46 protein-coding genes (1 of these 46 running past the window's edge) are annotated in these 57,671 nt (G+C 71.1%); 20 read left to right on the top strand and 26 right to left on the bottom strand.

All coding sequences use genetic code 11. The features are described from left to right. Both NMK44_RS41945 and hemE read right to left on the bottom strand, forming a co-directional pair. Positions 1-285, bottom strand: partial view of a hypothetical protein gene (locus NMK44_RS41945; protein ID WP_302887645.1) — the beginning only. The gene continues 1,158 nt to the left of window position 1, outside the view; 285 of the gene's 1,443 nt are visible here — the first part of the coding sequence; the start codon lies at positions 283-285; its stop codon lies beyond the left edge, outside the window. 40 nt (positions 286-325) lie between these two features. Next, complete coding sequence (gene hemE / locus NMK44_RS01365; protein WP_254737294.1) at positions 326-1,417, bottom strand: uroporphyrinogen decarboxylase; 1,092 nt, start codon at positions 1,415-1,417, stop codon at positions 326-328. 91 nt (positions 1,418-1,508) lie between these two features. On the opposite strand from hemE, the gene NMK44_RS01360 reads away from it, so the two are divergent. From NMK44_RS01360 to NMK44_RS01340, 5 genes are all read left to right on the top strand, one after another. Next, positions 1,509-2,252, top strand: a complete 744-nt coding sequence (locus NMK44_RS01360; protein ID WP_254737292.1) for a DUF3000 domain-containing protein — start codon at positions 1,509-1,511, stop codon at positions 2,250-2,252. 301 nt (positions 2,253-2,553) lie between these two features. Then, positions 2,554-3,213, top strand: a complete 660-nt coding sequence (locus NMK44_RS01355) for a response regulator transcription factor (protein ID WP_014175686.1) — start codon at positions 2,554-2,556, stop codon at positions 3,211-3,213. 113 nt (positions 3,214-3,326) lie between these two features. After that, complete coding sequence (locus tag NMK44_RS01350) at positions 3,327-4,604, top strand: HRDC domain-containing protein (protein ID WP_254737290.1); 1,278 nt, start codon at positions 3,327-3,329, stop codon at positions 4,602-4,604. A gap of 169 nt (positions 4,605-4,773) precedes the next feature. Then, the gene (locus NMK44_RS01345) at positions 4,774-5,991 is read left to right on the top strand and encodes a thiolase family protein (protein ID WP_254737288.1); all 1,218 of its coding nucleotides are present in this window, start codon (positions 4,774-4,776) and stop codon (positions 5,989-5,991) included. Then, positions 5,988-8,117: a 3-hydroxyacyl-CoA dehydrogenase NAD-binding domain-containing protein gene (locus NMK44_RS01340; protein WP_254737286.1), complete on the top strand. Its 2,130-nt coding sequence runs from the start codon at positions 5,988-5,990 to the stop codon at positions 8,115-8,117. The genes NMK44_RS01345 and NMK44_RS01340 overlap by 4 nt, the downstream gene beginning before the upstream one ends. Before the next feature lie 107 nt (positions 8,118-8,224). Here the strand turns inward: NMK44_RS01340 and NMK44_RS01335 are convergent, their stop codons facing one another. Continuing rightward, positions 8,225-9,277: a PLL family lectin gene (locus tag NMK44_RS01335; protein ID WP_254737284.1), complete on the bottom strand. Its 1,053-nt coding sequence runs from the start codon at positions 9,275-9,277 to the stop codon at positions 8,225-8,227. 68 nt (positions 9,278-9,345) lie between these two features. On the opposite strand from NMK44_RS01335, the gene NMK44_RS01330 reads away from it, so the two are divergent. Next, positions 9,346-9,777 (top strand): PIN domain-containing protein, encoded by a 432-nt coding sequence (locus NMK44_RS01330; RefSeq protein ID WP_254737282.1) that lies wholly within the window; start codon positions 9,346-9,348, stop codon positions 9,775-9,777. A gap of 3 nt (positions 9,778-9,780) precedes the next feature. Here the strand turns inward: NMK44_RS01330 and NMK44_RS01325 are convergent, their stop codons facing one another. The 9 genes from NMK44_RS01325 to ngcE all read right to left on the bottom strand — a co-directional run bounded on the left by NMK44_RS01325 (position 9,781) and on the right by ngcE (position 22,186). Beyond that, positions 9,781-11,247: an amino acid permease gene (locus tag NMK44_RS01325; protein ID WP_254737805.1), complete on the bottom strand. Its 1,467-nt coding sequence runs from the start codon at positions 11,245-11,247 to the stop codon at positions 9,781-9,783. Between the two features lie 254 nt (positions 11,248-11,501). Then, positions 11,502-13,484 carry a 1-deoxy-D-xylulose-5-phosphate synthase gene (gene dxs / locus NMK44_RS01320; RefSeq protein WP_254737280.1) on the bottom strand — a complete coding sequence of 661 codons (1,983 nt, stop codon included), beginning with the start codon at positions 13,482-13,484 and terminating at the stop codon, positions 11,502-11,504. 169 nt (positions 13,485-13,653) lie between these two features. Then, the gene (locus NMK44_RS01315) at positions 13,654-14,958 is read right to left on the bottom strand and encodes a sugar ABC transporter permease (RefSeq protein WP_254737278.1); all 1,305 of its coding nucleotides are present in this window, start codon (positions 14,956-14,958) and stop codon (positions 13,654-13,656) included. Further along, positions 14,955-15,743 (bottom strand): ATP-binding cassette domain-containing protein, encoded by a 789-nt coding sequence (locus NMK44_RS01310; RefSeq protein WP_254737276.1) that lies wholly within the window; start codon positions 15,741-15,743, stop codon positions 14,955-14,957. Before NMK44_RS01310 ends, NMK44_RS01315 begins: the two co-directional genes overlap by 4 nt. A gap of 125 nt (positions 15,744-15,868) precedes the next feature. After that, positions 15,869-16,972 carry an ABC transporter substrate-binding protein gene (locus NMK44_RS01305; protein ID WP_254737274.1) on the bottom strand — a complete coding sequence of 368 codons (1,104 nt, stop codon included), beginning with the start codon at positions 16,970-16,972 and terminating at the stop codon, positions 15,869-15,871. A 181-nt stretch (positions 16,973-17,153) separates the two neighbouring features. Continuing rightward, on the bottom strand, positions 17,154-18,371 hold the full coding sequence (locus NMK44_RS01300; RefSeq protein WP_254737265.1) for an ROK family transcriptional regulator: 1,218 nt from the start codon (positions 18,369-18,371) through the stop codon (positions 17,154-17,156). A gap of 304 nt (positions 18,372-18,675) precedes the next feature. Further along, the gene (locus NMK44_RS01295) at positions 18,676-19,620 is read right to left on the bottom strand and encodes a carbohydrate ABC transporter permease (protein WP_374215211.1); all 945 of its coding nucleotides are present in this window, start codon (positions 19,618-19,620) and stop codon (positions 18,676-18,678) included. A 67-nt stretch (positions 19,621-19,687) separates the two neighbouring features. Continuing rightward, a complete protein-coding gene (locus NMK44_RS01290) occupies positions 19,688-20,638 on the bottom strand; it encodes a carbohydrate ABC transporter permease (RefSeq protein ID WP_254737263.1) in 951 nt (316 codons plus the stop codon). A 111-nt stretch (positions 20,639-20,749) separates the two neighbouring features. Further along, on the bottom strand, positions 20,750-22,186 hold the full coding sequence (ngcE, locus tag NMK44_RS01285) for an N-acetylglucosamine/diacetylchitobiose ABC transporter substrate-binding protein (protein ID WP_254737261.1): 1,437 nt from the start codon (positions 22,184-22,186) through the stop codon (positions 20,750-20,752). Between the two features lie 366 nt (positions 22,187-22,552). Between ngcE and NMK44_RS01280 the strand changes: the two genes are divergently transcribed. From NMK44_RS01280 to NMK44_RS01260, 5 genes are all read left to right on the top strand, one after another. Continuing rightward, complete coding sequence (locus NMK44_RS01280; protein WP_254737259.1) at positions 22,553-23,041, top strand: hypothetical protein; 489 nt, start codon at positions 22,553-22,555, stop codon at positions 23,039-23,041. Between the two features lie 202 nt (positions 23,042-23,243). Then, complete coding sequence (locus NMK44_RS01275) at positions 23,244-27,098, top strand: GH92 family glycosyl hydrolase (RefSeq protein ID WP_254737257.1); 3,855 nt, start codon at positions 23,244-23,246, stop codon at positions 27,096-27,098. 149 nt (positions 27,099-27,247) lie between these two features. Then, positions 27,248-27,736, top strand: a complete 489-nt coding sequence (locus NMK44_RS01270) for a hypothetical protein (protein WP_254737255.1) — start codon at positions 27,248-27,250, stop codon at positions 27,734-27,736. Positions 27,737-27,742: 6 nt separating this feature from the next. Then, positions 27,743-29,494 carry an alpha/beta hydrolase gene (locus NMK44_RS01265; RefSeq protein WP_254737253.1) on the top strand — a complete coding sequence of 584 codons (1,752 nt, stop codon included), beginning with the start codon at positions 27,743-27,745 and terminating at the stop codon, positions 29,492-29,494. An 11-nt stretch (positions 29,495-29,505) separates the two neighbouring features. Continuing rightward, positions 29,506-29,985, top strand: coding sequence for a hypothetical protein (locus NMK44_RS01260; RefSeq protein ID WP_254737251.1), 480 nt, complete (start codon positions 29,506-29,508; stop codon positions 29,983-29,985). A gap of 57 nt (positions 29,986-30,042) precedes the next feature. On the opposite strand, the gene NMK44_RS01255 is transcribed toward NMK44_RS01260, so the two are convergent. Then, positions 30,043-31,029, bottom strand: a complete 987-nt coding sequence (locus NMK44_RS01255; protein ID WP_254737249.1) for an NAD-dependent epimerase/dehydratase family protein — start codon at positions 31,027-31,029, stop codon at positions 30,043-30,045. Between the two features lie 158 nt (positions 31,030-31,187). Between NMK44_RS01255 and NMK44_RS01250 the strand changes: the two genes are divergently transcribed. Beyond that, the gene (locus NMK44_RS01250; protein WP_254737247.1) at positions 31,188-32,150 is read left to right on the top strand and encodes a GNAT family N-acetyltransferase; all 963 of its coding nucleotides are present in this window, start codon (positions 31,188-31,190) and stop codon (positions 32,148-32,150) included. A gap of 14 nt (positions 32,151-32,164) precedes the next feature. On the opposite strand, the gene acnA is transcribed toward NMK44_RS01250, so the two are convergent. Beyond that, entirely contained in the window at positions 32,165-34,879 is a 2,715-nt protein-coding gene (acnA, locus tag NMK44_RS01245) for an aconitate hydratase AcnA (protein ID WP_308358035.1), read from the bottom strand. Positions 34,880-35,410: 531 nt separating this feature from the next. Between acnA and NMK44_RS01240 the strand changes: the two genes are divergently transcribed. Both NMK44_RS01240 and NMK44_RS01235 read left to right on the top strand, forming a co-directional pair. Beyond that, complete coding sequence (locus NMK44_RS01240; RefSeq protein WP_254737244.1) at positions 35,411-36,310, top strand: LysR family transcriptional regulator; 900 nt, start codon at positions 35,411-35,413, stop codon at positions 36,308-36,310. 90 nt (positions 36,311-36,400) lie between these two features. Further along, positions 36,401-36,967, top strand: coding sequence for a Uma2 family endonuclease (locus tag NMK44_RS01235; RefSeq protein WP_254737243.1), 567 nt, complete (start codon positions 36,401-36,403; stop codon positions 36,965-36,967). Between the two features lie 34 nt (positions 36,968-37,001). On the opposite strand, the gene NMK44_RS01230 is transcribed toward NMK44_RS01235, so the two are convergent. Next, on the bottom strand, positions 37,002-37,361 hold the full coding sequence (locus NMK44_RS01230; protein WP_254737242.1) for a GntR family transcriptional regulator: 360 nt from the start codon (positions 37,359-37,361) through the stop codon (positions 37,002-37,004). Between the two features lies 1 nt (position 37,362). After that, complete coding sequence (locus NMK44_RS01225; RefSeq protein WP_254737241.1) at positions 37,363-38,343, bottom strand: DUF1648 domain-containing protein; 981 nt, start codon at positions 38,341-38,343, stop codon at positions 37,363-37,365. A gap of 110 nt (positions 38,344-38,453) precedes the next feature. Between NMK44_RS01225 and NMK44_RS01220 the strand changes: the two genes are divergently transcribed. Next, the gene (locus NMK44_RS01220; protein WP_254737240.1) at positions 38,454-39,983 is read left to right on the top strand and encodes a helix-turn-helix domain-containing protein; all 1,530 of its coding nucleotides are present in this window, start codon (positions 38,454-38,456) and stop codon (positions 39,981-39,983) included. Between the two features lie 52 nt (positions 39,984-40,035). Here the strand turns inward: NMK44_RS01220 and NMK44_RS01215 are convergent, their stop codons facing one another. Both NMK44_RS01215 and NMK44_RS01210 read right to left on the bottom strand, forming a co-directional pair. Then, positions 40,036-40,638: a hypothetical protein gene (locus NMK44_RS01215; protein ID WP_254737239.1), complete on the bottom strand. Its 603-nt coding sequence runs from the start codon at positions 40,636-40,638 to the stop codon at positions 40,036-40,038. A gap of 27 nt (positions 40,639-40,665) precedes the next feature. After that, a complete protein-coding gene (locus NMK44_RS01210) occupies positions 40,666-42,276 on the bottom strand; it encodes a long-chain fatty acid--CoA ligase (RefSeq protein WP_254737238.1) in 1,611 nt (536 codons plus the stop codon). Positions 42,277-42,454: 178 nt separating this feature from the next. Between NMK44_RS01210 and NMK44_RS42370 the strand changes: the two genes are divergently transcribed. Continuing rightward, positions 42,455-43,729, top strand: coding sequence for a PucR family transcriptional regulator (locus NMK44_RS42370; RefSeq protein ID WP_254737237.1), 1,275 nt, complete (start codon positions 42,455-42,457; stop codon positions 43,727-43,729). A 163-nt stretch (positions 43,730-43,892) separates the two neighbouring features. Then, positions 43,893-45,380, top strand: coding sequence for a DUF1254 domain-containing protein (locus tag NMK44_RS01200; protein WP_254737236.1), 1,488 nt, complete (start codon positions 43,893-43,895; stop codon positions 45,378-45,380). A 29-nt stretch (positions 45,381-45,409) separates the two neighbouring features. On the opposite strand, the gene NMK44_RS01195 is transcribed toward NMK44_RS01200, so the two are convergent. From NMK44_RS01195 to NMK44_RS01180, 4 genes are read right to left on the bottom strand one after another with little or no spacing between them, the layout of a single operon-like run. Further along, positions 45,410-46,510 carry a serine hydrolase domain-containing protein gene (locus NMK44_RS01195; RefSeq protein WP_254737235.1) on the bottom strand — a complete coding sequence of 367 codons (1,101 nt, stop codon included), beginning with the start codon at positions 46,508-46,510 and terminating at the stop codon, positions 45,410-45,412. A 35-nt stretch (positions 46,511-46,545) separates the two neighbouring features. Beyond that, positions 46,546-47,079 carry an ArsR/SmtB family transcription factor gene (locus NMK44_RS01190; protein WP_254737234.1) on the bottom strand — a complete coding sequence of 178 codons (534 nt, stop codon included), beginning with the start codon at positions 47,077-47,079 and terminating at the stop codon, positions 46,546-46,548. A 56-nt stretch (positions 47,080-47,135) separates the two neighbouring features. Then, the gene (locus NMK44_RS01185; RefSeq protein WP_254737801.1) at positions 47,136-47,540 is read right to left on the bottom strand and encodes a RidA family protein; all 405 of its coding nucleotides are present in this window, start codon (positions 47,538-47,540) and stop codon (positions 47,136-47,138) included. A gap of 5 nt (positions 47,541-47,545) precedes the next feature. Then, entirely contained in the window at positions 47,546-48,670 is a 1,125-nt protein-coding gene (locus NMK44_RS01180) for an acyl-CoA dehydrogenase family protein (RefSeq protein WP_254737233.1), read from the bottom strand. An 88-nt stretch (positions 48,671-48,758) separates the two neighbouring features. Between NMK44_RS01180 and NMK44_RS01175 the strand changes: the two genes are divergently transcribed. Together NMK44_RS01175 and NMK44_RS01170 are read left to right on the top strand one after the other, a co-directional pair. Further along, a complete protein-coding gene (locus NMK44_RS01175; RefSeq protein WP_254737232.1) occupies positions 48,759-50,432 on the top strand; it encodes an AMP-binding protein in 1,674 nt (557 codons plus the stop codon). 4 nt (positions 50,433-50,436) lie between these two features. Then, positions 50,437-51,279, top strand: coding sequence for a PaaX family transcriptional regulator (locus NMK44_RS01170; RefSeq protein WP_254737231.1), 843 nt, complete (start codon positions 50,437-50,439; stop codon positions 51,277-51,279). Here NMK44_RS01170 and NMK44_RS01165 read toward each other — a convergent pair. Further along, positions 51,276-53,621 carry a bifunctional salicylyl-CoA 5-hydroxylase/oxidoreductase gene (locus NMK44_RS01165; protein WP_254737230.1) on the bottom strand — a complete coding sequence of 782 codons (2,346 nt, stop codon included), beginning with the start codon at positions 53,619-53,621 and terminating at the stop codon, positions 51,276-51,278. The genes NMK44_RS01170 and NMK44_RS01165 overlap by 4 nt on opposite strands. Next, on the bottom strand, positions 53,606-54,433 hold the full coding sequence (locus tag NMK44_RS01160; protein ID WP_254737229.1) for an enoyl-CoA hydratase family protein: 828 nt from the start codon (positions 54,431-54,433) through the stop codon (positions 53,606-53,608). Before NMK44_RS01160 ends, NMK44_RS01165 begins: the two co-directional genes overlap by 16 nt. A gap of 278 nt (positions 54,434-54,711) precedes the next feature. Here NMK44_RS01160 and NMK44_RS01155 point away from each other — a divergent pair, with 278 nt between their 5' ends. Beyond that, complete coding sequence (locus tag NMK44_RS01155) at positions 54,712-55,170, top strand: ATP-binding protein (protein ID WP_254737228.1); 459 nt, start codon at positions 54,712-54,714, stop codon at positions 55,168-55,170. Positions 55,171-55,206: 36 nt separating this feature from the next. Here NMK44_RS01155 and argF read toward each other — a convergent pair whose 3' ends face one another. Both argF and NMK44_RS01145 read right to left on the bottom strand, forming a co-directional pair. Next, a complete protein-coding gene (gene argF / locus NMK44_RS01150) occupies positions 55,207-56,211 on the bottom strand; it encodes an ornithine carbamoyltransferase (RefSeq protein ID WP_254737227.1) in 1,005 nt (334 codons plus the stop codon). A gap of 160 nt (positions 56,212-56,371) precedes the next feature. After that, positions 56,372-57,601 (bottom strand): arginine deiminase, encoded by a 1,230-nt coding sequence (locus NMK44_RS01145; protein ID WP_254737226.1) that lies wholly within the window; start codon positions 57,599-57,601, stop codon positions 56,372-56,374. Positions 57,602-57,671 lie beyond the last annotated feature (70 nt).

Here is a 57,671-nt window from a genome sequence, read left to right as displayed (position 1 = left end):
GGCGTGGTCGCAGGGCCGGTCGCGCAGGGCGCCGTCGGCGGCGGCGAGGGCGTCCCGCACGGGGGCGGTCAGCTCCTCGGCCCGCAGACCGCTGACGTACGGCGCCATCATCACCAGGCCGAGGGTCCAGACATACGCCGACGGACCGCCGGGATCGGCCGCGAGCCGGGCCGCGCAGTCGAGCACCGCGCGGTCGTACTCGTCCTCCCGGGCGTCGCCGTAGAGCCAGATCTCGTCCCAGGTGCCGGTCAGTTCCCCGACGGCGTCGGCGTCCAAGTCGTTCATGATCGAAACGACGCGCGGTGTCCTGGCGCGGTTCCGGCCGTCAGACCGAGCGCTCGGTGTGGGTGTGGACGTACTCCACGAGCCGGGTCAGCGCGTCCGGATCGGTGGTCGGCAGCACCCCGTGGCCGAGGTTGAAGATATGTCCCTCCAGGCCCCGGGCCGCGTCCAGCACCTCGGCCGCCTTGGTCTCCACCGCCGCGCGCGGGGCGAAGAGCACCGCGGGGTCGAGGTTGCCCTGGAGGGCCCGGCCGGGGCCCACCCGGCGGGCGGCCTCGTCCAGCGGCACCCGCCAGTCGACGCCGACGACGTCCGCGCCCGCCTCGCCCAGCAGCCCCAGCAGCTCACCGGTGCCGACGCCGAAGTGGATCCGCGGGACGCCGTATCCGGCGACGGCATCGAAGACCTTGGTGGAGGCGGGCATCACGCTGCGCCGGTAGTCGGCCGGGGCCAGGGCGCCGACCCAGGAGTCGAAGAGCTGGACCGCCGAGGCGCCCGCCTCGATCTGGACCTTCAGGAAGGCCGCGGTGATGTCCGCGAGCCGGTCCAGCAGCTCGGCCCACAGCTCCGGGTCCCCGTACATCAGGGCCTTGGTGTGCTCGTGGTTGCGCGAGGGGCCGCCCTCCACGAGATAGCTGGCGAGCGTGAAAGGCGCACCCGCGAAACCGATCAGCGGGGTGGCACCGAGCTCGCCGACGAGCATCCCGACGGCTTCCGTGACGTACTTCACATCGTCCGGCTCGAGCGGACGCAGCCGCTCCAGATCCGCCCGGGTCCGGATCGGCTGCTCCACGACGGGGCCGACCCCGGGCTTGATGTCGAGGTCGAGACCGATGGCCTTGAGCGGCACCACGATGTCGCTGAAGTAGATCGCCGCGTCCACCTGGTGGCGGCGCACCGGCTGCAGCGTGATCTCGGTGACCAGGTCGGGCCGCATGCAGGACTCCAGCATCGCGGTGCCCTCGCGGACCTTGCGGTACTCCGGCAGCGAGCGCCCGGCCTGCCGCATGAACCACACCGGGGTGTGCGACACCGGCTCCCTCCGGCAGGCCCGCACGAAGGCCGAACCGTCGGTGGCACGGGTCGCGGAACGGCCGGTCTGCTGCTGGCCCGAGGGCCGCTCTGTGGCGCTCATGCCCCAAATCTTCGCACGGGCCGAACGAGTGACCCGCCAACCCGGGTGTTCCTCCCCGATTGAGGCCCTCGATGCGCCTAGTCTTCCGGGCATGGCAGCGGTTCAAGGACACCTCTCGAACGGTGCTGACGGGGCTGACGACACGGACGCGGGTGGGGAGGGCGCCCCCCGCGCCTTCCGGCGTGCGGTCGCCGGGCTCCGCGGTGTGCGGGTGCGGCCCGAGGTGGAGCTCGACCCGACCCCACCCCCGCGGCGGCTCGCCCCCTTCTCGTACGCCCTGGAGGCCGTGGTCACCGAGGACGGCGGGGACGGTGCGGACGAGGACGACGAGCTGGCCGAGGGGCGGCTGATCCTGCTGCACGACCCGGCCGGGCACGACGCCTGGCAGGGAACGTTCCGCCTGGTCACGCTGGTCCACGCGGATCTGGAGCCGGAGATCGCGGCCGACCCGCTGCTGCCCGAGGTGTGCTGGTCCTGGCTGACCGGCGCGCTGGAGGCGCGCGGGCTGTCCTACGGCGAGCCCAGCGGCACGGTGACCCGGGCCAGCTCGCACTATTTCGGCGCGATGGGCGAGCGGGAGCCGTCCACCCGGATCGAGATCCGCGCCTCCTGGACCCCCTCGGAGCATCCGGCCCCCGAACCGGCCCGCCCCGGCCCTCGGCACCCGGAGGAGCGGCCGGGCGGGGACGCGGCGGAGCCGGGCGTCCCGGACACCGGTGCGCACCTGGCCGCCTGGTGCGATCTGCTGTGCCAGATCGCGGGTCTGCCCCCGGCGGGGGCCGCCGAGGCGGGCGTCGTCTCCCTGCCGCAGCGCCGGGGACCGCAGCCGCGGTGAGGCCGGACCCGGTCCGCCGCCGGGGCGCTCCGGCCCGCGGCGGCGGCCGGCCATGACCGACCCCGCGGTCCGCCCCCTTCGGACCCCGGCACCCGCGCGCCCGCCCGGGGGTCGCGCCCCGGCGGGAGCGCCCCCCGGAGCGGTCCGGGGAGCGCCGGGTCCCGAAAAAGAACGCCATTGATCGAAAAGCCGTCCTAATTGCCCGAATTGTTACTCACCAAATCGTGATCATTCTCTAAAGCCCGGCCGGATCGGTGCCGAAGGACGTGGTGACCCGTCCCACCACTTCCCAGGAGGCCTGGTGTCTGTTCTCCTCGAGCAACCGTCCAGCCTGGTCGCCTACCGCCCGAACAAGCCGACGGCCATGGTCGTCGTCGCCGACCCCCGCGTTCGTTCCACCGTCACCCGTCATCTGTGGGCCCTTGGGGTGCGCGACGTCATCGAGGCGTCGTCCATCGCGGAGGCCCGTCCCCGAATCGGCAACCCGCGGGACATCTGCGTCGCCGATGTCCACCTCCCCGACGGCTCCGGCCTCACCCTCCTGTCCGAGACCCGGGCCGCGGGCTGGCCGAACGGCCTCGCCCTCTCCGCCGCCGACGACATCGGCGCCGTACGCAACGCCCTGGCCGGAGGGGTCAAGGGCTACGTCGTCACCGGCACCCGCACCAACCTGGGCATCCCGGGCCGTCCGGGCGCCGCCCCGCTCGGCGCCGCCGCCCGGATGCACCGCCGCCCGCCGGGCGCGCCCGGCCACCCCGGGGGCTACCGGGAGCTGTCGGGCCGCGAGGTCGAGGTGCTGAGGCTGGTTGCGGAGGGCCAGTCCAACAAGGCCATCGGCGTCTCGATGGGCCTGTCCGCCCTCACCGTGAAGAGCCACCTCGCCCGGATCGCCCGCAAGCTGGGCACCGGCGACCGTGCCGGAATGGTCGCGGTCGCACTGCGTACCGGGATCATCCACTGAGCCGTATCCACCCACCCGCCCACCGCGCCGCCCCGCCGGTCTCCGCGCCCGTCGACGGAACGTTCCGTCGACGGGCGCCCTGCGTACCCGGCGTACACAGCTACCCTTGACAGGTGACCGACGCCCAAGAGACCGCAGCAGAGACGACACTGCGAACCACCGGGGGCGCTCCTCCGGACGACCTCCCCCCGGCGCCGGTCCCCTTGCTGGAGCCGCGCGAGGGCATCCCGCCCGTCACCGCGGACGCGGACGCGCTCGCCGAGGTCGTGGCGGCCTTCGCCGCGGGCCACGGACCGGTGGCCGTGGACGCCGAGCGTGCCTCCGGCTACCGCTACGGACAGCGGGCCTACCTGGTCCAGCTGCGCCGGGCCGGAGCGGGGACCGCACTGATCGACCCCGTCGGCTGCCCCGACCTCTCGGGGCTGGGGGACGCCATCGCCGACACCGAGTGGGTCCTGCACGCCGCGACCCAGGACCTGCCGTGCCTGCGTGACATAGGCATGGTCCCGGCCCGGCTCTTCGACACCGAACTCGCGGGCCGGCTGGCCGGGTTCGCCCGGGTGGGACTCGGCGCCATGGTCGAGAACATCCTCGGCTACGCCCTGGAGAAGGGCCACTCCGCCGTCGACTGGTCCACCCGTCCGCTGCCCGAGCCCTGGCTGCACTACGCCGCGCTCGACGTGGAGCTGCTGGTGGACCTGCGCGACGCGCTGGAGGAGGAGCTGACCCGGCAGGGGAAGCTGGACTGGGCGCACCAGGAGTTCGCGGCCATCGCCGCGGCCCCGCCCGCCCCGCCGCGCAAGGACCCCTGGCGGCGGACATCGGGGATGCACAAGGTCCGGCGGCGCCGGCAGATGGCCGTGGTGCGCGAGCTGTGGACGGCCCGGGACCAGATCGCCCAGCGCCGCGATGTCTCCCCGGGCAAGGTGCTGGGGGACGCGGCGATCGTCGAGGCCGCGCTCGCGGTGCCGACCAGTGTGCGGGCGCTGTCCGCGCTGAACGGCTTCGGCCACCGGATCAGCCGCCGCCAGCTCGAGCAGTGGCAGGCCGCGGTGGACCGGGCGCGGGCCCTGCCGGAGACGGAACTCCCCCAGCCGGGACAGCCGGTGGCCGGACCTCCGCCGCCCCGGGCGTGGGCCGACAAGGACCCGGTCGCGGCGGCGCGGCTCTCCGCGGCGCGGGCCGCGGTGACGGCGCTGGCCGAGCGGCTGAACCTGCCCCAGGAGAACCTGATCGCCCCGGACACCGTGCGGCGGCTGTGCTGGGAACCCCCGCAGGAGCCGAGCCCGGAGGCCGTGGCCACCGTGCTGGCCGGTCACGGCGCCCGCGCCTGGCAGATCGACCAGGTGGCCGAGGTGCTCACCGGGGCCCTGGAGGCGACTCCGGCCTGAGGTCCGGCACGGGGAGGGGCGGGGTGTGCGGCCGCTCGGGTCTGTGACCTTCGACGCTCCGGCGGCGGGGACTGGGCACCGTGGTTACTCATAAGTAGCATGAGGGTGTGCGCACGCCGTCACAGGCGTGCCCGCAGCAGTGCCATCCCGCACCTGGAGGAGAGCCAACGTGCCTCGTACCGCTAGGGACGTCGTCTTCGTCGACGGCGTCCGCACCCCATTCGGCAAGGCGGGCCCGAAGGGCATCTACCACGAGACCCGCGCCGATGACATGGTCGTCAAGTGCATCCGGGAGCTGCTGCGACGCAACCCGGACCTGCCGCCGGAGCGCATCGACGAGGTCGCCGTCGCCGCGACGACGCAGATCGGTGACCAGGGCCTGACCCTCGGCCGCACCGCGGGCATCCTCGCCGGGCTGCCCCAGTCCGTCCCCGGCTACTCCATCGACCGGATGTGTGCCGGTGCGATGACCGCCGTCACCGCCACCGCGGGCTCCATCGCCTTCGGCGCCTACGACGCGGTGGTCGCGGGCGGTGTCGAGCACATGGGCCGCCACCCGATGGGCGAGGCCGTCGACCCCAACCCGCGCTTCGTCTCGGAGAAGCTCGTCGACGAGTCGGCCCTGTTCATGGGCATGACCGCGGAGAACCTCCACGACCGGCTGCCGCACCTGACCAAGCAGCGGGCCGACGAGTACGCGGTGCGCAGCCAGGAGAAGGCCGCCAAGGCCTACGCCAACGGCAAGATCCAGCAGGACCTGGTGCCGATCTCGGTGCGCCGCACCAGCCCCGAGGGCGGCGAGACCGGGTGGGGTCTGGCCACCTCCGACGAGCCGATGCGCCCGGGCACCACGCTGGAGAACCTGGCCGGGCTGAAGACCCCGTTCCGTCCGCACGGCCGGATCACCGCGGGCAACTCCGCCGGTCTCAACGACGGCGCCACCGCCTCGCTGCTGGCCTCCGAGGACTTCGCCCGTGAGCTGGGCCTCCCGGTCAAGATGCGGCTGGTCTCCTTCGCCTTCGCGGGCGTCGAGCCCGAGGTGATGGGCTACGGCCCGGTCCCGTCGACCAAGAAGGCCCTCGCCAAGGCGGGGCTGACCATCGACGACATCGGCCTGTTCGAGGTCAACGAGGCGTTCGCCGTCCAGGTGCTGTCCTTCCTGGACCACTACGGCATCGCCGACGACGACCCGCGCGTCAACCAGTACGGCGGCGCGATCGCCTTCGGCCACCCGCTCGCCTCCTCCGGCGTCCGTCTGATGACCCAGCTGTCCCGGCAGTTCGAGGAGCAGCCCGAGGTCCGCTACGGCATCACCACCATGTGCGTCGGCTTCGGCATGGGCGCCACGGTGATCTGGGAGAACCCGCACTTCGAGGGGAACAAGTGACCACCACCGCAGAGCTTCTCAAGGGAGCCGCCGAGCTGTTCCCGGACGAGGTCGTGACCCAGGCGCACGTCCGCCACCTCGACCTCCCCCAGAACGCGGGCCGCTTCGCGCTCATCACCCTGGACAACGGCCTGGACCACACCAAGCCGACCACCTTCGGCCCGGCCTCGCTCGCCCACCTCAACACGGCGATCGACCAGGTCGAGAAGGAGGCGGCCGACGGCACGATCGTCGGTGTGGGCCTCACCGGCAAGCCGTTCATCTTCGCCGTCGGCGCCGACCTCAAGGGCGTGGAGCTGCTCCGCAGCCGCGAGGACGCGCTCGCCATCGGCCAGGGCGGCCACGCGGTCTTCAAGCGGCTGTCCTCGCTGGCCGTGCCCACCTTCGCGTACTACAACGGCGCGGCGATGGGCGGCGGTGTCGAGGTCGGGCTGCACTGCTCCTACCGCACGGTCTCGGCCGCGCTGCCCGCCTTCTCGCTGCCCGAGGTCTTCCTCGGTCTGGTCCCCGGCTGGGGCGGCTGCGCCCTGCTGCCGAACCTGATCGGCGCCGAGCGCGCCGTCAAGGTGATCATCGAGAACTCGCTCAACCAGAACAAGCAGCTCAAGGGACAGCAGGTCTACGAGCTCGGGATCGCGGACGCGATCTTCGAGGGCGCGGACTTCCTGGAGCAGTCGCTGATCTGGACCGCGGCCGTCCTCCGCGGCGAGATCCGGATCGCCCGGCCCGAGGTGGACCGCGGCGACGCCTGGCACGAGGCGGTCGTCCGCGGCCGTGCCGTCGCCGACAGCAAGGTGCACGGCGCGGCCCCGGCCGCCTACCGGGCGCTGGACATCATCGACGCCTCCCGCGACGGCGACCTGGACCACGGCTTCGACGCCGAGGACCAGGCGCTGGCCGACCTGATCATGGGCGGTGAGCTGCGCAGCGGTATCTACGCCTTCAACCTGGTGCAGAAGCGCGGCAAGCGTCCGGCCGGTGCGCCGGACAAGTCGCTGGCCCGTCCGGTCACCAAGGTGGGCGTCGTGGGCGCCGGTCTGATGGCCTCGCAGCTCGCGATGCTGTTCGCCCGCCGTCTTGAGGTGCCGGTCGTGCTGACCGACATCGACCAGGAGCGCGTGGACAAGGGCGTCGGCTACGTCCACGGCGAGATCGACAAGCTGCTGCTCAAGGGCCGGGTCAACCAGGACAAGGCCAACCGCCTCAAGGCCCTGGTCACCGGCTCCCTGGACAAGGCCGCCGCGTTCGGTGACGCCGACTTCGTCATCGAGGCCGTCTTCGAGGAGATGGGCGTCAAGCAGAAGGTGTTCGCCGAGGTCGAGGCGGTCGTGCCGGAGCACGCCATCCTCGCCACCAACACCTCCTCGCTGTCGGTCTCCGAGATGGCGTCCAAGCTCAAGCACCCCGAGCGGGTCGTGGGCTTCCACTTCTTCAACCCGGTCGCGGTGCTGCCGCTGCTGGAGATCGTCCGCGGTGAGCAGACCGATGACGCGTCGCTGGCCACCGCCTTCGGCGTGGCGAAGAAGCTGAAGAAGACCGCCGTGCTGACCAAGGACGCCCCGGCGTTCGTGGTCAACCGGATCCTGACCCGCTTCATGGGCGAGATCCAGAACGTCATCGACGAGGGCACCCCGGTCGACGTGGCGGAGCGGGGCATCGAGCCGCTCGGTCTGCCGATGTCCCCGCTGGTGCTGCTGGAGCTGGTCGGCCCGGCCATCGGTCTGCATGTCTCGCAGACGCTCAACCGCGCGTTCCCGGACCGCTTCACGGTCTCGGAGAACCTCAAGCGCGTGGTCGAGGCGGGCAAGCGCGGCTTCTACGTCCATGACTCCGGGAAGCCGGAGCTGGACCCGGAGGTGCTCGCGCTGATGCAGCAGGGCGACACCGTGCTGACCGAGGAGCAGGTGCGCGACCGGGTGCTGGACGCCGTGGCACAGGAGATCGGCCTGATGCTCGAGGAGGGCGTCGTCGCCGAGGCGCAGGACATCGACCTGTGCCTGATCACCGGTGCGGGCTGGCCCTTCCACCTGGGCGGCATCACGCCGTACCTGGACCGCGAGGGCGTCTCGGAGCGGGTGAACGGCAAGCCGTTCCTGGCCCCGGGCGTGGCCAGCGTTCCGGCCTGACGGCGGCCTCCCGGCCCCTGATCCACGGGCGCCGGACGGATCCCTGACGATCCGTCCGGCGCCCCGTCGGCGTCTCCCGGCGTCTACCAGGGCCGCCTGCGGCCCGCTCAGCGGCCGCCGGCACGGCTCCAGGCCCGGAGAGCCAGACCGCGTTCATCGGTCTTCTGACGGGCCACCAGCAGCGCGCCGTCCAGGGAGAGGGCGGCCAGCACCACCCGTCCCATGCCGTCGAGGGCCAGCGCCGGGTCATGCGCGCCCTGTTCGCCCGAGGGCGTCCACCACACGCCCGCCGCCTCGTCCTCCGTCGGATGGGCGGCGACGGACAGCCGTCCGCTCCGGGTGTCGCGGTGGACCAGGACGGTGCAGTCGTGGCCGTCCACCGGGGCGCGCAGCACGGCGACCGGTCCGGAGCCCTCCTCCCCGCCCAGGGCCACGGTGTCCTCGGTCTCCGGGCGCCAGGCGAGCAGCCCGCCGCCGTCCGCGTCCCGCCAGTAGTGGGTGACGGTGTCCCGGCTGCTCTCCACGGCGGAGGCGGACCACGCCTGGACGCGTGCCGGTATGTCGTCCCCGCGGCGCAGGGTGCCGCCGGGCTCCGGCTGGAACCAGCGCAGGGCGGCTCCCGCACCGGCCGGGGCGAGGAGTTCGACCCGGCCGTCGGCGGTCGCGGCGGCGGACAGCCCGTCGAGTACGTCCTTGCCCTTCAGGTCGGTCCAGCCGCCCCATTTGCCCTTGGCGTCCTGGCGGCGGCAGCTCACCCCGTGCCCGGCGTTGCGGACGAAGACATGCACCGCGCCCGAGGAGTCCACGGCCACGGCGGGCGCGCCGGTGCGCGCCGCCTTCCCCCGGTCCTTGGGGTGCGGGGTGCCGAGCGCATGCCATGCGGTCAGCGGACGGCCCGTCTGGAACTGGGTGGCATGGACGACATCGATCCGTGGGGGCTCGCCCTCGGGGCCGGGCTTGCGCCGCAGCCCCACCAGATGCGCATAGCCGTCGGCACCCTGAGCGACCGTCACCGCGCCGAGGTCCGGGGCGGCTATCAGCCGGGGGCCCGTCCACGACGGCCCTCCCGGACGCTCCTCGGTCCAGCGGGCGACACCTCCCGCCACCGGTGCGTAGGCCGTGAGCCTGCCGTCCTTGCCGCGGAGCAACCGCAACGCCATGGCCCGCCGCCACCCTCCCCGGCACTGTCGCCGTGTTCACACCCCGTCCATAGTATTTTGCCTGGTCTATGAACGGTTCTGACGCCGGTCCCGGTCCGGCCCCCGGTCTGGTGGTCGTGGACGCGGCGAACGTGGTCGGTTCGGTGCCCGACGGCTGGTGGCGCGACCGCCGCGGCGCGGCCGAACGGCTGCGCGACCGGCTGGCCGCCCACACCTCCCGCGGTCTCCCCGCGGTGGCGGGCGTTCCCGCCTGGGCGACCGGTCCGCCGCTGGACCTGGTCCTGGTGGTCGAGGGCGCGGCCCGCGGGGTGGAGTCGGTGGCGGGGATCCGGGTGGTCGCCGCGCCGGGCAGCGGCGACGACCGGATCGTGGAGCTCGTCGCGGAGCGGGGGCCGGACCGCCCGTGCCTGGTGGTGACCGCCGACCGGGGGCTGCGCGCCCGGGTGCGGGAGCTGGGCGCGGAGGTCACCGGCCCGCGGACGGTGCGCCCCGGGAGCTGAGGGTCAGCGCCCGGCCGGGAGGTTCATCCGGCTGTGCCGGCGTCCGTAGAGGAAGTAGACGACGAAGCCGATGGCCATCCACACCCCGAACCGCAGCCAGGTCTCGGCGGGCAGATTGAGCATCAGCCACAGCGAGGCCGCCACCGACACCAGCGGCAGCACCGGCACCCAGGGGGTGCGGAAGGCACGCGGCAGATCGGGGCGGGTGCGGCGCAGGATGATCACGCCGAGGGCGACCACGACGAAGGCGAAGAGGGTGCCGATGTTCACCAGTGCTGCCAGCTCGGAGATGCTGGTGAACCCCGCCACGATCGCGATGATCACGCCCAGCAGGACGGTGGACCGGTAGGGCGTGGCGAACCGCGGGTGCACCTTGGAGAAGACCCTCGGCAGCAGCCCGTCCCGGCTCATCGCGAAGAACACCCGGCTCTGGCCGAGCAGCAGGATCATGCACACCGTGGTGAGGCCGACGGCCGCGCCGAAACTGATCAGGCCCGCGTAGAACGGATGGCCGGTCTCCTTGAAGGCGTCGGCGAGGGGGGCGTCGATCGACAGCTCGGTGTACTTGCGCATCCCGGTGACCACGATGGACACCGCGACGTACAGCAGGGTGCAGATGAGGAGCGAGCCGAGGATGCCGCGCGGCATGTCGCGCTGCGGGTTGCGGGTCTCCTCGGCCGCGGTGGCCACGATGTCGAAGCCGATGAAGGCGAAGAAGACCACCGCGGCGGCGGCGAAGATGCCCTGGACGCCGAAGGTGGTCGGCTCGTAGCCGAACATCAGCTGGATCATCGGCGCGGTGAGTCCGGAGCCCTCGACGGTGCCCTTGGGCTCGGGGATGAAGGGGTCGTAGTTCCCGGGCTTGATGAAGAACGCGCCCGCGATGATGACCAGCAGCACCACGGTGACCTTCACCGCCACGACCACGGAGGTCACCCGCGCGGACAGCTTCATGCCGACGACAAGGATCACGGTGAGCGCGAGCACCAGCAGGAAGGCCAGCAGGTCGAAGCCGAAGCCGTGGGCCGCCTCGGGGCCGGAGAGGGCGGCCGGGAGGTGCCATCCGGCGTTGTCCATCAGCGAGCGCATATAGCCGGACCAGCCGACCGCGACCACGGCGGTGCCCAGCGCGAACTCCAGCACCAGGTCCCAGCCGATGATCCAGGCGGGCAGTTCGCCGAGCGAGGCGTAGGAGAAGGTGTACGCGGACCCGGCCACCGGCACGGTGGAGGCGAACTCGGCGTAGCACAGGGCCGCGAGCGCGCAGACGATGCCCGCGACGACGAAGGCGAGGGCGGTCGCCGGGCCCGCCTGCTCCTTGGCCACGGATCCGGTCAGCACGAAGATGCCGGTCCCGATGATGACGCCGACGCCGAAGACGGTGAGGTCCAGGGCGGACAGCGACCGGGTCAGCGCATGCTCGGGCTCCTCGGTGTCCTGGATGGACTGCTCGACGGACTTGGTCCGCAGATAGTCCGGCCGGGCCCTGGCCCTGGTGCCACGGCCCGCGGAGCCGCCGTCGGGTTTCTGCTCGCTCACCGGTGCCACCTCCACGCCTGCCCGTGCCCCGTGCGGGCCCATGGTTCAGCCAACCGGTGGGCGGCGGGGCGGGGGCACACTCCGGGCCCCCGCCGATTCACCCGATGGGGCGGGCGCGCGGGAGACGCGCTGGGCCGGTCGGAGCACGAGGCTCCGACCGGCCCGGGAAGGTATGACGGCCGGGTCTAGTCGCGCACCGGCTCCCCGGCGGATGTCCGCTGCGCCACCTGTGCGTCCCGGTCCGCACCGGCCGGGCCGGTGGTCCCGGCCGCGCCGTCGTCGTCGCGGTTGCCGATCCGGGAGACCAGGCCGGTCACCTGGCGGGCGATGTCCGGGGCGGTCAGCCCGATCTCGGCCATGACCTCCTTGCGGGAGGCATGGTCCAGGAAGCGCGGCGGGATGCCGAAGTCACGCACCGGCATGTCGACACCGGAGTCGCGCAGCGCCTGGGCGATGGCGGAACCCACACCGCCGACCCGGCTGTTGTCCTCGACGGTGACCACGACGCGGTGGCGCTCGGCGAGCGCGGGCAGCTCCTCGTCGACCGGCTTGACCCAGCGGGGGTCCACCACAGTGGTGGAAATGCCCTGTTTGTCGAGAAGGTCGGCAACCTCCAGGCACATCGGGGCGAGCGCCCCGACCGAGACCAGCAGCACGTCCGGCCGCTCGCGGTCGGCCCGCGCGGGCTCGCGCAGCACGTCCATCCCGCCGATCCGGGCGACGGCGGCCACCGCGGGACCCACCGCGCCCTTGGAGTAGCGGACCACGGTCGGCGCGTCATCGACCTGGACGGCTTCCCGTAGCTGGGCGCGGACCTGGTCGGCGTCGCGCGGGGCGGCGATCCGCACCCCGGGGATCACCTGGAGGATCGACATGTCCCACATGCCGTTGTGCGAGGCACCGTCCGTACCGGTGATCCCGGCCCGGTCCAGGACGAAGGTCACCCCGCACTTGTGCAGCGCCACATCCATCAGGACCTGGTCGAAGGCGCGGTTGAGGAAGGTGGCGTAGACCGCGAAGACCGGGTGCAGACCGCCGGTGGCCAGGCCCGCCGCCGATACGGCCGCATGCTGCTCGGCGATGCCGACGTCGTAGACCCGCTCCGGGAAGCGCTTGGCGAACTCGGTGAGCCCCACCGGGTGCAGCATGGCCGCGGTGATGGCCACGATGTCCTCGCGCTCCTCACCGAGCTTGACCATCTCCTCACCGAAGACCGAGGTCCAGTCGGCGCCGGAGGCGGAGATCGGCAGACCGGTGTCCGGGTGGATCTTGCCGACCGCGTGGAAGCGATCCGCCTCGTCCTGGAGGGCGGGCTGGTAGCCGCGGCCCTTCTCGGTGAGGCAGTGCACGATGACCGGGCCGCCGAACCGCTTGGCGCGCTGCAGCGCGGACTCCAGGGCCTCGATGTCATGGCCGTCGATCGGGCCGACGTACTTCAGCCCCAAGTCCTCGAACATGCCCTGCGGGGTGATGAAGTCCTTCAGCCCCTTCTTGGCGCCGTGCAGGGTCTCGTAGAGCGGCCGGCCGACGACCGGGGTGCGCTCCAGCAGGTCCTTGCCGCGGGCGAGGAAGCGCTCGTACCCATCGGTGGTGCGCAGCGTCGCGAGGTGGTTGGCCAGGCCGCCGATGGTCGGCCCGTAGGAGCGCTCGTTGTCGTTGACGACGATGACCAGCGGACGGTTCTTGGCGGCGGCGATGTTGTTGAGCGCCTCCCAGGCCATACCGCCGGTGAGCGCCCCGTCACCGATCACGGCGACCACGTGGTCCTGCTTCTTGAGCAGCTCGTTGGCCTTGGCCAGGCCCTCGGCCCAGCCGAGGACGGTCGAGGCGTGGCTGTTCTCGATGACGTCGTGCTCGGACTCGGCCCGCGAGGGGTAACCGGACAGTCCGCCCTTGCTCTTGAGCCGGGAGAAGTCCTGGCGGCCGGTGAGCAGCTTGTGGACGTAGGACTGGTGGCCGGTGTCCAGCAGCACCTTGTCCCGGGGGGAGTCGAAGACCCGGTGCAGGGCGATGGTCAGCTCGACCACACCGAGGTTGGGGCCGAGGTGGCCACCGGTCTTGGAGACGGCGTCGACGAGAAAGGTGCGGATCTCCGCGGCCAGCTGGTTCAGCTCCTCCGGAGCGAGCCGGTCCAGATCGCGCGGTCCCCTGATGCGGGTCAGCAGCACCCGTGCCTCCTTGCTTCGAGCGTCTCCATCGAGCCTTGCCGGTCCGCCCGAGTCTAGTGTTCCGCTCTGTGCCCAAGACCCCGGCCCATGCGATGTCGGTCACGCGAACGGACGAGCCCGGCACCGCCCCAGGGGCGGTGCCGGGCCATGGTCCCGCGGACGCCGTGGATCAACCGCGTCCGGCGGAGCGTTGTGTTCTGCGCGACACCGAGTCGATCACGACGGCGGCCAGCAGCACCCCGCCGGTGATCATGTACTGCACGGAGTTGGCCACGCCCAGGAGGCTCATCCCGGACGAGATCGAACCGATGACCAGCATGCCGAGCATCGCCGACCAGACCGAGCCCCGGCCGCCGAAGAGGCTGGTGCCACCGATGACCGCCGCCGCGATGGCCTCCATCAGCAGGTTGCCGGTACCGGCCTGCTGGCTGGCGGAACCCACCCTGGAGGCGATCATGAGACCACCGCAGGCGGCCATCAGCCCGGCGAGGGCGAAGACCGACACCCGGATGGCGGCGACGTTGATGCCCGCGCGCCGCGCCGCCTCGACGCTGCCGCCGAGCGCGATCACCTTGCGTCCGTAGGCGGTGCGGCGGACCACGAAGTCCAGCACCACCAGCACCACCACGAAGATCACCAGGCCGAGCGGCAGACCCTTGTACTCGTTCAGCCGCCAGGCCGCCGTGAAGACGATCGCCGCGATCACCACGGTGCGCACCACGATCTCGCTCAGCGGCCGGGACGGGACGCCGGCCGCCTTGCGCCGCCTGGTGTCGGCGAACTGGGCGAGGAAGAAGCCCACCACCGCGACCGTGGCCGCCCCGTACGCGGCGGCCAGGTCGGTGAAGTAGTGATCGGTCAGGGTGCGGACGAAGCTGTCGTCGTCGATGCCGATGGTGCCGGTGGTGCCCAGCACCTGGAGCATCAGTCCGTTCCAGGCCAGCAGACCGGCCAGGGTGACCACGAACGCGGGTACGCCGATCTTGGCGAAGAAGAAGCCGTGGATCGCGCCCAGGGCCGCACCGGCCCCCAGCGCCGCGGCCACGGCTATGCCCTCGGGCACCCCGTGGTTGACGTTGAGCACCGCCAGGGTGGCCGCGGCCAGACCGCTGACCGAGCCGACGGAGAGATCGATCTCACCCAGCAGCAGGACGAACACGATCCCGACCGAGATCATGCCGGTGCCGCCGATCAGGACGGACAGGTCGGAGAGGTTCTTGGGCGAGAGGAAGGCGCTGTCCTTCCACTGGAAGACCGCCCAGATGATGGCGATGCCGACGATGACCGGGACCGCGCCCAGATCACCGCTGCGCATCTTGCGGCTGAACTCCGTCAGATAGCCCTTGAAGCCCTCCTGGCGCACCAGCAGCCGCGGGTCGACCACGGTGACGGCGTCCTTCGCGACCGGGTTGGGATCGGCCGCACCGCCGTTCCGCTTGTTGCCGCCGTTCTTCCTGTGGACGTTGGTGGTCACTTCGCGACCTCCCCGCTGCGCGCCTTGCGGCGGGTCACGGCATTGTCCGTGGCGCCGGTGATGGCGGAAATGATCTCTTCCTGAGAGGTGGAACGGACCTCGAAGGTGCCGTTGTTGCGGCCCAGGCGCAGCACCGCGACCCGGTCCGCGACCGCCTTGACGTCGGCCATGTTGTGGCTGATGAGGATCACCGCGAGACCGCGTTCGCGCAGCCGCTCGACCAGGTCCAGCACCTGGGCGGTCTGCTCGACGCCCAGGGCGGCGGTCGGCTCGTCCAGGATCACCAGCTTGGGCTCGCCCAGCATCGACCGCGCGATGGCGACGGTCTGCCGCTGACCGCCGGAGAGCGAGGCGATCGGAATCCGGACGCTGGGGATCCGGATGGACAGGGTCTGGAGCAGCTCACGGGCGCGGCGCTCCATCTCGACCTCGTCCAGCACTCCGCCGCGCAGGATCTCGCGCCCGAGGAAGAGGTTGCCGACGACGTCGATGTTGTCGCAGAGGGCGAGGTCCTGGTAGACGGTCGCGATGCCCAGCTCCTGGGCGTCGTGCGGTCGGCTGATCTGGACCGGCCGGCCCTGCCAGGCGAGGACGCCCTCGTCGGCGGGGCCGACTCCGGCGATGGTCTTGACGAGGGTGGACTTGCCCGCGCCGTTGTCGCCCACCAGGGCGACAACTTCACCGGCATGGACCTCCAGGTGGATGTCGCTCAGCGCCTGGACAGCGCCAAACCGCTTGGAGATCCCGCGCAACGCCAACACGGGTTCGTTCGGCACGATGGCCATCTCCGTTCCGGGCAGGGCGAGCCCTGCTGCATAACGGAGGGGAGAGCGCTCTCTCCCCTCGACTGGGGGGGTGTCAGGGGGCCGTTGCGGGCCGCCCGCGTAGGTCACGGGCGGCCCACCGGGCGCTACTTGAGGAGACCGGCCTCTTCGCAGGCGGCCTTGTACTTGGCGGTGCAGATCTTGTCGACCTTGTAGAGACCGTCCTTGACGACGGTGTCCTTGATGTTGTCCTTGGTCAGCGAGACCGGGGTGATCAGCGTGGCCGGGATCCCCTTGGTGGTCGGGCTGTCCACCGTGTTGGACTCATTGGGCTTCTCACCCCGGCCGAGCGCGATGACCATCTCGGCGGCGGCGGTGGCCTCCGGCTCGTACGGCTTGTAGACGCTCATGTACTGGGTACCGGCCAGGATGCGCTGCACACCGGCGAGCTCGGCGTCCTGTCCGGTGACCGGGGGCAGCGGGTTCACGCCGCCGCTCTTGAGCGAGGTGATCGCGCCACCGGCCATGGTGTCGTTGGCGGAGTAGACACCGATGATGTTGTTCTTGCCCAGGGAGGAGATGGCACCGTTCATGTTCTTGTTGGCCTCGTCGGCGAGCCAGCGGTCGACGTCGTAGCTCTTGCCGATCTCGACCTTGCCCTTGAGGACGGAGAGCGCGCCCTTCTTGAACATCGCGGCGTTGGGGTCCGCCTCCCAGCCGTTGAGCATGACGATCTTGCCGTCCTTGGCCTTGTCGCCCAGCGCCTTCAGCAGCGCCTCGCCCTGGACCTTGCCGACCTTCTCGTTGTCGAAGGAGGTGTACCCGGAGACCGGGCCCTGGGCGAGCCGGTCGTAGGCGACGACCGGGATGTCGGCCTCGTCGGCCTTCTTGACCGAGCCGGCGATGGCCTCGGAGTCCACCGCGTCCAGGATGATCGCGTCGACCTTCTTGGTGATCATCGAGTCGACCTGCTGCTGCTGGAGCGCGGGGTCGGACTTGGCGTTGACGTAGACGACCTTGCACTCCGCGCAGAGCGCCTTGATCTTCTTCGTGATCAGCGGCCGGTCAAAGTTCTCGTATCTCGCGGTCTGGTCCTCGGGCAGGAGCAGTCCGATGGTGAGGGGGCCGGTCTTCTTCTTGCCGTCCGACTTGTCGTCGCCGGCTTCCTTCGCCGAACCGCAGGCGGCAAGCGAGACGGCCATGGACACGACAGCACTGGCGATGGCGACGCGACGCATCGTTGAGTTCATATTGGGGGTGACCTCCCTGACGAGGCCGCGTCCACGCGGCCGAGGTGGCTGGAAGTCAACTCGGCCGCCCGCATGACGTCAAGAAGTAAATCCTTAACGAGATGGCAACGGTGCCATTCGTTATCTGAGTGAACGCAGCCGGACGAGGCCGCATAGACGCAGCGTGACCGGACAAAGGTGGTCAGGTCAGGGCAGGCGCTCCGGCCGGAACCGGCCCCGCCGCACCGGCGGCTCCGTCCAGCAACGTCGAGTCGCCCATCTCGCTCAGCACCAGCGCCAGCGCGCCCAGCACTTCGGCCCGGCCGCCGAGGGCCCCGGGCATCACCGAGAGCTGCCGTGCGGCGCTGGGGATGGCGTAGCGGGCCACGGATTCGCGGATCGGGGCGAGCACCAGCTCCCCCGCCTCGGCGAGCTGACCGCCGAGCACCATGCGGCTCGGGTTGATCAGATTGCACAGATTCGCCACTCCGCTGCCGATATGGCGCCCGACGTCCGCGATCACCCGCCGGCAGCCGGGGTCGCCCTCGCGGGCGAGCTGCACCATGCGTTCAACGGTCAGATCCATGCCGTGGCTGGAGTAGAGCAGCGGCAGGACGTAGCGGGCCGCGGTGAAGGTCTCCAGACAGCCGCGGTTGCCGCAGCGGCAGACCGGACCCGACTCGTCCAGGGTGATGTGCCCGATCTCGCCCGCCGTGCCGCCCGGACCGCGGTAGATCTGTCCGCTGATCACCAGACCGGCGCCGACACCGTCGGCGACCTTGATGTACGCGAGGTCGGCGACCCCCCGCCCGGAGCCCCACACCAGCTCGCCGAGGGCGCCGAGGTTGGCGTCGTTGTCGACGTGCACCGGCACGCCGAGCCGCTGGGCGAGGTCATCGCGCGGATTGGTGCCCGCCCAGCCCGGCAGGATCGCCGTGGAGCCCAGCGTGCCCGTCTCGACGTCGATGGGCGCGGGCACACCGAGGCCGACGCCGACCACCTTGTCCTGCCGCAGTCCGGTGGCCGCGATCAGCCTGCTGACCAGCTGCTCGGCCCGGTCCAGACCCTGTGAGGCGGATGCGTCCACATCCAGCGGCTCGGATTCCTCGGCCAGCACCTGGTGGGCGAGGTTGCCGACGGCGACCCGCAGGTGGGTGTGGCCGAAGTCCACACCGACGACGATGCCCGCGTCCCCGCTCAGGGAGACGCTGCGGGCCCGGCGACCACCCGCCGAGGTGGGCGTGACCTCGACCGTTCCCCCGTCCTTGAGCTCACGGACGATATTGGAGACGGTGGCGGCGGACAGCCCCGTGCTCCGGGCGATCTCCGCCTGGGTGAGCGAGCCCGCCATGCGCACCGCCCGCACCACCCGCTCGAGGTTGGCCCGGTGCAGCGACGACTGCGATCCCGGAGTCTCCACGCCCATCCACTCCCGCCTTCACGGGCGGCACGACGACCGCTCCGCCGGCCGGGCCGCAACAGTGAGGCCCGACGGTGTCTCCAACATGTGAACTCTAAGATGAGCCGCCCCGGTTGCCCCACGTCAAGTCCTTGACACCTTCCGGACGGCTCCCGGACACCACGGTGCGCACGGCGCCGCGCCGGTGTGCGGCCAACGTACTGATGTGCGACGTTCCGCGCCGGGGCACCACTGTTCCGCAAGGGTACGGGGCGCCCCCGCCGAACGGCGGGGGCGCCCCGTCAACCGGTGTAAGGAGGCGCCGCTACTTGATCGCGCCCGCCGTCAGCCCGGCCTGGACCTGCCGCTGGAAGATGATGTAGACACCCAGCACCGGCAGCATCGCCAGCACCAGCCCGGCGAACAGCGCCGACCAGTCGCCCTTGTACTGCTGACTGGCTGCGAGCTGCACCAGACCCTGGGTGAGCACCCGCTTGTCCTCCTCGGTGTTCAGCACCGTCGGCAACATGTACTGGTTCCACTGCCCCAGGAAGTTGAAGATCCCCACGCTGATCAGGCCCGGTTTGGCCATCGGCAGCATCACCTGGAAGAAGGTGCGGGTCTGGGAGGCCCCGTCGATCAGGGCGGCCTCCGCCACCGAGCTCGGAAGGGTCTTGAAGAACGAGGTGAGGAAGAAGACCGTGAACGGCAGCGAATAGGCGATGTAGACCAGGATCAGTCCGTGGAAGGTGTTCAGCAGGGCCAGGTTCTTCATCACGAAGAACAGCGGCACCAGCGCCAGGATGATCGGGAAACTCATCCCGCCCACGAACATGAAGTAGACGACGCGCCGGCCCGGGAACTCGAACCGGGCCAGGACGTACGCCGCCATGGCGCCCAGCAGCATGGTGCCGACCAGTGAGCACCCCACCACCACCACGGTGTTGACGAAGAAGTCACCGATGTTCGACTTGCTCCAGGCACGCGACCAGTTGTCGAAGTGCAGGGTGCCGGGCAGCCCCCAGGGAGAGGTGAAGATCTCCTTGTCGGTCTTCAGGGAGCTCATCACCGCCCACAGCAGCGGCATGGTGACCAGGAGCGCCCAGAGCACCAGCATCCCGTGGGAGAAGACGTTGAGGACCTTGCCCTCGCTGCCGATCCGGCCCTCGGGGGTGTAACGCGGGGGAAGCTGGTCCCCGGCGGGCTCATGCGGGACGGCGTCGTCTTTTGCAGCGCCGCGGAGTTCCGAGGGCTGTGCGGGTGAGGTCACTGCGATACCCCCGGATCGTCGGTCGGGCGGCGGTCATGGTCATGGACGTGGCGGGCGGGCCCGGGCATCAGTACTCCAGCCGTTCGCGCCGGCCCAGCCTGGACACCACGACCGCGAAGATCATGGTGACGATGAGCATCGCCACGCCGATCGAGGTCGCGCGGCCGGCCTGCCCGTCGCGGAAGGTCTTGGTGTAGACGTAGTAGCCAAGCACCTGGGTGGAATCGGCGGGTCCGCCCGGCCCCACGGTCATGATCTGGACGACCGCGAAGGCGTCGAGGGCGAGGATGCCCATGTAGATCCAGCCGGTCTGGACCGTGTCCCACAGCAGCGGCAGGGTGATCCGGAAGAAGGTGGTGATCCGGTTCGCCCCGTCCAGCAGCGCCGCCTCGTAGAAGTCCTTGGGGATGGAGCTCATCCCGGCGGAGAACAGGACGACGTAGAAACCGACGTTGCACCAGACCATCACGACCATCAGGCACCACAGCGCCAGCTTCGGATCGGCCAGCCACTGCTGCTCCAGGGCGTCCAGTCCGATACCGCCCAGGAAGGCGTTGAGCGCCCCGTTGCGCGGGTTGTAGGTGAACTGGAACAGCAGGGCGACGATCGCGATCGACAGCACCTGCGGGAAGAAGTACACGACCTTGTAGAGGCTCGATCCGCGCACTCCGGAGACGGCCGAGTTCTTACGGCCCCGGCCGCCCACGTTGAGCATGAAGGCGAAGAAGAGCCCGAGGCCGAGCGTCACCAGCGGTACGACCAGCAGCAGCAGGACGTTGTGCCCGACCGCCTTCCAGAAGAGGTCGTCGTGGAGCAGCCAGTCGTAGTTGTCGAACCCGACCATCTTGAAGTCGGAGCTCAGGCCGGTCCAGTCGGTGAACGAGTAGAGGATGGCCTGGACGAACGGCGAGATCACGAAGACCGCGTACAACGAGACCGGCAGCACCAGGAATCCGATGACGAAGCCGTACTTCTGGAACCACCGGACCACCCCGGGCCGGGGGTCCTGACCGCTCACGGGCCGTACCTTGCCCACATCCCGCGGACCGGTCTCAGTCCTGACCTTCTCCATCTCACCGACCTCGGTCTTCCCCCGCGGCCACGACCGCTGGTGACGCGTCGAATGTCATCAGACGTGCTTGTACTTCTTGACGGCGTCGTCCTTGACCGTCTCGTCGGCGTACTTCTGGATCTTCTTGATCGCCTCGGCCGGGTTCATCCGGCCCGCCATCATCTCGCCCAGCACACCGACGCCGATCTGCTGCTTCTGGAGCGCCACGTACCAGTCCTGGAGCCGCGGGTTGACGACGTTCTTCCCGGCCTTCTCCAGGGCCTGCTGCGCGGACGCCAGCCCCGGCGGCAGGGACAGGCCCTCGGTGCCGCCGTTGAGCGAGGTGAGCGAGGAGACCTGCTGGACGAAGTTCTTGGTGGACTTCTCGCCCAGCATGATGCGCAGCAGCTCCATGCCGCCCTCGGGGTTCTTCGCCGACTTGGGCACGATGAAGGGCTCACCGCCGGAGGCCCACAGGGTGCCGAACGGCATCTTGTCCCCGCTGTCCAGGCTGGACGGCGCACTCACGGTCATCTGGAAGTTCTTCGGCGTGGTCTTCTTCGCCTCGTTCTCCACCCAGGAACCGTTCGGGATGAACAGCGCCTTGCCCTCGTTCCACGCGGTCTGGGACTCGATATGGGTCAGCCCCGGGGTGCCCTTGAGGATGTAGCCCTTCCGGTAGAGCTCGTAGTACGCCTCGAAGGCGGCCTTGACGGCCGGGTGCTTCCAGGCGTTGGGCTCCAGGTTGTCGATGGCGGTCAGGACATCGGCGCCGCCGATCTTCGCGATGAAGGGGTAGAGGCTGAAGGGCAGGTAGTAGGGGTACTTGCCCGGGTAGGTCCAGCCCGCGATGCCCTTCTTCTTGGCCTTGGCGCAGACCGCGAGCATGTCGTCCCAGGTCTCCGGGTACTCCACGTCCAGCTTCGCCAGATTGGTCTTGGAGTACCAGACGCCGTAGACGGTGTAGGCGTAGTAGAGCACCCAGACGGGCTTGCCCTCGAACTGCCCCATCTCCACGACACCGGGGCGCAGGGTGTCGCGCACCTTCTTCTTCGGGTCGTCGATGGAGGGCGCGTCCAGCAGCGGGGTGAGGTCCGTGAGCTGCTTCTTGCCGACCAGGGTGCCGAAGTCCATCTGCTCGGCGCCGGAGTTGTCGATGAGGTCCGGTGGGGTGCCGCCGTTGAAGCGCGGCTGGAGGGTGGTCTGGATCTTCTGGGTGGCCGAGTGCTTGACCTTGCCCTCGGTCTTCGGGAACGCCTTGGTGAACTCGCTCTCCGCGTCCTTGGCGTACTGCTGGCCGAAGCCGCCGTCGAAGATGACGACGTCGAGTCCGGCGCTCTCATTGACGGCAAGCGGGTTCTTGGCGCTCTTCTTGCCCTTGTCGACCTTGTTGGAATCGTCGTCGCCGCCGCTCGCGCAGGCGGTCAGCACACTGACGGACGGCACGGCGATCAGTCCGAGCGCCGCTGACCGCTTTACCAGGTCACGGCGGCCGACATCTGATGTGGATCCCATGCTCAAGTCCTCGCCTTCGTCAGGACTCAGGCGGTGTAACGGTCTCCCGTACATCTCGCCTCCGGCGAGGGGCCCGACACCGCGGGTCAGTTGAAGCGTGAAGCGGAGTATTGCTGGGTGTGCGCCGGGGAGTGCGGAGGCCCGCCGGGGCCCGCGCGAAGAGGGTGGCGGTGCGGCCCTCCCCCTGGGGCGACAGGTATAGTCCACTTGGTATCAACTGGGCAAGATCGAATCTTCATTGGGTAACAGTCTTTCCCGAGTTGAGACCTGTCCGACATACCGTAGGGGGCCACAGCCCGTACGGCGTGCCGCCGTGCGCATGATCACTCGAGAGGCGGTTCCCCCGTGTCCCGGAAGCAGCTCCCCTTGACCACCAGCGTTGTCGTGGCCGCGACACTCGCCCTGACCGCGGGATGCGGCTCCGACGGTGGCGGCTCATCGGCCGGAGACACCAAGGGCGGCGCCGCGATAGGCAAGGGCATGGCCCAGCTCCCCGTCGAGCCCACCGAAGAGCCCACCGAAGAGCCGACCGAAGAGCCCACGGACAGCCCCACCGGTGGATCCGGCCTGGTCACCTCGGACGCCAAGATGGGCACCTGCGGCTGGGGATCGGACGGCAAGCCCTACGCCAACATCAAGATCAGCAACTCCAGCTCCACCACCGCCTACTACACCCTGCTGGTCGGCTTCGTGGACGACGCGGGCAAGGTGGTGACCACGGGCACCAAGTCCGACGCCTCGGTCGCGGGTGACTCCGACAAGACCATCAAGGTCGTGGCGTTCGAGGCGGACAGCGCCAAGAAGGCGAAGAAGTGCCGGCTCTCGCTCGGCACCAAGTCCGACACCGCCGACTGACCGCGCTTCCGAATCACCCTGATGGCCGTGGGCCGTACCCCCCAACGGGCGTACGGCCCACGGTGCGTGGACCGGGCCACCGCTCCGCCTCCCGCCCGGTCCGATCCCCGTCGCGTTCTTGACACCGCCCTCCCCCGGCCGTCCTACTTATCTCTGCGCAATGCACCTTGACAACGTTGTCATATGCATGGGGAGGCGGCGCATGCGACAGGGACCACCACGGCGACGACGGAGAACCGGACGAACGGCCGCCCTGCTGGCCGCCGTTCTGCTGGCGGTCACGGCACAAGGCACGGCACAGGCCGTACCGCGCGGACCGGACACCGCGGACCGCGCCGACCGGACGTTCGCCTCGTCCTTCGAAGCGGACGATCCACAGCCGGACTGGCGCGACACGGTCGAGACCGGCCCCGACGGGAAGAAGAAGGCGTCCGGCGTCGACGGCGGCTACGCCTCCGGAATCCCCGGCAACGTCACCGAAAAGGTCACCGGGGTCCGGGCCAGCGGGGAGAACGCCTCCGGCGGGGAGACCAAGGAGAACCTGGTCGACGGCGAGCTCACCAGCAAATGGCTGGTGTTCGAGAAGACCGCGTGGCTGGAGTTCGAGGTGAGCGAACCGGTCAAGGCCGTCCGCTACGCCCTCACCTCCGCCAACGACGCCCCCGGCCGCGACCCGAAGGACTGGACCCTCAAGGGCTCCGCCGACGGCTCGCACTGGACCGCGCTGGACAGCCGCGAGGGCGAGAGCTTCAGCTCGCGCCAGCAGACCCGGGAGTTCGGCTTCGGCAACTCCACCGGCTACCGGCACTTCCGGCTGGAGATCACCCGCAACGCCGGGGACGACCTCGTCCAGCTCGCCGAGGTACAGCTTGCGGTCGCCGGCGGCGCCCCGCCCGCCCCCTCCGAGATGCGCAGCCACACCGACCGCGGCCCCACCGGGTCCCCCACCGCCAAGGCGCGCGCGGGCTTCACCGGCACCCACGCGCTGCGCTACGCGGGCAGCCACACACCGGACGGCCACGCGTACTCGTACAACAAGGTCTTCGACGTGAACACGGCCGTCGACCGGAACACCGTGCTCTCGTACCGGGTCTTCCCCTCGATGCCGGAGACCGATCTCTCCTATCCGGCCACCCATGTCTCGGTCGACCTCGCCTTCACCGACGGCAGCTACCTCAGCGAGCTGGCGGGGGCGGTGGACCAGCACGGCGCCCGGATGAGCCCGGACGGACAGGCGGCCTCCAAGACGCTCTACGTCAACCAGTGGAACCACAAGGAGTCCCGGATCGGCGCGGTCGCCGCGGGCCGGACGGTCGACCGGATCCTGGTGGCGTACGACTCCCCCAAGGGTCCGGCGCGGTTCCAGGGGTGGGTGGACGACATCTCGCTGACCCCTCAGCAGCCGGAGAAGCCCCCGGCCCATCTGTCCGACCATGCCGTGACCACCCGCGGCACCAACTCCAGCGGCTCCTTCTCGCGCGGCAACACCTTCCCGGCCACCGCCGTACCCCATGGCTTCAACTTCTGGACGCCGGTGACGAACGCGGGCTCCACCGACTGGCTCTACCAGTACGCCCGCGCCAACAACGCCGACAACCTCCCCACCATCCAGGCGTTCGGCACCAGCCACGAGCCCAGCCCCTGGATGGGCGACCGGCAGACCTTCCAGCTCATGCCGTCCGCCGCGGCCGGCGTCCCGGACGCCTCCCGGACCGCCCGCGCGCTGCCGTTCCGCCATGAACGCGAGACCGCCCGGCCGTACGCGTACGGGGTGACCTTCGAGAACGGGCTGAAGGCCCGGATCGCGCCGACCGACCATGCGGCGATGATGCGCTTCACCTACCCGGGGAAGCAGGCGAGCGTTCTGTTCGACAATGTCTCCGGTGACGGCGGGCTGACCCTCGACGCCGAACGCGGAGTGGTGAGCGGCTACTCCGATGTGAAGAGCGGACTGTCCGCCGGCGCCACCCGGATGTTCGTCTACGGCGTCTTCGACGCGCCCGTGACCGCGAGCGGCAGACTGCCGGGCGGCGGTGGCAAGGACGTCACCGGCTACTTCCGCTTCGCCCCCGGTGAGGACCGCACCGTGACCCTGCGGCTGGCCACCTCGCTCCTCGGCGTGGACCAGGCGAAGACCAATCTGGAGCGGGAGATCCCGGAGTCGTCCTCCTTCGCCCGGGTCGAGCGGGAGGCTCAGCGGGCCTGGGACAAGGTGCTGGGAGTGATCGAGGTCGAGGGGGCCGACCCGGACCAGCTCACCACTCTCTACTCCAGCCTCTACCGGCTGTACCTGTATCCCAACTCCGCCTTCGAGAACACCGGGACCGTCCGCAAGCCCCGCTACCGGTACGCGAGCCCCTTCTCTGCACCCACCGGCGAGAACACCCCGACCCGCACCGGCGCGAAGATCGTCGACGGCAAGGTCTATGTCAACAACGGGTTCTGGGACACCTACCGCACCACCTGGCCCGCCTACTCCCTGCTCACCCCCCGGCGGGCGGCCGAGCTGGCGGACGGCTTCGTCCAGCAGTACAAGGACGGGGGCTGGATATCCCGCTGGTCCTCCCCCGGCTACGCCGACCTGATGACCGGCACCAGTTCCGACGTGGCCTTCGCGGACGCCTACCTCAAGGGCGTCGGGCTCGACGGGGAGGCCGCGTACGAGGCGGCGGTGAAGAATGCGACCACCGTCCCGCCCTCCCCCGGTGTCGGCCGTAAGGGCATGGCCACCTCCCCCTTCCTCGGCTACACCAGCACCGAGACCCATGAGGGGCTGTCCTGGGCACTGGAGGGCTACCTCAATGACTTCGGGATCGCGCGCATGGGCGAGGCGCTCTACGCCAGGACCAAGAAGGCGCGCTACAAGGAGGAGTCGGAGTACTTCCTGAACCGCGCCCGGAACTACGTCCGGCTCTTCGACCCCGGGGCCGGGTTCTTCCAGGGCCGGGACGCGGACGGGAAGTGGCGGCTGCCGTCGGAGAAGTACGACCCCCGGGTCTGGGGCCACGACTACACCGAGACCAACGGCTGGGGCTACGCCTTCACCGCGCCCCAGGACAGCCGGGGCCTGGCCAACCTCTACGGCGGCCGGTCCGGGCTCGCGAAGAAGCTGGACACCTACTTCAGCACCCCGGAGACCGCCTCCCCCGAGTTCGCCGGGTCCTACGGCGGTGTCATCCACGAGATGACCGAGGCCCGTGACGTCCGCATGGGCATGTACGGCCACAGCAACCAGGTCGCCCATCACGCCGCCTACATGTATGACGCGGCGGGACAGCCCTGGAAGACGCAAGCGACCGTACGCGAGGTGCTCTCCCGGCTCTACACCGGCAGTGAGATCGGCCAGGGCTACCACGGCGACGAGGACAACGGCGAGCAGTCCGCCTGGTACGTCTTCAGCGCGCTGGGGTTCTATCCGCTGGTGATGGGCGGTTCGGAGTACGCGGTCGGCTCGCCGCTGTTCACCAAGGCCACGGTGCACCTGGCAGGCGGCCGCGACCTGGTGATCAGGGCCCCGCGCAACAGCGCGCGGAACGTGTACGTCCAGGGCCTGGAGGTGAACGGCAAGCCCTGGCACAGCACCGCGCTGCCGCACAGGCTCCTCGCCCGGGGCGGCACGCTGGACTTCACCATGGGCCCCAAGCCCTCGCGCTGGGGTACGGGGAAGGACGCGGCGCCCTCCTCCGTCACCCGGGACGACGAGGTGCCCGCGCCGCGCGGCGATCTGACGGTGTCCGGCCGCGGTACCGCCCTGCTGGACGACACCTCGGGCACACACACCGCCTTCACCTCGGTGGACCTGCCGGTCAAGGATCCCGGCCGGGCCGTGCAGTACACCCTGACCTCGGCGGACCGGGGCGACGCGCCGTCCGGCTGGACGCTCCAGGGCTCGGCCGACGGTTCGCACTGGAAGGACCTGGACCGGCGGTCGGACCAGTCCTTCACCTGGGACCGGCAGACCCGGGTCTTCTCGGTCCGCGCGCCCGGACGTTACGGCCACTACCGTCTGGTGGCCGATGACCGGGCCACCCTCGCGGAGGTCGAACTGCTCGGCTGAGACCGGCCGGAGCCGGGGCCCGTCATGGTGCGGGCCCCGGCCTCAACACCCTTGTCACAAGGGCCTGTTCGGAGTTCCCCGGCCGAATTCGCTCTGTTACCTTCCTAGTTCCGCACTGGGAACACCTGAGCGGATAGAGGAAGGGCAGTATGGGGGACATACGACTGTCCGAGCGGTGGCAGGAGTTCTATGCCGGCGCCGGTGGAACGGATACCGATCGTGATGGAGTCAGTACCCGGCTGGCGGGTGCGAACGGGGAAAAGGGTGCGGGAAAGGACGGAGCCGGCGACGGCGATCTGAAGTCGTCGAAAGGCCCGTGGAATACCGCATCGACCGCCCTGGGCGATCTGCACCGCAACGCGGTGCGGGCCCTGGGCGACCTCCGCCACGGCCAGGACGGCGCCGGGGTCGGCGGTAAGTCCGTGGCGGGGCTGGAGAGCACGGGAACGCAGCAGCGGGTCTTCAACTCCTGGGAGGCCCGGCTCTCCGTGGTCCGCGACGAATGCGCCGAGCTGATGGGCAAGCTGACCAAGGCGGGCAATGACCTCGCGAAACAGGACGAGGCCATCGAGAAGCTCTTCACGGAGCAGAAGACCCGGCCCGTCCCGCCGCCGGGCGGCCCCTCGGGGAGCTGGTGACCGGCCGTGGTGACCTACGCACAGCTACGGGCGCTGGACCCCGCCCAGTTCGAACAGGCCGCGGACGGCTGGCACAAGGTCAGCAGCAACGCCGGGGCCGCCAAGGACCGTCTCGACCAGGAGATCAACACCAAGCTACGCGGCGCGCTGAAGGGTGACGGCCTCACCGCGGCGCTGTCCCGGCTGGAGCGGCTCCGCGAGAACTTCCACTACATGCAGGTGGAGTGCGCGCTGATCCTCACCGCCCTCAACGGGCTGGCCTCGGAGCTGCGGTCGGCGAAGAAGAAGCTCGACGACGCCGTACAGGACGCCCGCACCGCGGGGATGACGGTCCGGGAGAACGGTTCGGTCGAGTACCACGCGCCCACGCCGCTGCTGCCGGGCGCCGTGGGCGATTCCTCCGGGGACGGCCGGCCCCCGTATGTGTCCATCACCCCGCAGATGCGGGCACAGGGCTTCGCCGACCGGATCGGTGATGCCCTGGGGGACGCGGCGGAGGCGGACGGCAAGTACGCCAGGACGCTCGGCAAGCTGATCACGGAAGCCGATCTGTCGGTGACCAAGGAGGACTGGAACGACGCCGCGGAGGACCGCGGCGCGGTGAGCACGTCGGTGGGCCGCTATCTGCCACCGGTCCCCGAGGAGAAGTCACCCGCGGAGAACCGGGCCTGGTGGAATGGTCTGTCCGCCGAGGAACGGGCCGAATACATCTCGCTGTACCCGGCGAGCGTGGGGGTCCTGAACGGGCTTCCCGTCGAGGACCGCGATGAGGCGAACCGCGTCGTCTTCACCGAACAGCGCGCGAAATACCAGACCGAACTGGACAATTATCCGCCCGCGCCGAAACCGAAGTTCATCATGGCCGGCCGGTCGATGGTCATCACCTCCGAATGGCGGGAGTGGGACGCGCGGCGCGAACACCTCAAGGCCGCGCTCAACGGTATGAAGCGCATTCAGATGCGTTTCGACGACATGGGCAAGGTGGACGCCTTCGACAACACCCGGCCGTCCGGATACACCCCGACCGGCAGTGGACTCCCCCCGGCGTATCTGCTGGCGTTCGCCCCCGAGGAGAACGGGCGCGCGATCGTGGCCAACGGCAATCCGGACACCGCCGACCACACCGCGGTGATGGTCGGCGGCACCAAGGGCACGCTCGGCGGGATCAACAAACCGCTGATCGCGGGCACCAATCTGTGGCAGGCCGCCACCGCGCTGCCCGGCGAGCCGAAGGTGTCCACGATCACCTGGTACGGATACGACGCCCCGCAGAGCTTCGTCCCGGAGGCCATGAAGGACAAGTACGCCGACCGGGCGGCGGGAGACCTCAACGACTTCCTGACGGGGCTGCGCACCGCGCACGACCCGTCGGCCGGTGACCACATCTCGGTGCAGGGCCACAGCTACGGCACCGTGGTCGTGGGGTCGGCCGCCCGGCAGGGCGATCTGCCCGCGGACGATGTGATGCTGAGCGGCAGCCCCGGGGTCCAGGTGGGCCGGGCGCGGGAGCTGGACGTGCCCGAGGGGCACGTCTGGAACCAGACCGCCGACGACGACTGGGTCCCCGACTGGGGTGCCGTGTCCCACGGCCACCGCGAGGGGCTGCACTGGGTGACCCCCGGCGACGGGGAGTTCGGCGCCCGCCAGATGACCACCGACACCACCGGTCACGGCAACTACTGGCTCGCCGGGTCCGAGACCCTGGAGAACCAGGCGCGGGTGGTGGCGGGCCGCTACGACGACGTCCGCGTACGGTAGCGGGGGCCGCGATGTCCGCATCCGACGCCCCCGTCCGCGCCCCCGAGGTGCGAGAGGTCTCCGCGCCGCGGCGGGAGGCCGGGCGGCTCTCCAGCGAGCTGTACGACCTGCTGCGGGTGAAGGGGCGGACCACCGCGCCGGGCCCGGGTGTGGGCCCGTGCGGCGATCTGGACCCCGACACCTTCTACGTCATCCGGCACCCGTGGTCGGTGTACGGGGTTCCGGCCGACGAACTGCGCACCGCCTGGGAGGGACTCCGGGAGGACCTGCCCCGGCACGGCTGGACGATCGTCACCGAGGGGCGGGAGGAGACCGTCGCCGCGGCGCCGTATCTGATCGCCGACTGCGCCCGGGCACCCTTCACCCTGAAGGCCACCCTGCTCATCCCGACCGCGCGGGACACCGGACGCGGCGCGGAGCCGGGGATCGGCTTCACACTGGTCTCCGCCTGCTTCCGGGTTCCGGAGGGCGGGACGGTGGCCGCGTCCTGACACCGCACACCACGGCCGTCCCCGTGCCGCCGGGGCACGGGGACGGCCGGGCGCGGGTCACAGGCTCCGCACCACCTCGGCCTCCCGTTCGGCGTCCAGACCCACCGGCGGGCGGTCCGGGCGGTGCGGTGCCACCCCGCCCAGCGCGCTCAGCCAGGTCCAGGTGTCCGCCACCGTCTCGGCCACCGGGCGGCAGCGCAGTCCCGCCGCCAGCACCTTGGAGACATCGCCGCGGTGCATGGTGTCGTAGAGCTCCCCCGGCGGCAGCCAGACCGGCAGTTCGCTCCACGGCTCGATCCCGGCCGCCAGCACGGTCTCCGGAGCGGCCCAGCGCAGCTCCGCATCGGAGCCGGTGACCCGGACACAGCTCTCCAGCAGCTCCCCCATCGTGGTGTGACCCGGCGGACTGACCACGTTGTACGCACCGCCGAGCCCGCCCTGTGCGGCGTCCAGCACCCACTGGGCCAGGTCGCGCCCGTCGATGTACTGGAGGGGCAGATCGCGCGGACCGGGGGCGAGCACCGGACCGCCGCGGGCGATCCGGTTCAGCCACCAGGGGAGCCGCCCGATGTTCTCGTAGGGGCCGATGACCAGCCCCGCGCGGGCCAGCAGGGCCCGTTCGCCGAAGGCGTCACGGGCCGCCAGCTCCCCGCCCCGTTTGACGGTGGCGTAGTCGCCGCCGTCGGCGTCCGGGGATGCCTCCACCACCGGCCCGTCCTCCGTCAGACCGGCCGGGGCCGGATAGGTGTACACCGAGCGGCTGGAGACGTAGGCGTACGTCCCGGCGCGCCCGGTGAGCAGCCGCGCGGTGTCCCGGACCGCCGAGGGTGCGCCCGACCAGGTGTCCACCACGACGTCCCACACCCCGCGCTCCAGGGCGGCGAGTCCGCCGGGGGCGGTGCGGTCGCCGTGCAGTGCGGTGACCCCCGGCGGCGGGGGGTGGTGGCCGCGGTGGAACACCGTGACCTCCCAGCCGCGGGCCAGCGCCTCCTCGGTGACGGCCCGGCCCACGAACTCCGTCCCGCCCAGCATCAGAAGTCTCATGACGGCGACTCTGCCCGCTCGTCGCGCTCCGGCCCAGGGTTCCCTGCTGTCAGCAGAATCGCCACCGGCGGACACCGGCGCTTCCGTGCGCTCCGACCCGCGGCCCGGTCATCGTTTCACCGCGCCCGCCGCGCACGCCGATTGGGCAGGATGGAGACATGATCCTGCGCCAGTTGCATGACACCGACAAGGACGCCGAGGCGGTGTGGGAGGTGGTCGCTGCCGCGTTCGGGGACACCGCCGCGCTCGCGGGCCTGGACGGCTGGCCACCGGAGTATGTCGCCGAGGTCCACGACCGCAACCGGCATCTCGCCCGCAGCGATCCGGGCGGCTGCTGGCTCGCCGTGGACGACGGCGGTATGCCGCTGGGCGCCGCGCTGTCCACGCGCCGCGAGGGCACCTGGGGGCTGTCGATGTTCGCGGTGCTGCCGCGGGCCCAGCGGCAGGGCGTCGGCCGGGAGCTGCTCGCGGCGACGCTGCTGTACGGCCGGGGATGTCTGCGCGGGATCATCTGCGGCTCCGAGGATCCACGGGCGGTGGCCACCTACCGGCGTGCGGGGTTCGCGCTGCATCCGGCGATGCGGCTGCGCGGCACCGTCGGCCCGGAGACCAAGGCGCGGCTGTCCCCGCCGGACGGCGCGGTGCACGAGGGGGCGGCCCGCCACCGGGACCTGCTGGACTCGGTGGACCGCCGCACCCGGGGCGGTGCCCACGGGGCCGACCACGAACTGCTGATGGCCCAGCGGCGGTTGCTGGTGGTGGACGACCTGGCGGGCAGCGGCTATTGCTACGTCGGCGAGGACGGCAAGGTCGAGCTGCTGGCCGCCACCTCGCGCCGGCTGGCCAAGCGGCTGCTGACGGCGGCCCTGCTGTGCCTGCCGGAGGGCACCGACGCCCGGGTCCCGGGGCTGACCGCCGAGCAGCAGTGGGCGGTGGACGTGGGTCTGGAGGCCGGGCTCGACCTGTCCACCGGCGGCTATGTCTGTCTGCGCGGTATGCCGCCCCCGGCGCCCTACATCCCCCCGGCACCCCCCCTACCCCCCGCCCCCCGGTCCCGGCGCGGCCCCCCCCCCCGGGGGGGGGGGCGCCCCGTCCGGCCGTCGCCGGGACCGGCGTGCTGACGCGCGGATCGGCCTTACTTGCGGATCAGCGAGCGCAGCACGTACTGCATGATGCCGCCGTTGCGGTAGTAGTCCGCCTCACCGGGGGTGTCGATGCGGACGACCGCGTCGAACTCGACACCGGTATCGGTGGTGACCTTGACCGTGCGCGGCGTGGTGCCGTTGTTGAGCTCCTCGACACCGGTGAAGGAGAAGGTCTCCTCGCCGGTCAGACCGAGGGACCCGGCGGACGCGCCCTCCGGGAACTGCAGCGGCAGGACGCCCATGCCGATGAGGTTCGAGCGGTGGATGCGCTCGTAGGACTCGGCGATGACGGCCTTGACGCCGAGCAGCGCGGTGCCCTTGGCGGCCCAGTCGCGGGACGAACCGGAGCCGTACTCCTTGCCTGCCAGGATGACCAGCGGGGTGCCGGCGGCCTGGTAGTTCTGCGAGGCGTCGTAGATGAAGGAGACCGGCCCGCCGTCCTGCGTGAAGTCGCGGGTGTAGCCGCCCTCGGTGCCCGGCGCGATCTGGTTGCGCAGCCGGATGTTGGCGAAGGTGCCGCGGATCATGACCTCGTGGTTACCACGGCGCGAGCCGTAGGAGTTGAAGTCACGACGCTCGACGCCGTGCCCGGTGAGGTACTGGCCGGCGGGGGTGTCGGCCTTGATCGCACCGGCCGGGGAGATGTGGTCGGTGGTGACCGAGTCGCCCAGCTTCGCCAGCACGCGGGCGCCGGAGATGTCCGAGACCGGGGTGGTCTCCATGGTCATGCCCTCGAAGTACGGGGGCTTGCGCACGTAGGTGGACTGGGCGTCCCACTCGAAGGTGTTGCCGGTGGGGATCGACAGCGCCTGCCACTGGGCGTCGCCCGCGAAGACGTCCTGGTAGGACTTGTTGAACATGTCCTCGCCGATGGCGTTCGCCACGACGTCGTTGACCTCGGCCTCGGTCGGCCAGATGTCCTTCAGGAAGACCGGGTTGCCCTCGGTGTCGATGCCCAGCGCGTCCTCGGTGATGTTCACCTTCATGGAACCCGCGAGGGCGTACGCGACGACCAGCGGCGGGGACGCCAGGTAGTTCATCTTGACGTCGGGGTTGATCCGGCCCTCGAAGTTGCGGTTGCCGGAGAGCACCGAGGTCACGGCCAGGTCGTGCTCGTTGACGGCCTTGGAGACCTCCTCCGGCAGCGGGCCGGAGTTGCCGATGCAGGTGGTGCAGCCGTAGCCGACGAGGTTGAAGCCGACCTTGTCGAGGTACGGGGTGAGCCCGGCCTTGTCGAAGTAGTCGGTGACGACCTTGGAGCCCGGGGCGAGCGTGGTCTTGACCCACGGCTTGCGGGTCAGGCCCTTCTCCACGGCCTTCTTCGCGACCAGCGCGGCGGCGACCATGACGTACGGGTTCGAGGTGTTGGTGCAGGAGGTGATGGCCGCGACCGTCACCGCACCGTGGTCGATCTCGTAGGTCGAGCCGTCGGGGGCGGTGACCGTGGTCGGACGGGTCGGCACGCCGTTGGTGGCGGCCGGGGCGTCGGAGGCCGGGAAGGACTCCTTGCCCGCCTCGTCGTCGTCCTCGACGTAGTTGCGCACGTCCAGCGCGAACTGCTCGGCGGCGTTGGCGAGGACGATGCGGTCCTGCGGACGCTTCGGGCCGGCGATCGAGGGGACGACGGTCGACAGGTCCAGCTCGAGCTTCTCGGAGAAGTCGGGCTCGGCGGCCGGGTCGAGCCAGAGGCCCTGCTCCTTGGCGTACGCCTCGACGAGCGCGAGCTGCTGGGCGTCGCGGCCCGTCAGCTTCAGGTACTTGATCGTCTCGTCGTCGATCGGGAAGATCGCGGCGGTGGAGCCGAACTCCGGGGACATGTTGCCGATGGTGGCGCGGTTGGCGAGGCTGGTGGCCGCCACGCCCTCGCCGTAGAACTCGACGAACTTGCCGACGACGCCGTGCTTGCGCAGCATCTCGGTGATGGTGAGCACCAGGTCGGTGGCGGTGGTGCCGGGCGTGAGCTCACCGGTGAGCTTGAAGCCGACGACCCGCGGGATGAGCATCGACACCGGCTGACCCAGCATGGCCGCCTCGGCCTCGATACCGCCGACGCCCCAGCCCAGCACACCGAGGCCGTTGACCATGGTGGTGTGGGAGTCGGTGCCGACGAGGGTGTCGGGGTACGCCTGGCCGCCCCGGACCATGACCGTACGGGCCAGGTGCTCGATGTTCACCTGGTGGACGATGCCGGTGCCGGGCGGGACGACCTTGAACTCGTCGAAGGCGGTCTGACCCCAGCGCAGGAACTGGTAGCGCTCCTTGTTGCGGCCGTACTCCAGCTCGACGTTCTGGCCGAAGGCGTCCCGGGTGCCGAACTTGTCGGCGATGACGGAGTGGTCGATGACCAGCTCGGCCGGGGCCAGCGGGTTGATCTTCGCCGGGTCGCCGCCGAGCTCCTTGACGGCCTCACGCATGGTGGCGAGGTCGACGACACAGGGCACGCCGGTGAAGTCCTGCATGATCACGCGGGCCGGCGTGAACTGGATCTCCTGGCTGGGCTGGGCCTGCGAGTCCCAGCCGCCCAGCGCGCGGATGTGGTCGGCGGTGATGTTCGCGCCGTCCTCGGTGCGGAGCAGGTTCTCCAGCAGCACCTTCAGGCTGTACGGCAGGCGGGCGGACCCCTCCACCTTGTCCAGCCTGAAGATCTCGTACGACTCGTCGCCCACCTGCAGCGTGCTGCGGGCGTCGAAGCTGTTCGCCGACACGACAGTCTCCTTCATGCATGAATTCGCGCGTACCACCGCAATGCTGCCGCCGCCCGCCCGCGCCCGTCCGCTAAGGTAGGGCTAAGTTAGGTAACCCTTACCGGTGCGAGTGGAAGGCGGTGCACCTTCAGCAGATATCTCGATGTCGAGATAACTCTAATACATCACCCTCGCGCGGTCAGCTCTGCCCTGCCGCGGAGGGGTGTCATGCCGTCTGGCGGCGGGTGGCGCGTTCACCGGAACGGGTGATCGTCAGGCGGGTCCGCCGCAGGTCGTGGCAGATCCCGGACGGACCGCGGCGGGTCCGGCGCGGGCCCGGTGCGGCGTCCGTCACGTTCGGCGGCGTCCGGCGAAGTCCGGGGGCGGCCGAAAGTGGCCGGACCGGGACCGCCCCGGTCCCCGCGGTGAGCGGACCGTTCCGCTTATGGCGCGGTCCCGTGCGCGGGGTGCCGGCCGGGGCGGGCCGAACTGGTCCGGGAGGGCCTGGAGTTCCGCACCCGGGCGCCCGTGCCCGCCGCGATACTGCTCCCCATGGATCCGCACCTGCTCCGCACCTTCGTCTCCGTGGCCCGCTGCGGCTCCTTCGCCGAGGCCGCCCATGAGCTGGGGTCCACCCCGTCGGCGGTGTCCCGGCACATCGCGACGCTGGAGGCTGATCTGTGCGCCCCGCTGCTCACCCGGCAGCCGGTGACGCTCACCCCCGCGGGGGCGCGGCTGCTGGAGCACGCCGGTCCGCTGCTGATGCGGCTGGACGCGGCCCGCGCGGAGGTGGAGCGGCTGGCCGGGTCCGGAACCGCCCGGCTGACGCTCGGCGCCTCACCCCTGGCCCTCACCCCGCGGATCGCGGCGGCGCTGGAGGAGCTGCGCGGGACCCACCCCGGCGTACGGATCACGGTGCGGATCCTGGGCCGCCAGGAGGTCCCGGCCGCGCTGGCGCGCGGGGCGCTGGACCTGGGCCTGGTCGACGGCCCGGCCGCCCCCGCCGACCCGCTGCCGCCACCCGCCGCCGGAGCGCTCACCGCGGCCGGGGTCGCCGAGGGCCCGCTCGTCGTGGCGCTGCCGGCCGGCCATCCGCTGGCCCGGCGGCTCGGTCTGCGCCTGACCGACCTCGCCGACAGCCGCTGGCTGGACGCCCCGGACACCGCGATGCCGCTCGTCCGGCTGCGCGCCTTGGCCCGCACCGGCGGCTTCCGCGCCGCACTGACCTACCAGGGCACGGAGGTGCGCGGGCTGCTGGCACTGGTCGCTGCGGGCCACGGCCTGGCCCTGCTGCCGCACACCGCCGCCGAGGGCGTACCCGGCACGGCCACGGTCCCGCTGATCGCCCCGCGCCTGACCCACCGCACCGAACTCCTCCACGGCCCGGCGGTCGACGGCCCGGCCCGCTCGCTGGCGGCACTGGTGACGGGGGACCCTCACCGGTATGGGTGAGGAACGGGCCGAACCGCCCTCCGCCGAGGAGGATTGCGATAGACCTGGCAGAGTCGTCATGCCGCAGCCCCGACGTCTCATGGAGGACCGATGAGTGCACAACCTCATGAGGGTGCCGCCTCGTATGCGGCCGACGACCCCGAAACCGCGCTGAAGTACGCGATCCAGCACATCCAGGGGGACGACCGGGTGCAGATCGTCGAGGGGGTCATCACACCGTTGTCACCGAGCTGGGGCCACGAGAAGGCGGCAGACAAGATCCGAAACCAGATCGCCTCGATCGTGAGCAAGCTGGGCTGCGTCACAGGATCGGGCAATCTGGACCTGCCAGGCACAAGCAACTGGTACGTGTCTGACGTAGCGGTCGTACCCGAAGGCCTGGCAGACGCTGAAGCACTGACCCCTGATCAGACCCTGCTGGTCGTCGAGAACTCCTCCGACTCCAACGAGGACATAGACCGGATCGTCAAGCGCCGCCGCTACGCCGAGTACGGCGCGCCGCTGTATCTCCTGGTCGACCGGCAGCAGCGCGCCTGCACGCTGTACTCGGCGCCCGGGAACCTCGGCTACACCAGGACGGACGGCCCCCTCCCCTTCGGCACCCCCCTCGCGCTCCCGGAACCGTTCGATCTGGAGCTGGACACCTCGGAGTTCTGACCTCCCTGGAGGGTCGCGCCCCGAGGGCGCTCGTTCAGCCGCTTGCGAGGCGGACTCTGACCAGCGACAGGACCTCCTCGTCGGAGAGGCCCAGCGAACGGGCCTCCACTACCAGGCCCTGGACGCCGTCCAGGAGGCGGGCGCGGGCGGGTGAGTGGTCCGCGCTGACCACCGCCCCGCGGCCGCGGCGCAGTTCGATCAGGCCCTCGTCACGGAGGCGCTGATAGCCCCGGAGCACCGTGTGCACGTTGACGCCGAGGGAGTCGGCGAGGGCGCGGGCGGCGGGCAGCCGCTCGCCCGGGCCCACCGAGCCGTCGGCGAGGGCGCCGCGCACCGAGGCGGCGATCTGGTCGCCCAGCGGGACGGGAGAGCCGGGGTCGACACGGAAGAGCATCTCAGTCCCGCCCTCCCCTAGCGGTCGTACGGCCGCGTTCGGCGAGGGTGTTGAGCAGGGCGGCCGCCGTGGCCGCGTCGTCCACGGTCACCACGAACTCCCGGCCGGTGGCCAGCCGCAGGCTCAGCGCCTCGCCCGAGCGGAGCACCAGACCGCTGCGCCCCGCCGCCGACCGGTAGCCCCAGCCGCCCAGTTCCGCGGCGCGGACCTCCCGGCTGAGGGCGCCCTCGATCCGCTCCAGCGGCACCCGCAGCCGGGGACGCGGGGCGAACCGGGCGGTGACGGTCAGACCCCGGCGGTCGACGGTCACCCGGCAGCCGGAGAACAGCGCGACGGCCGAGCCGATGGCGGCCAGCGGCAGCCCGGCCGCCGGGCCCGCGGCGAAGGCCAGCGCCCCGCCGAGCACGGCGGTGACCCCGCCCGTGCCGAGCAGTACCGGCGATCCCACGGCGCGGGTCCAGCTGGCCAACTCGCCCTGGGCGAGCGGAAGACGCGGCCCGCTCTCCGGATCGGCGCTTCCGGCCGGTCGTGCGGTGTCCAGCCCGGCGAGGAGCCAGCCCAGCCAGCCGACGGCCACCGCGACGGCGCAGGACGCCGCCAGCCGCCACAGCGGGAACTCCACCCCCTCCGGACCCGCCGTCCCGGCCTCGGCGTTGGCGAGGAGCAGCAGGGCGAGGACACAGCCGAGCTGGGCGGGGGTTCCGTAACCGACAGCGACCATCGCCCGTCGCTCCCCGAGCGGGGTGCGCGACCCGGCGGCGAGCCCCGCGGCGACCGCTCCGGGGATGAGGAAGAGGGCCGCCACCACCGAGAGGAAGGCACCCGGACCGGTGAATCCGTCGGCCTGGCCGGAGGTGCCGAAGTGGGTGGCGAGCCGGTCCGGCAAGCGGTCGCCCAGTGCGGTGAAGACTCCCACCACACCGGCCCAGGCCAGCGGGAACGGCGCGGCGACGACGATCGCGCGACGGACGGAACAGTTCATGGCAACCCCCTTGTTCGCATAGTAGTAGAACAACTTCCGGCTGGACAGACCGCGCCACGCCCATCCCTCCATCACCATGCGCATCTCATATCTGAGATAGCCTCGGAGTTATGACTGACGACTACCTCTCACGTATCGGCAAGCTCATCCGTGACGCCCGACAGCACCGCGGCTGGACCCAGTCACAGCTCGCCGAAGCGCTCGGCACCAGCCAGAGCGCGGTCAACCGCATCGAGCGGGGGAATCAGAACATCAGTCTTGAGATGATCGCCAGGATCGGGGAGGCCCTGGACAGCGAGATCGTCTCCCTGGGCTACGCCGGTCCGATGCATCTGCGGGTGGTGGGCGGCCGCCAACTCTCCGGCGCCATCGACGTGAAGACGAGCAAGAACGCCTGTGTGGCGCTGTTGTGCGCCTCGCTCCTCAACTCCGGCCGTACGACGCTGCGCAGAGTCGCCCGGATCGAGGAGGTCTACCGCATCCTCGAAGTGCTCGGCAGCATCGGCGTCCGCACCCGCTGGATCAACGACGGGGCCGATCTGGAGATCGTGCCGCCCGCCGAACTCGACCTCGCCACCATGGACACCGAGGCCGCCCGCCGGACACGCAGCGTCATCATGTTCCTCGGTCCGCTGCTGCACCGGCTGGACCGGTTCCGGATCCCCTACGCGGGCGGCTGCGACCTCGGCACCCGCACCGTGCAGCCCCATATGACCGCACTGCGCCCCTTCGGCCTCGAAGTGACCGCCACCGACGGGATGTACCACGCCCAGGTGGACCGCTCGGTCACCCCCGGCCGCGCCATCGTGCTGACCGAACGCGGTGACACCGTGACCGAGAACGCGCTGCTGGCCGCCGCCCGGCACGACGGGGTCACGGTGATCCGCAACGCCTCCTCCAACTACATGGTCCAGGACCTGTGCTTCTTCCTGGAGGAGTTGGGGGTGAAGGTCGAGGGCGTGGGCACCACCACCCTCACCGTGCACGGGGTCACCGACATCGACCGGGATGTGGACTACGCGCCCTCCGAGGATCCGGTGGAGGCGATGAGCCTGCTGGCCGCCGCCGTGGTGACGGAGTCGGAGCTGACGATCCGGCGGGTTCCGGTGGAGTTCCTGGAGATCGAGCTGGCCATCCTGGAGGAGATGGGGCTCGACCATGAGCGCTCCCGGGAGTACCCGGCGGACAACGGCCGCACCCGGCTGGTCGATCTGACGGTCCGCCCGTCCAAGCTCCAGGCCCCGATCGACAAGATCCACCCGATGCCGTTCCCCGGCGTCAACATCGACAACGTGCCCTTCTTCGCCGCCATCGCGGCCGCCGCCCAGGGCTCGACGCTCATCCATGACTGGGTCTACGACAACCGCGCCATCTATCTGACCGAGCTCAACCGGCTGGGCGCGCACGTCAAACTGCTCGACCCGCACCGGGTCCTGGTCGAGGGCCCGACCCGCTGGCGCGCCGCCGAGATGATGTGCCCGCCCGCGCTGCGGCCCGCGGTGGTGGTGCTGCTGGCGATGATGGCGGCGCCCGGCACCTCGGTGCTGCGCAACGTCTATGTCATCAACCGCGGTTACGAGGATCTGGCGGAGCGGCTGAACTCGATCGGCTCCCAGATCGAGACCTTCCGCGACATCTGACCGGCGGATGCCGCCACACCCCGCATGACCTCTCCACCTGTCTCGAACTCGGTCAGGATGTGAGAGCCGTCCGCCGGGCGGGGAGGGGCTTGATCAGCGGTGCCAGAAGCGCGGCCGACTGACTGGACGTCAGCACCTCGGAGGGATCCAGCGGGATGATCTCGCGCGTGGATTCGTCGACCTCCCACACATCCTCACCGAGCAGCCGCCCTTCGTCGTCGTACGGCCAGATCATGTGCTCGAGGTTCTTGACCAGGTAGGTGGCATCGGGGTCGACCGGCGCACCGCCGGCTGCGAGCACGGCCCCGGGTGTCTGCTGGTAGAGCACCGCGGTGGAGCAGATGACGTTGTCACCGACGGCCAGCTTCTCGTTCTCAGCGTAGAAGATCGACTGCCCGGTCCGCGCCCACTCGCTGTAGACGTTCTTCACCGCGTCGGCGCCCTCGAGGGTTGTGCTGATACCGAAGACGTTGAAGTGGTAGACGGGGTGTTCCACGGTCATCTCGGGCGCGAAGATCTCCTCCCAGCGCCCCGCCATCTCCAGGTAGCGGTGCCGGTTGTAGGCGTGCAGGAGGTAGAGATGGCGGGGGTTGTCGGTGGTCTCTATCAGCCGCTCGACGGCGGCATTGGTCATGGTGATGTCGAACCTGGCCATGGTGCATTCCTTCCTGGGTATGACGGATCAGACACCGCGCGTGAATCGCTCGCGCAGCGCGGTCTTCTGGAACTTGCCGGTCGCGGTCGTCGGGATCGTGGCCATGAACTCGAACCGGTCGGGCAGCTGCCATTTCGCGAACTCCTGGGTCAGGTGTTCGCGCAGCTCGTCGGGTGATGCGGTCGTGCCCTCGTGGAGCGCGATGGCAGCGAGCGGGCGCTCGCCCCAGCGGTCGTCGGGGACGGCGATGACCGCGGCCTGGGCCACGGCGGGGTGGGCCATGAGGTGGTTCTCCAGGTCCACCGAGGAAATCCATTCACCGCCGGACTTGACGAGATCCTTGGCGCGGTCGCAGATGCGGATGCAGCCGCGGGGGTCGATACGGACGATGTCGCCGGTACGGAACCAGCCGTCGGCGGTGAAGCTCGCCTCATCCGAGCCACGGCGGTGATACGACGCCGCGACCCAGGGACCGCGGACCTCCAGCTCGCCCATGGCCCGGTCATCCCAGGCGATCAGCCGGCCGTCGTCGCCTCTGGCCCGGATGTCGACGAACGGGGCGGCGATGCCCTGCCGCCCGCGGAACTCGTACCTCTCGTCGGGCGTGGCCTCGTCGAGCTCTTCGGGCAGACGGCAGACACTGCCGATGGGAGCGGTCTCCGTCATGCCCCAGGCCTGGATGACCTGCAGTCCGTGCCGGTCGAAGCCTTCGAGCATGCTGCGGGGCACGGCGGCGCCGCCCACGATGAGCCGCTCCAGCCCGTCGAGGTCCCACCGCCAGGGTTCGGCGTCGAGGGCGGCGAGCATCCCCATCCACACGGTGGGGACACCGGCGGTCATGGTGACGCGCTCCCCGGCCAGGAGGTCCAGCACACTCACCGGATCGAGCCGGGGGCCGGGCAGCACGAGAGCGGCGCCGGTGAGGGCGGCGGCGTACGGCAGACCCCACGCGTTCGCGTGGAACATCGGCACGACCGGCAGCACCGTGTCGCGCGCCGAGACCTCCAACTGGTCGGGCAGTGCCGCCACCAGGGAGTGCAGCACCAGGGCCCGGTGCGAGTACACCACCCCTTTGGGGCGGCCGGTCGTGCCCGACGTGTAGCACATCGCGGCCGCGCGCCGTTCATCGAGCACCGGCCACCGCATCGGCTCGGCGGAGGCGATCAGCTCTTCGTAGTCCCGTGCCCCTGCCGGTGTGTCGCCGGTGCCGCCGACGACGATGATGTGCCGGAAGGCATGCGCGTCATGGAACCCCGCCAGCACCCCGAGCAGTGAGTCGTCGACGACGAGGACCTTGTCGTCCGCGTCGGCGGCGATGGCACCCAGGTCATCGGGGTGCAACCGGGGGTTGAGCGTATGGATCACGGCGCCCATCGTGGGCACCGCGAAATACAGTTCCAGATGTTCGGCCTGGTTCCACAGCAGCGTCGCGACCCGGTCCCCCGCTTCCACTCCCAGGGACGCGAGCGCGGTCGCGAGACGCCGGGCCCGGTGCGCGCAGGCGCCCAGCGTGGTGCGGACGATGTCACCGTCCGGGCGCCGGGAGACGACGGAGCGACCGTGGTGAAACGTTTCGGCGCGCTCGACGACCGCGGTCAGGGTGAGCGGGCAGTCGTCCATGGTGAGTCCGTTGATCAACGAGTTCTCCTTGCTGCGTCTCTGCGTGGGGCGCACCGTACGAAGAACCGTCCGGCCGGTTCTCGTCACCCGGCGACGAGAACCGCCCCGCCCGTTGTCGCCGGGCGACAACTCACTCCCCGCGACCACCCCGGCACAGCTCTGGCCGCGCCGTCCGTTCACCGGCTACATTCGCTCCGTGGAGGTCGAGTGGGCGCCCGCGCGGGAACCGGCCGCGCACCGGGCCTGGTCCCGTGTTCTGCGCCCCGTAGCCGCTGAGCTGCTCGAGGGTTCCACAGCGCTGGCCGCGCACGCGGCGGAGACCATCCGCGCCGAGTTTCCCGAGCTGTTCGACAACGCGGACAGCCGGGGGGAGAACCTCGGCAGCACGGAGGCCAACATCCGGCTGTTCGCCCGGCTGATGGAGCGCGGCGCGGACCCCCGGCGGGTCGAGCTTCCCCCGGCCACCCTCGCATTCGCCCGCACCGAGGTGCAGCGGCAGGTGGCCTTCACGTCGTTGACGCGTTTCTACCGCCTGGGACACGAGGTGGTCTGGGAGTGGCTCCTGGCGCGCATCGCCCGGCGTGCCGACAGTCAGCGAGAACTGCTCAAGGCGGTCGAGCTCGGGTCCGCATGGCTCTTCACCTACGTCGACGCCTCGGTCGCCGAGGCCGAGCGGGTCTATGAGGCCGAGCAGCGGTTGTGGTTGCGGAGCACGTCCGCGGCGCGCACCGAGGTGATCGCCGACATCATGGCCGGCCGGGAGAAGGACGCGCGGCGCGCCGAACGGCGGCTGCGCTACGGCCTGGAGCGCCGTCATGTGGCCGTCATCGCGTGGATGGACACCGCCGCCGACGAGGACGCGCTGGACATTCTGGAGCCGGCGCTGGCGAAGGTCGCGGCCGGTCTCGGCGGCGACGCCACACTCATCCAGCCGACCGGTCTGCGTGCCGCGGTGATGTGGGTGAGTGGTGCCTGCGGCTTCTCCGCCGGACGCCCCCCGCTCCCGGGATCCGGTGGGCCCGCACCGGACGGAGTGCGGCTGGCGATCGGTGAGCCGGGTTCCGGGCTGACCGGGTTCCGCCGGACGTACAACGAGGCGGTCCATGCCCGCCGCGTGGCCTCGCTGATCGGGACCGGTGCCGAACGGGTCACCTGGTACGCGGATGTGGTGGTCGCCGCCATGGCGAGTGTCGACATGGACCTGGCCACGACGTTCGTCCACCGTGTCCTGGGGAGGCTGGCCGACCGCGACGAAGCGACGCGGCGCCTGGCGAAGACCCTGGCGGTGTATCTCGATGAGAACGCGAGCCGGTCCCGGACCGGTCAGCGGCTCGGTGTGCACGGGAACACCGTGCGGTACCGCGTCCTCCAGGCGGAACGGCTCCTCGGCCGCGGTATCGAGGAGGACACCCTCGATCTGCGCGTCGCCCTTGCGCTGCTGCCCGTCGTCGACGGCGAGTCCGCCTTCTGAGGTGCCGCCGAGCCGACCGCGGCGCGGCCGGGGCCGTGGTCCTTGGCGCTCGACGACAAACCACCCCCGCCATTTTGTCGCTTCACGCCGAGACGCCGTCCGTCGCGCTCGCATAACTTCGCCCGCCGGACCTCGTACACGACAACCGGAAGGGGCACCGGAATTGAAGTACCTCACCAAGGTCGCAGCGGCTGTGGTCGCGGGTGTGCTGCTCGTGCCGGCCGCCGCCAGCGCGGATTCCAAGGAGGGCAAGGGCGGCGACTACCGCACCGGCTACGCCCTCGGACAGCGGGCGTACGACTACGGCCTGCCGCTCCTGGACACCGAGCGCCTGTTCCAGACCTCGACGAGCGTCAATGTCTCCGACGGCTCGGGCAACGGGCCGGTCAACCAGTTCAACCACCTGCCGAAGCTGGTGGTTCCCAGGCCGGATCAGCGATCCGTCGTCGCACCCAACGCCGACACGCTGTACTCGCTCGCATGGCTCGACCTGTCCGACGAGCCGCAGGTGATCCATGTGCCGGCGATCAAGAACCGGTTCTACGTCATGGAGATGCTGACGCCCTGGACGGAGAACTTCTACAACATCACCTCGCATGACGGGCCACGCGACAAGGGGACCCACCGGCTGACCCGTGGCGGCGACTTCGCCGTCGTACCCCCCGGATACACCGGCGACCTGCCCGCCGGGGTGCACCGCATCGAATCGCCCTACAAGCGCGTGTGGATCCTCGGCCGCACGCTGATCCGCGGCGCGTCGGACACCCCGGCCGTCAACGCGATCCAGAAGCGGTACACGGTCACCCCGCTGTCCCGCTACGGCCGGCCGCACACCCCGCCGAAGCCGTCTCCCCCGGACACCACACTGAACATCGCCACGGTTCCCGGCACCCAGCCCGGTGACGACCCGCTGACGTTCTACACCGCGCTCGGCAGGGAACTGCGGACCTTCAAGCCGATGCCCGGGGACCGGAGGCTGCTCAAGCGGCTCAAGCGGATCGGTGTCGGACCGGGTATGGACCCCGCCCGCAGCCACCGGCTCAGTGCCGCCACCCTGCGCGGGATGCGGGACGCGGTCGCCCAGGGCCGGGCGCACACCGACGATGTGGTGAAGCGGATGTACGCCGCCAGCGCACCGGCTCACAACGGGTACCTCGTGATGAACACCGGCGCCTACGGCACCGACTACCGACGGCGGGCCGTCGTGGACCAGATCGGCCTCGGAGCGCCGCTGTCGCACATCTCCGTGTACCCCTTCGCACGGACCGACAGGCAGTCCCGGCCGCTCTCGGGTGCCAACAGGTACGTGCTGCACATCCCGGCCGGGCAGATGCCACCGGTGAAGGGCTTCTGGTCCCTGACCATGTACGACAAGAACGGGTTCTTCGTGCCGAACCCGATCGACCGGTACGTGCTCAACGACCGCTCGGATCTGCACCGCAACAGCGACGGCTCCATCGATCTCTACGTCCAGCACGATGAGCCGACCGACAAGGCCGAGCGGAAGAACTGGCTTCCGGCGCCCGAGGACGGTTTCAGTCTCATGTGGCGCCTCTACGGCCCCTCCCCCGACGCCCTGCCCGGACTGCTCGACGGCACCGGCTGGAAGCCGCCGGCGATCGAGAGGGCGACCCCAGGGCACCTGCAGTAAGCGACGGTGTTTCCCCCGGGTGGTCCGGATCAGGCCGCGTCGAGTTCGCGCAGCAGTCCGATGGTGAGGGCGTCGACCGGGCGGGCCTGGTCCTCGGTCTCCTCACTGGCGGTGTTCACCATCATCACCACCGCCGTACCGCTGCCCCGGCTGAACGCCGCGCAACTGCTGAAGCCGCCGGTGCCGCCGTTGTGCCAGGCCATGGTGTGACCGCTCGGCAGCGGGGAGAGGTGCCAGCCGAGGCCGAGGCGCAGCCCCTCGTCCGCGGTGAAGTGCGGGCGCTGGGTCAGCTCGACGGCCTCACGGAACGGTGAGCGCTCCGGCCGGAGCTGGGCGCCGAGGTAGCGCAGCATGTCGTCGGCGGTGCTGTACATCGAGGTGCCCGCGGCGCTGAGCACCGGGTCGCGCCAGTCCGGTACGGCCTTGCCCTCGAGGTGGCCGACGGCCTTGCGGGCCGCCATGTCCCGCGTCAGCGTCGTCCTGGTGTCCCGCAGGCCCAGCGGTCCGGTGACCCGGCGCCGGAGCATCGCGTCCACACCGTCGAAGGCCAGGGCCTGGCCGAGCAGTCCGAAGCCGAGGTTGGAGTAGGCGTAGGTCTTCCCCGGCACCGTCGCCAGTTCCGTCGCGGCCAGCCCTTCGGCGAGGTCGTCCAGGGTGTAGTGGGCGTAGGGGTTGTACGGATCGGCCTCGGTGAAGAGGTTCGGCGGCAGTGAGGGCAGCCCGGAGCTGTGGGTGGCCAGATCGCGCAGGGTGATCCGGCGGCCGCCCTTGTGCGGGACGGGGAACCGGGCGGGCAGTGTCAGCGGGGCGTCGAGGCGGGTGGTGCCCGCGTGGACGGCGCGGGCGAGCGCGGTGGCGGTGAGCGTCTTGCCGATCGAGCCGAGCTGGAACACCGTCCCGCCGTCCGGCACCACCGCGCGTCCGCCGCGGGCCCGGAGCCGGCCCGCGCCCTCGACATGCGTGCGTCCGCCGCGGATGACTCCGCAGACCGCGCCCGGGGCGCCGGAGGCCAGCGCCTTCTCCAGGGCCCGCCGCATGCGGGCGGACGGTCCGCCCGCCGCCGCCGCGCTGCCGGGCAGCAGCGCCGCGCCCGCGACCGACGCGCCGGTGGCGGCGGCGGTCGCGGTCATCAGAAAGGTCCTTCGGTTCATGGGTGACTCCCCCGTCATTCCGTTTCCTGGTGGCTTCCGGGCGGCACCACGGCCGACACCAGCACCAGCAGCGGCACCACCCGGCCCGCGGGCACGTGGTAGTGGCCGCGGCCCTCGGCCTGGAGCCAGCCCGTGGCAGTGAGCTGCTTCAGGTGGTGGTAAAGCTGACCGGTCGTGTTCAGCCCGGCCACGTCCTGGAGCTCGGTCGCCGAGCGCGTGCCGCGCAGCACCGCGCGCAGCAGCGTGAGCCGCACCGGATGGCCCAGCGCGGCGTACGACGCGGCGTACTCGGCCCAGTCGGCGGCGAGCACCCCGTCCGCGTACGCGCCCTGCTGCCACTCGTAGTGCTCACCGGTGGGCAGGTCGAGCGCACCGGTGAACAGCACCTGGCCGCGCCCGGCGAGCCGGTGACGCAGCCCTTCGAGCGCCCAGAACGTGTCCTCCCGGGGCGCGGACTCCGCGTCCCGGGAGGCGTCCCGCGCGGTTTCCAGCCGCGCCACCCGCTCTTCCAGCGCGTCGATGCGCCGCTGCAACGAGTCGGAAGCCATGACCCAGAGATTACGTTATTACGGAATAACGAAGCAAGCGGGGTCGGGGCGTCCGCCTAGGGCAGTACGGCGATCCCTTCCAGTTCCACCATCGCCTCCTCGTCCCAGAGCCGGACGATGCCGATGACCGCCATCGCCGGGTAGTCGCGGCCCGCCATCTCCTGCCAGATACGGCCGAGTTCGGACGCATGCGCGCGATAGTCGGCGACATCGCGGGCGTACACGGTCAGCCGGGCGAGGTCGGCCGGGGCACCGCCCGCCGCCGCCAGCGCGGTGAGCAGATTGGCCAGCGCCTGCCGGAACTGGGCGGGCAGGGTGTCGCCGACGATCTTCCCGGCGCCGTCCAGGGCGGTCTGCCCGGCCAGGAACACCAGCCGTCCGCCCAGTGCCGTGACGGCGTGGCTGAAGCCGGTGGGCGGGGACAGTTCGGCGGGGTTGATGCGCGCTACGGCACCTGTCAGTTCCGTCACCGGTACAACTCCTTCGCGATGATGGTGCGCTGGACCTCGGTCGCGCCCTCGTAGATGCGCGGGGCGCGGACCTCCCGGTAGAGGTGCTCGAGCAGATGCCCCCGCTGCAGGGCGCGGGCGCCGTGGATCTGCACGGCGGTGTCCACGACGAACTGCGCGGTCTCGGTCGCCAGCAGCTTGGCCATGGCGGAGCGGCGGGCGATGTCGGGCGCGTCGTCGTCGTAGGCGCTCGCCGCCGCGTAGACCAGCAGCCGGGCGGCCTCGGTACGAGTGGCCATCTCGGCGAGCTGGTGGGCGACGGACTGGAGGTCCTTCAGCGGTCCGCCGAAGGCGGTGCGCCGCTCGGCGTGCGCCAGCGCCGCGTCCAGCGCGGCCTGCGCCATGCCGACCGCGAACGCGCCCACGCTCGGCCGCATGAGGTTGAGGGTGCGCATGGCGACGCCGAAGCCCGCGTCGGGCTCGCCCAGCACGTCCTCCCCCGTGACCGGCACCCCGTCGAAGACCAGCCGGCCGATGGGGTGCGGGCTGAGCATCTCCAGTGGCTCACCGCCGAGTCCGGGGCGGTCGGCGGGCACCAGGAAGGCGGTGACCCCGCGGGACCCCGCGTCCTCGGTGGTCCGGGCGAACACCACGGTGAAGTCGGCCTCGGGAGCGTTGGAGATCCAGCACTTCTCACCGGTCAGCCGCCATCCGGAGGGGCCGTCCCGCTCGGCCCGCAGGCTCAGGGCCGCGGCGTCGGAACCGGCCTGCGGCTCGCTCAGCGCGAAGGCGGCCACCACATGGCCCTCCCGCACCCTGGGCATCCAGCGCGCGTACTGCTTCTCGGTGCCGGACAGCACGATCGGATAGGCGCCGAGCCCCTGGAGGGCGAGCGCGGTCTCCGCCTCCGTGCACTCCATGGCGAGCGATTCGCGCAGCAGACACAGATCGAGTGCGCGGACCGGCGCTCCGGCCGGGAACAGCCGCCGCAGCAGGCCGTATTCACCGAGGGCGGCGGTCAGCGGGCGGTTGAGACGGCCGGGCACACCGCCCTCCGCGAGGGGACGCAACCGATCGCGGGCCAGTGCGCGCAGCCGCGCGCACCAGTGACGCCGCTCCGGATCCAGTGCGAAAGACGACACGGGGCACCCTCCCTCAGCACAACCTTTATCGCGGCATATTGACTGTCGTCACCATCACGTTACGCTGACTCAGCGACTTCAGGCAGCCATGCGGCAGACAATCCGGGCAGGCAGAGGGGGCGCGTCCGTGAGGGAGCTCAGACCGTCGGGCCACACCGACACCTTCGCCCGTGACCATCTCCCGCCCCCGGACCAGTGGCCCGAGCTGCTGCTCGGCCTCCCCGGACAGCGCGCCCCCGACCGTCTCAACTGCGGGACGGAGCTGCTGGACCGCACGCTGGAGCGGTACGGCGCCGACCGGCCCGCCCTGCGCGGCGCCCGCGGCGAGGTGTGGACCTACGGCGAACTGCGCGGTCACGTCGACCGGATCGCGCACACCCTCACCACCACCCTCGGAGTGGTCCCCGGCAACCGGGTGCTGCTGCGCGGCCCCACCACCCCCTGGCTGGCCGCCTGCTGGCTCGCGGTGATGAAGGCGGGCGCGGTCGCGGTGACCGTGCTGGCCGCCCAGCGCTCCCGCGAACTGGCCACCGTCTGCGAGATGGCCCGGATACGGCACGCCCTGTGCGACGTCCGGTGCGCCGAGGAGCTGGAGAAGGCCGGGATACCTCAGCTTCGGACCACCCGCTTCGGCGGGGACGGCCCCGACGACCTGATCCGGCTCGCCGCCGACGCGCCCGCGGCCTACGAGGCGGTGGCGACCTCCGCCGACGATGTCGCGCTGATCGCCTTCACCTCCGGAACGACCGGACGCCCTAAGGGCTGTATGCACTTCCACCGCGATGTGCTGGCCATCGCCGACACCTTCTCGGCCCAAGTGCTGCGGCCCACCCCGGACGATGTCTTCGCGGGCAGCCCGCCGCTGGGCTTCACCTTCGGCCTCGGCGGTCTGGTGGTCTTCCCGCTACGTGCCGGGGCGTCGGCGCTGCTGGCCGACTGGGGCGGACCCGAACGGCTGCTGGCCGACATAGCGCGCCACCGGATCTCGGTGCTGTTCACCGCGCCCACCGCCTACCGCGCGATGCTGGGCAGGATCGAGGGCGCCCCGGAGGCGTTCGACATCTCCTCGCTGCGCCGCTGTGTCTCCGCCGGGGAGAACCTGCCCGCCGCCACCTGGCACGACTGGCACCGGACCACCGGTCTGCGGATCATCAACGGCATCGGCGCCACCGAGCTGCTGCATATCTTCATCGCCGCCGCGGACGAGGCGATCCGCCCCGGCACCACCGGCCTTCCGGTGCCCGGTTTCGAGGCACGTGTGGTGGACGCCGCGCTGCGCCCGGTACCGGACGGCGAACCGGGGCTGCTCGCGGTGCGCGGACCGACCGGCTGCCGCTATCTGGCGGACGACCGGCAGCGGGAGTACGTCCGCGACGGCTGGAACCTCACCGGGGACACCTATGTCCGCGAACCGGATGGCTACTTCCGCTATGTGGCCCGCGCCGACGACATGATCATCTCCGCCGGGTACAACATCGCGGGCCCGGAGGTCGAGGACGCCCTGCTGCGCCACCCCGATGTGGTGGAAGCCGCGGTCACCGGACGGCCGGACCCCACCCGGGGCATGGTCGTGGTCGCCCATGTGGTGCTGCGGCCGGGTGTGCCGGGCACCGAGGAGACCGTCACCGCGCTCAAGGAGTTCACCACCGCCGAACTCACCCCGTACAAATGCCCGCGCGTCTTCGTCTTCCTGGACGCCCTCCCCCGCACGGCCACCGGCAAGCTCCAGCGCTACCGGCTGCGCGAGGGCGCTCTACAGTAAGCGCGTGACCGGCCAGCACACCCCGCGCTCCCTGATCGTCAGCTACTACGGCGCCTACGGGCGCGGCAGCGCCGACCGTCCCGCCGGACCGGTGCCCATCGCGGCGCTGATCCGGCTGATGGGCGCGGTGGGCGTGGATCCGCCGTCGGTGCGCTCGGCGGTCTCCCGGCTCAAGCGGCGCGGACTGCTGGTCGCCGACCGCACGGCCGACGGGTCGGCCGGATACTCGCTGTCCGCCGATGCCCGGCAGCTCCTGGACGACGGCGACCGGCGCATCTACGCGGGCCCCGATGCGGACACCGGGCGGGGCTGGCTGCTCGCCGTCTTCTCGGTCCCCGAACAGGAGCGCCACAAACGGCATCTGCTGCGCTCCCGGCTGTCCCGGCTGGGCTTCGGCACCGCCGCGCCGGGCGTCTGGATCGCCCCGGACCAGCTCTACGACGAGACCCGGCACACCCTCCAGCGCCTCGGCCTCGCGCCGTACGTGGACCTCTTCCGCGGCGCCCACGCCGGGTTCACGCCCACCGCGGAGGCCGTGCGCCGCTGGTGGGACCTGGACGAACTGGCCGCCCGGCACCGAGCGTTCCTCGCCGACCACGAACCGGTGCTGCACCGGTGGAGCGAGCGCGGTCCGTCCCCCGAGGACGCCGAGGACGCCTATCGCGACCACCTGCTGGCCCTGGACTCCTGGCGGCTGCTCCCCTACGCCGACCCCGGACTGCCCGCCGCGCTGCTGCCGGAGGACTGGCCCGGGGTGCGCGCCGCCGAGGTCTTCGCGCGCCTGGACGGACTGCTGCGGGAGACCGGGGCCGGGTACGCCGAGGCGGCGCTGGTGGGTGTCGCCTAGCCGGTCACGGCCCGGTCCGCCACCGGCCCGTCCAGCGCCAGCCGCGGTCTGGGCCCGTCCGTCCGCCCGGTCGGCGGCTTGCGGCTGCCCGCCCGGTACGGCAGCGGCCAGGGCGCTCCGGGGCCGGAGTACTCCTGCTCGGCCGCCGCGTGCAGGGTCCACTGGGGGTCGTAGAGATGGGGGCGGGCCAGGGCACAGAGGTCGGCGCGGCCCGCCAGGATCAGGGAGTTGACGTCGTCCCAGGAGGAGATGGCGCCCACGGCGATGACGGGGACCCCGAGCTCGTTGCGGATGCGGTCGGCGAACGGGGCCTGGTAGGAGCGGCCGTACTCGGGCCGTTCATGGGCGACGACCTGGCCGGTGGAGACGTCGACCGCGTCGGCGCCGTGGTCGGCGAAGGCTGCCGCGATGGTCACCGCGTCCTCGGCGGTGGTGCCGCCCTCGGCCCAGTCGGTGGCGGAGATGCGCACCGTCATGGGGGATTCGCGGGGCCACACGGCGCGGACGGCGTCGAAGACCTCCAGCGGATAGCGCAGCCGCGCCCGGAGCGAACCGCCGTAGGCATCGGTGCGCCGGTTGGTGAGCGGGGAGAGGAAACCGGAGAGCAGATAGCCGTGGGCGCAGTGGAGTTCCAGGAGGTCGAACCCGGCGCGGGCGGCCCGCTCGGCGGCGGCCACGAACTGGTCGCGGACGGCGGTGAGTCCGTCGGTGTCCAGCGCCTCCGGTATCTGGCTGACCCCGGGGCGGTAGGGCAGCGGCGAGGGGGCCACCAGCGGCCAGTTGCCCTCCGGCAGCGGGTCGTCGATCCCCTCCCACATCAGCCGGGTGGACCCCTTGCGGCCGCTGTGGCCGAGCTGGACGCCGACGGCCACGCCCGGGGACTGCGCATGGGCGAAGTCCACGATCCGGCGCCAGGCCGCCTCGTGGGGGTCCGTGTAGAGCCCCGCGCAGCCGGGCGTGATCCGCCCCCGCGGGCTCACGCAGACCATCTCGGTCATCACCAGGCCCGCGCCGCCCAGGGCGCGCCCGCCGAGGTGGACCAGGTGGAAGTCGCCGGGGATGCCGTCCTGTGCGGAGTACATGTCCATCGGGGACACCACCACCCGGTTGCGCAGGGTGAGTCCGCGCAGCCGGAAGGGGGTGAACATGGGCGGTGTGCCGTCGGGCACCTCCGCCTCCCGTTCGACCGCCGAGACGAAGCCGGTGTCGCGCAGCCGCAGGTTGTCATGGGTGACCCGGCGGCTGCGGGTCAGCAGGTTGAACGCGAACTGCCGCGGCGGCTGGTCGAGGTAGAGCGACAGATTCTCGAACCACTCCAGACTGGCGCGGGCGGCCCGCTGGGTGGACTCGACGACGGGACGGCGCTCGGCCTCGTACGCGGCCAGCGCCTCGGGCAGCTCCGGATGCTCCTGGAGAGCGGCGGCGAGCGCGAGGGCGTCCTCGACGGCCAGTTTGGTGCCCGAGCCGATGGAGAAGTGCGCGGTGTGGGCGGCGTCGCCGAGCAGCACCGTATTGCCGTGCGACCAGCGCTCGTTGACCACGGTGCGGAACGCCGTCCACTGCGAGCCGTTGCCGCGCAGCGGCCGTCCGCCGAGGGCATCGGCGAAGAGCTTGGCGCAGGCGTCCGCGGACTCCTGCTCGCCGAGGCCGTCGAGCCCGGCCCGCCGCCACACCTCCTCGCGCGCCTCGACGATGACGGTGCTGGCACCCGGCGATCCGGGCGCCGGGCGGGCGTAGGGGTAGCCATGGAGCTGGAGCACACCGTGTGCGGTCTCGGCGGTCTCGAAGCGGAACGCCTCCAGGGCGAAGTCGGCGGCGAGCCAGATGTAGCGGCAGCGATGGGTGGTGAGCCGCGGGCGGAAGGCGTCGGCGTGGGCCTGCCGGGTGGCGCTGTGCACCCCGTCGGCGGCGATCACCAGGTCATGGCTGCGGGCGAGGGACGCGGCGGAGGGCGCGGGGGCCTCGAAGTGGAGCCGCACGCCGAGGTCGCGGCAGCGCTGGTGGAGGATCTCCAGCAGTCTGCGCCGGCCGAGGGCGGCGAAGCCGTGGCCGCCGGAGGTGAGCGTCCGGCCGCGGTGCACGACGTCGATGTCGTCCCAGCGGACGAACTCCCGGGACAGCGCGGTGTGCACGGCCGGGTCGGCATGCTCGATCCCGCCGAGGGTCTCGTCGGAGAGGACCACTCCGAAGCCGAAGGTCCGGTCGGACGCGTTGCGCTCCCAGACGGTGATCTCGCGCCGGGGGTCCAGCCGGGCCAGCAGCACCGCCGCGTACAGACCGGCGGGCCCGCCGCCGACGACGGCGATCCGAGCCGGCCGTCCGGCCGTCACCGGCCCTGCCACCGGGGCTCACGGCGGGCGGTGAACGCGGCGTGGAACTCGGCGTAGTCCGCGCCGTTCATCAGCAGCGCCTGGGTCGCCGCGTCCATCTCGATCGACGCCGACAGCGGCATGTCGAGCTCGGAGGTGAGCAGCGCCTTGGTCTGGGCGAGGGCGAGGGAGGGTCCGTCGGCGAGCCGCCGGGCCAGTGCCTCGGCCCGCCGCTGTGCCTCGCCCTCGTCCGCCATCACGCTGATCAGCCCGATGCGCTCGGCCTCGGCGGCGCGTACCGGTTCGCCCAGCATCAGCAGCCGGGTGGCGTGACCGAGTCCGACCACGCGCGGCAGCAGATAGGCGGCGCCCATGTCGCCGCCGGAGAGCCCGACCTTGGTGAAGAGGAAGGAGAAGCGCGCGGTGGGGTCGGCGACCCGGAAGTCGGCGGCGAGCGCGAGGACGGCCCCGGCCCCGGCCGCGGCCCCGTGCACCGCGGCCACCACCGGGAAGGGGCACTCCCGCAGGGCGCGCACCACCTGGCCGGTCATCCGGTTGAAGTCCAGGAGCTGCCGGGTGTCCATGGCGAGGGTCGCGCCGATGATGTCGTCCACATCGCCGCCGGAGCAGAAGCCGCGGCCCTCGCCGCCCAGCACCAGGGCCCGCACCGATCCCTCGCGGGCCAGCTCGGCGAGGAGGTCGCGGAGATCGGCGTAGGCGCCGAAGGTGAGCGCGTTCAGTTTCTCGGGGCGGGCGAGCGTGACGTTCGCCACGCCGTCGTCGAGCGTGAGGCTCAGATGGCGCCACTTCTCGGTGCGGGACGCGGAGCCGGTGAACGGACTCATGGGCCCTGGCCTCCTTCGGCCTGACGGCTACTGCCTGCCAGTTGAAGTTATCACCGCATCATGACTGTCGTCACGAGTACGCGATAAGACGGCTCGGGCGGGCGCGTTCCACCGGGCCGCCCGTCAGGTCATAAGTCCCGGCAAGAGTGGTCCACGGTCCCTTCCGGCACTATCGTCCGCTTCATACCGTCAAGGGCTGCGGTATCTCCCCCCGGACTCACCCGGGGGGACTGCCGTACACCCGGCCGAAAGGCTCCGCTGACGACTGGATCAGGACGTTGCCCGAACCCCTCCGTGCCGCCACCTGGCGGTTCGCACTGCCGCACACGACGGCCGCCGTACCGCTGGCCCGTGCGCTGATCCGTAACACCCTGGCGGACATCGGGGCTCCGGTGGATGGGGACACCGCGGAGCTGCTGACGGCCGAACTGGTCGCCAACGCGGTGCAGCACACCGACGGCGACGAGCCGATAGAGCTGGTGGTCGAGCTGGTGCCGACCGGCGGCTGGCAGGTGGAGGTGCACGACCAGGACCCGACCCCGCCCGGCGGGTTCGACGGTCCCGGCCGCCCCGAGGGCCCCAAGAGACCCGGCGGCGACCACCCCGACGGCTCACCGAGCCTGGCCGAGCGCGGCCGCGGACTGCTGCTGATCCGCACCCTGAGCGCGGACGCGGGCTACCGGCCCACCGCCTTCGGCAAGGCCGTCTGGTTCACCCTCCAGCCCCGGGGCCGCTGACCGCCCGGATCCCGGCGGCCGTCCGCGCCGGCGGCGTCAGGGCGTGCTGAGCGTGGCGACCAGCACCGCCTTGATGGTGTGCATCCGGTTCTCCGCCTCGTCGAAGACGACGGAGTGCGCGGACTCGAAGACCTCCTCGGAGACCTCCAGCGAGGTCAGCCCGTGCCGGTCGTAGATCTCCCGGCCCACGTCGGTGCCCAGGTCATGGAAGGCCGGGAGGCAGTGCAGGAACTTCACCGCGGCATTGCCGGTCGCGCGCAGCACGTCCATCGTCACCGCGTACGGGCCCAGCAGCGCTATGCGCTCGTCCCACACCTCCTTGGGCTCCCCCATCGACACCCAGACGTCGGTGGCGACGAAGTCCGCCCCGCGCACCCCCTCCTCGACGTCCTCGGTCAGCGAGACCCGGGCGCCGGAGACGGCGGCAAGCTGCCGGGCCAGCTCCACGATGGTGTTGTCCGGCCAGAGCAGCCGGGGCGCCACGATCCGGACGTCCATGCCCAGCAGGGCGCCCGTGACCAGGTAGGAGTTGCCCATGTTGTAGCGGGCGTCACCGAGGTAGGCGAAGGCGATCCGGTCCAGCGGCTTCTCGCTGTGCTCGGTCATGGTGAGCACGTCGGCGAGCATCTGGGTGGGGTGCCACTCGTCGGTGAGCCCGTTGTAGACCGGCACCCCGGCGTGCGCGGCCAGCTCCTCGACGACGCCCTGGCCGTGCCCCCGGTACTCGATGGCGTCGAACATCCGGCCCAGCACCCGCGCCGTGTCCTTGACCGACTCCTTGTGCCCGATCTGCGAGCCGACCGGGTCCAGATACGTCGTCGAGGCGCCCTGGTCGGCGGCGGCGACCTCGAAGGCGCAGCGGGTGCGGGTCGAGGTCTTCTCGAAGACCAGGGCGATGTTCTTGCCCTGGAGCCGCCGCACCTCCGCGCCCGCGCGCTTGGCCGCCTTCAGCTCGGCCGCCAGGCCGACGAGCCGGCGGAACTCGTCGGCGGTGAAGTCCAGCTCCTTGAGAAAATGGCGGCCGGTGAGGTCAATCGCCATGGGGTGGGCTCCTCGGTCACGGTGGAACACGGCTGCGGCGGCGGTGCCGCGGCCAGGAACCATGGAAGCATATACGAAGGACTGCATATATATGGAGGGGGTCCTTCATGCGGCTTCCTTCGTACGGCTCCGGCGTACGGCTCCGGGGCCGGTCCGCCGCCTACCCTTCCACGGGATCCCGCTCGACCGGGCAGCTCATACACCGCGGTCCGCCCCGGCCCCGCCCCAGCTCGCTGCCCGGGATGTCGATGACCTCGATGCCCCGCTTGCGCAGGAAGGTGTTGGTCGTCGCGTTCCGCTCGTAGGCGACCACCACGCCCGGCTCGACCGCGAGCACGTTGCAGCCGTCGTCCCACTGCTCGCGCTCGGCGGCGTGGACGTCCTGGGTGGCGGTGAGCACCCGGATGGAGTCCAGTCCGAGGGCGGCGGCTATCGCGCGGTGCATATGCTCGGGCGGATGGTCGGTGACCTTGAGCTCATGGCTGCCCGCGCCCGGTTCGATGGTGTACGAGGGGAGCATCCCGAGCCCCGCGTACTGGGTGAAGGTGTCCCCGTCGACCATCGTCATCACGGTGTCCAGGTGCATGAAGGCCCGCCCCTTGGGCATGTCCAGGGCCACGATGGTGCGGGCAGAACCGGCCGCGAAGAGCCGGTGGGCCATCATCTCCACGGCCTGCGGGGTGGTCCGCTCGCTCATGCCGATCAGCACCGCGCCCTTGCCGATCACCAGCACATCGCCGCCCTCGATCGTCGAGGGGTAGGCCGCCTGGCCCTCCGACCAGACGTGGAAGTCCTCGTCGGCGAAGAGCGGGTGGTGCCGGTAGACGGCCTCGTAGTGGACGGTCTCGTGCCAGCGGGCGGGCCAGCGCATCGCGTTGATGGAGACCCCGTCGTAGACCCATGCGGAGGCGTCCCGGGTGAAGAGGTGATTGGGCAGCGGATTGACGAGGAAGTCATCGGCGTCCATGGCGTGGAACCGGACGGAGACCGGCTCCGGGTACCGCGCCAGATACTCCCGCTTGGTCATTCCGCCGATCAGCGCCTCGGTCAGCTCGGGGGCGGTGAGCTCGTCGAAGGCGGCGCGCAGGTGGTCGGTGACGAGCGGGCCGTACTCCTTCTCGTCGAAGACCCGGTCCAGGACCAGCGACCGCGCCGGTGGCAGGGCGAGGCTCTCGGCGAGCAGATCGCCGAAGAGGTGGACCTCGACACCGCGGTCGCGCAGCACATCGGCGAAACCGTCGTGCTCCTGGCGGGCCCGTCGCACCCACAGGACGTCGTCGAAGAGCAGTGCGTCCTTGTTGGACGGTGTGAGCCGCTTCAGCTCCAGGTCGGGGCGGTGCAGGATGACACGGCGCAGCCGCCCGGCCTCGGAGTCCACGTGGAATCCCATGCACCCATCTTCGCCGCTGTGGGCCCACGGTGAACGTCTCGCGACACACGTATCCGCGAGGATGTCCGGT

This window comes from Streptomyces cucumeris (genome assembly GCF_024295805.1).
In the GTDB taxonomy this organism is placed as follows: Bacteria; Actinomycetota; Actinomycetes; order Streptomycetales; family Streptomycetaceae; genus Streptomyces; species Streptomyces cucumeris.
The sequence above is the reverse complement of the archived record's forward strand: the minus strand, read 5'-3'. Positions and strand labels throughout refer to the sequence as shown.

Excerpts from the sequence above, each read along its gene's own strand:
- NMK44_RS01235 (WP_254737243.1), top strand. The coding sequence starts at position 36,401 with ATGAGTGCACAACCTCATGAGGGTGCCGCCTCGTATGCGGCCGACGAC.
- NMK44_RS01330 (WP_254737282.1), top strand. The coding sequence starts at position 9,346 with ATGAACGGTTCTGACGCCGGTCCCGGTCCGGCCCCCGGTCTGGTGGTC.
- NMK44_RS01225 (WP_254737241.1), bottom strand. The coding sequence starts at position 38,343 with ATGAACTGTTCCGTCCGTCGCGCGATCGTCGTCGCCGCGCCGTTCCCG.
- NMK44_RS01220 (WP_254737240.1), top strand. The coding sequence starts at position 38,454 with ATGACTGACGACTACCTCTCACGTATCGGCAAGCTCATCCGTGACGCC.
- NMK44_RS01215 (WP_254737239.1), bottom strand. The coding sequence starts at position 40,638 with ATGGCCAGGTTCGACATCACCATGACCAATGCCGCCGTCGAGCGGCTG.
- NMK44_RS01270 (WP_254737255.1), top strand. The coding sequence starts at position 27,248 with ATGGGGGACATACGACTGTCCGAGCGGTGGCAGGAGTTCTATGCCGGC.
- NMK44_RS01360 (WP_254737292.1), top strand. The coding sequence starts at position 1,509 with ATGGCAGCGGTTCAAGGACACCTCTCGAACGGTGCTGACGGGGCTGAC.
- NMK44_RS01310 (WP_254737276.1), bottom strand. The coding sequence starts at position 15,743 with ATGGCCATCGTGCCGAACGAACCCGTGTTGGCGTTGCGCGGGATCTCC.
- NMK44_RS01230 (WP_254737242.1), bottom strand. The coding sequence starts at position 37,361 with ATGCTCTTCCGTGTCGACCCCGGCTCTCCCGTCCCGCTGGGCGACCAG.
- NMK44_RS01160 (WP_254737229.1), bottom strand. The coding sequence starts at position 54,433 with ATGAGTCCGTTCACCGGCTCCGCGTCCCGCACCGAGAAGTGGCGCCAT.
- hemE (WP_254737294.1), bottom strand. The coding sequence starts at position 1,417 with ATGAGCGCCACAGAGCGGCCCTCGGGCCAGCAGCAGACCGGCCGTTCC.
- NMK44_RS01305 (WP_254737274.1), bottom strand. The coding sequence starts at position 16,972 with ATGAACTCAACGATGCGTCGCGTCGCCATCGCCAGTGCTGTCGTGTCC.
- ngcE (WP_254737261.1), bottom strand. The coding sequence starts at position 22,186 with ATGGGATCCACATCAGATGTCGGCCGCCGTGACCTGGTAAAGCGGTCA.
- argF (WP_254737227.1), bottom strand. The coding sequence starts at position 56,211 with ATGGCGATTGACCTCACCGGCCGCCATTTTCTCAAGGAGCTGGACTTC.
- NMK44_RS01250 (WP_254737247.1), top strand. The coding sequence starts at position 31,188 with ATGATCCTGCGCCAGTTGCATGACACCGACAAGGACGCCGAGGCGGTG.
- NMK44_RS01260 (WP_254737251.1), top strand. The coding sequence starts at position 29,506 with ATGTCCGCATCCGACGCCCCCGTCCGCGCCCCCGAGGTGCGAGAGGTC.
- NMK44_RS01190 (WP_254737234.1), bottom strand. The coding sequence starts at position 47,079 with ATGGCTTCCGACTCGTTGCAGCGGCGCATCGACGCGCTGGAAGAGCGG.
- NMK44_RS01335 (WP_254737284.1), bottom strand. The coding sequence starts at position 9,277 with ATGGCGTTGCGGTTGCTCCGCGGCAAGGACGGCAGGCTCACGGCCTAC.
- NMK44_RS01195 (WP_254737235.1), bottom strand. The coding sequence starts at position 46,510 with ATGACCGCGACCGCCGCCGCCACCGGCGCGTCGGTCGCGGGCGCGGCG.
- NMK44_RS01145 (WP_254737226.1), bottom strand. The coding sequence starts at position 57,601 with ATGGGATTCCACGTGGACTCCGAGGCCGGGCGGCTGCGCCGTGTCATC.
- NMK44_RS01240 (WP_254737244.1), top strand. The coding sequence starts at position 35,411 with ATGGATCCGCACCTGCTCCGCACCTTCGTCTCCGTGGCCCGCTGCGGC.
- NMK44_RS01175 (WP_254737232.1), top strand. The coding sequence starts at position 48,759 with ATGCGGCAGACAATCCGGGCAGGCAGAGGGGGCGCGTCCGTGAGGGAG.
- NMK44_RS01275 (WP_254737257.1), top strand. The coding sequence starts at position 23,244 with ATGCGACAGGGACCACCACGGCGACGACGGAGAACCGGACGAACGGCC.
- NMK44_RS01255 (WP_254737249.1), bottom strand. The coding sequence starts at position 31,029 with ATGAGACTTCTGATGCTGGGCGGGACGGAGTTCGTGGGCCGGGCCGTC.